Consider the following 57,671-nt stretch of genomic DNA (forward strand, 5'->3'; position numbering starts at 1 on the left):
GGGGGGGGGGGGTTGGGTTCGGGGGGGGGGGGGGGGGGGGGGGGGGGGGGGGGGGGCCCCCGGGCCCCCCGGGGGGGGGGGGCCCGGGGGGGGGGGGGGGGGGGGGGGGGCGGGGGGGGGGGGGGGGGGGGTTTTGGGCCCCGGGGGGGGGGGGGCGCGGCGCCCCCCCCCCCCCCCCCACGGTGCTTGGGCATTGCGGCAGTTGGAACAGGTTGAGCCGGTAGTACTCCTCCACCCGCGGCAGCCGCTGCCGGCGAGACCGGCGAGCATCTCCCGGTAGGCAGCGGGAAGAGGATCGTGCACACGCGGAGGCAGAGCGGAGAGCGTGCGGGAGGCGACCAGCTCGGCCCCCGGGCACCACTCTGCGAGGACATCCGGATCGGCGCCGGCCCACCTCATGCGGGCCTCTCCTTGTCGCGACAGGCTTGGGTCTGTCAGGGAAGCGCACGAAGACGACGGGGAGTCGTCAAGATCCCGTCAGGGGCCGGCAAGGTGCGCGGGGACGCGGGCATAGCTTCGAAGCCGCGCCGGATCGCACTCCCGTGTCCGGTAGCCATCCGTCCGTTCGAGGTTCCTCAAGGAGCGCTCATGTGCCTCTTCCAGTACGACGACGATTCCGAGCCCGAGGAACCCGGCCCGGCCGGGCCCCTGTACGTCCCGGTCCGGCCGGGGACACAAACGGCGGCGGTTCGCGTCTTCCGCACCCCGCTGGGCAGCCGCACCGCTGTCGGGTTCACCACCGTGGAGAGGCTGACCGCCACACTCGGCGCGGAGCAGCCTTGGATCCGGCTCTCGGAGTCGGTCCTGCGCTCGCTGGCCGAGCCGCTCGGCATTGAGATCCTGACCGTTGACCCGACACTCACCGCCCCGGTAGTCGCCAGTCTCTCGGTCCCCGCCCTGGCGTCGCGGAAGCGGAGGGGGCCGGCTGCCCACGAAGTCGGTCCGGCGGCCCGGCCCGCCTGACCGAGCTGTACACCGCGCCTCGCTGGTTCCGCGAGGACGGAATCAGCGAGGCGTGGGGGGGGGGGGGGCCCCGGGGGGCGGCCCCCCCCCCGGGGGGGGGGGGGGGGGGGGGGGGGGGGGGGCGGGGGGGGGGGGGGGGCCCCCCCCCGGCCCCCCCACGACCGTAGTGGCTGCCGAGAGGGGGCTCGCGGGCGGACTTCGGCGCGTCATGGGGACGCGGGGGCGGCCGTTCCGGTCGGGGGCGACGGGGGCGACCTCGCCCTGCCCGAGGAGGAAGAAGCGGAAGAAGTTGGCGAAGGGGTTGCCATCGGTCCATTCAAAGTAGATGTGGGGGCGGACGCCGGTGAGGTCGCGGGCGTGGAGGAGGAGGGCCGCGAGGGCGTTGGGGACGGAGGACGACTCGGCCGTCAGGACGCGGTAGCGCTCGTGCAGGACCTCGCCGCGCACGGTCAGGCCCGCCTCGAACTCGGACGGGTCGGTGACCGTCACCTCGATGAAGACGAAGTCCTCCGTGGTCGGCAGGTCGTTGTCGGCACGGATCTGCTGGCCGTCGTTTCGGCTGGGCTGCTGGTCTTCTCCTGGCGGCGACACCAACACCCTCGTCCCGCTCTTCGCGATCGGCGTCTTCGTCGGCCTCACGATTGCCCAGACCGGCATGGTTCTGCACTGGCGCCGCGAACGCGGACCCAAGTGGCGGGCGAAGTCCGCGCTCAACGGTCTCGGTGCAGTCCTCACCGGTGTCTCCGCGATCGTCGTGACCGCCACCAAGTTCCACAACGGCGCATGGCTGATCGTGATCGCACTTCCGGCCCTCGTCCTCGCCTTCGAGGCCGTCCACCGCGCGTACGGGAAGATCGGCGAGCGCCTCGGCGTCGGCCGGATCCCCGAGCCTGCGCACCGCGAGCGTTCCCTCGTTCTGGTTCCCGTCTCCTCCCTGACTCGGGTCACCAGCGAGGCCCTGACCGCCGCTGTCTCCCTCGGCGACGAGGTCCGCGCCCTCACCGTCTGCCACCCGGACCCCGAGGACCTGGCGGCCACCGAGGCCCTGGAACGCGACGGGCCCTGTGGAATCCCGGCGTCCCCCTCGTACGGCTCCGCTCCGAGCGCCATTCCCTCGGCCGGCCCATCACCGCCTACGTGCGCGATCTCGGGACGACGGAACCCGGCACCCGGGTCACCGTCCTCATCCCGGAGGCCGAACCCGAGCGCCTGTGGCAGCGTGCCCTGCAGAACCAGCGGGGCGCGGTCGTCGCCCACGCCGTCCGCCGCGACACGGACGCCGTCGTCTGCCGGCACCGCTTCCGCTGCTGACCCCACCACGACGTCGGGACCTGTCGTCAGGGATCCGTCAAAGACTCCTCCGCCCGGTGCCTTCCCCGCCGCACCGGGCGGAGGCTTGTTGTGTGGGGGCAGAGGGGGGCTGGATCTTGCGAGGTGGGTCATGAGGATTCCGCTTCGGGACACGACCGCAGTCGCCGCCGGAGTCCTGGCACCGCTTGTCACGGCTCTCGTGCTGGTGCCGCTGCGGACCTCCGTCACGCACACCAATCTGGCGCTGCTGCTCGTCGTTGTGGTCGTCGCCGTCGCGGCGTTCGGCAACCGCTTCGCCGGCGCGCTCGCCGCCCTGTCGGCGGCGGCGTGGTTCGACTTCTTCCTCACCACGCCGTACCAGAGCTTCCACATCCAGGGGCGCGCCGACATCGAGACCGCCGTCCTGCTCCTGCTCGTCGGCCTGATCGTGTCGCAACTGGCCGCGTACGGGCGCACGATGAAGCGGGTGGCGGTCACGGACGCCACGCATCTGGAGCGGCTGCACGGCACCACCCGGCTGGCCCGCTCCAGTACGTCGTCCGACGACGTCGTCCAGCGGGTGCGGAAGGAGCTCGTCGAGGTGCTGGAGCTGCGGGCGTGTCGTTTCGAGTACGGCACGCTCATCGGCCGTCCGCCGCGGCTCGAACCGGACGGGACGGTGAAGGTGGACGGCTGGGTCTGGGACCTGGAGCGGCAGGGCTGGCCGGAGGACGAGGTCGAACTGCGCGCCCTCGTCCACGGCCGTTACCAGGGCCGCTTCATGATGACCCCGGAGCCCGGCTCGGTACCGCCGTCGCTGGAGGCGCGCCTGGTCCCCGCCGACCTCGCGGCCCAGGCGGCCGCCGCCCTCGACGAGGAAGCGGTCAGCGCAGGCCGGAGACCTTGAAGACCGAGTGAGCGGTGTCCCGTTCGACACGGCGCTCGAGCCGGTGGAGGTCGCGCTCGCCGTCCCGCAGGGCGCCGTTCTCCCGGGAGGTCCTCGCATCTGCTTCCAGGAGCAGCCAGAGGGGCGGGTTGGCGAGGAGGACGCGCAGTTCGACCCGGGCTCGGCCGCCCTCCGTATCGGTCAGCACAAGGCGCTGTTCGATGCTGTCCGGCCAGCGGAGGGCGGCGAGCCGGTCGGCGCGCACCGTCGTACGGGTCCACAGGGCCCGTACGGTCAGACGACCCGGCGAGGCGACGACCTTCGCGGGAAACAGGACCACGAAGAGGACGACGACCAGGGCGATCCACAGCAGCGTCGCCGGCAGGTTCAGACCGCCGTCGCAGGCGTCCACGGCCAGCGACACGGCCAGGAGCAGCCCGGCGCAGCCGGTGGCTGCCCGGGCGTCGCCGACCCACTCACGGTTATGGACCGCGCGGTCACCGGACTCCGACTGCAGGGCGAATCGTGGCTCCATGGAACGGACGCCAGAGCTGTTGAGGGCCCCTGCCGGTCCGTCCTGACGGGCTTCCTACGCGGCCTCGGACAACCTTGACATTTGGCTGACGGGGCCGGCGATGTGGTGGACGTACTCGCGGGTGAGCCGGAAGCCGGCGGTCCAGGCGAGGAGGCGGCTCGGGCGGTTGTCGCGGGAGCAGCTCCAGCTGGCGCGGTGGCCGCGGGCGGCGATGTCGGCGGTCAGGCCGGTGACGCAGGCCAGGGCGAGATGCTGACGGCGTTCGTCGGGCGCGGTGGCGCAGGCGACGTCCTCGTACCGGCTGCCGAGGAAGCGGGAGCAGGCCACCGCCAGGATTTTGCCTCTGCGCATGGCGATCCAGCCGAGCCCCGAGGCGGCGAGGGCGGCGGGTCCTTCCCAGCTCTCGTGGATCCAGGCCATGGCCGGGTCGAGCGCCGCCAGCGCCGGGGTGTCTTCGGGGAGGAGTCTGCGCACGGTCACCCCGCGGGGCACGCGGGGAGCGACGGCCGGGGCACGGTGCACGTAGAGCATCCGCTCCCACGGCACGAGCTGCTCGAACGCGGCTCCGAGCACGGGAACGAAACGGCCCGGTGTCTCCACGTAGTGCCGGGCGAGCGGCGCCAGTTCGTCCGGCGTGACCGCACTGGGGTCGCCGGCGAGGAGCGCGTGTCCTCCGCAGGTCACCGCCACGACGCGAGGCTCCTTGGCGCGGTCGGTCCACCACTGTCCGTGTCCGGTGACGAGGACATGCTCGGCGAGAGCCGCGGTGCCGGGTGCGCCCGCGAGGAAGACTCGGGCGGGTGCCGGTGGTTGGTGGGACGCGTGCGGGATCACAAGACCTCCTGAATACGGAAGGACGGAGGGGGCGGCCCGTGTGTGGGCCGCCCCGGTGTTCAGCGGGCGCCGGCCCTGCGGCCGTGGTTCGCCTTCTTCTTGCGGCGGCCTTTCTTCTTGCGGGCACGCTTGGACATGTCCCGGACCCCTTTCAGGCGTTCTGGCCGACAAGCAGGTCGGCGAGCTTGGTGAGGCGCTTGACGGTGCGCGCCTCGGAGGCGGCAGGTGCGGGGGCGACGCGCTGGTCGCGGTCGTAGTAGGCGCCGTTGACGATCTCGACGGCCGGGTCGCAGAGCCGTACGACGTGGGCGGCGCCCTCGGCCGGGGCGATGCCCTCGTGGGCGTAGAGGGGGAGGAGGCTGGTGGTGCAGATGCCGGGGTGGACGGAGACGGCGGTGACGCGCGGGTCGGCGGCGAAGACGGTCAGGGCCAGCTGCGACTGGGCGTAGGCGGCGAGGCGGGAGTAGCGGCGGACCCGGTTGGGGTCGTTCCACTGGATGGAGCCGGTGCGGTGCAAGGAGGACGAGACGTTGACGACACGTCCGCCCGTGCCGCCGGTGAGCGCGGGCTCCAGGAGGTGGGTGAGCAGGTAGTGGGCGAGGAAGTTGACCTGGAACGCGATCTCGTTGCCGTCGGCCGTGACGGTGTGCCGCTCGGGCGCCGCCATGCCCGCGTTGTTGACGAGGACGTCGAGGTACGGGTGCTCGGCGAGGACCCGGGTCGCGAGGTGCTCGACCTCCTCCAGGCGGGTGAAGTCCGCGCCGAGCGGGCAGAGCCGGGATCCGTCGACCCCGGCGAGGCTGACGAGCCGGTCGGTTGCGGCGAGCGCCTCCTCGGCCGTGCGGCCGTGGACGAGCACCGTGGCGCCGCGCTCGGCGAGCAGCCGCGCGGTCTGATGGCCGATGCCGGAGGTGGCGCCGGTCACCAGGACGGTGCGGGAGGAAAGGTCGGATACGGACATGACTGGTCAGTCCCTCAGGGATGAAAGGTGTGTACGGGTACGAAGAAGGGGCGTCGGACAGGAGAGGTCACGACGCCCCGGTCGATGCGGAGGTACGTCAGCGCGGGGCGGACGTCTCCGGACAGCGGGGCTCACGACGGGGCGCCCGATGGGGCGGCCGGTCGAGCAGGAGCCAGGCGCTGTTCATGCTCCCCATCGAACCCTCGGCGGATGCCCGGGGCAAGGCGAGCGGCGTTTCCCTGATGGCCTCCTGACGAGGACTCACCCCAGCCCGGGAACGGTGGAGACCAGGAGGTCGATGACCTTGATCCCGAGGAAGGGCAGCACGAGTCCCCCGAGGCCGTACATCAGGAGGTTGCGGCGCAGCAGGTCGTGCGCGGAGGCGGGCCGGTAGCGGACCCCGCGTAGCGCCAGGGGGATCAGGGCCACGATGATGAGGGCGTTGAAGATGATGGCCGAGGTGATGGCCGAGGTGGGGCTGTGCAGCCCCATGACGTTCAGGGCTTTCAGCCCGGGGTAGGCGCCGGTGAACATGGCCGGGATGATCGCGAAGTACTTCGCGACGTCGTTCGTGATCGAGAACGCCGTCAATGCGCCTCGGGTGATGAGGAGTTGCTTGCCGATCTCGACGATCTCGATGAGCTTGGTCGGGTTGGAGTCGAGGTCGACCATGTTGCCGGCCTCCTTCGCGGCTGACGTGCCCGTGTTCATCGCCACGCCGACATCCGCCTGCGCGAGCGCGGGGGCGTCGTTCGTGCCGTCGCCGGTCATGGCGACGAGCTTCCCGCCTTCCTGCTCCTTCATGATGAGGGCGAGCTTGTCCTCGGGGGTGGCTTCCGCGAGGTAGTCGTCGACGCCGGCCTCGTGAGCGATGGCGCGCGCGGTCAGCGGGTTGTCGCCGGTGATCATGACCGTACGGATGCCCATGCGGCGCAGCTCCGCGAACCGTTCCTTGATGCCGTCCTTCACCACGTCCTTGAGATGGACGATGCCGAGGACCCGGGGGCCGTCCCAGTCGTTGACGGCCACCAGGAGGGGAGTGCCGCCGGCGCCCGAGATCTGGTCGCTCCAGGCGCGTGCCTCGTCCGGCACCGTCCCGCCGTACATCTCGACCCAGGCGATCACCTGCGCCGTCGCCCCCTTGCGGATGTGGCAGGCGGCGCCGTTGTCCCAGCGCAGGTCGATGCCGCTCATCCGGGTCTGGGCGCTGAACTCGACGAAGCGGGCATTCGCCAGCTCGCCCTCGGCCGGGGCCCGGAGCCCGTACCGCTCCTTCGCGAGCACCACCACCGACCGGCCCTCGGGTGTCTCGTCCGCGAGCGAGGCCAATTGCGCGGCGTTGGCGAGCTGGGCCTCCTCGATCCCCGGCAGGGGGATGAAGTCGGCCGCCTCCCGGTTGCCGAGGGTGATGGTGCCGGTCTTGTCGAGGAGGAGGGTGTTGATGTCTCCCGCGGCTTCGACGGCGCGTCCCGACATGGCGAGGACGTTGCGCTGCACGAGCCGGTCCATACCGGCGATGCCGATCGCGGAGAGCAGGGCGCCGATGGTCGTCGGGATCAGGGTCACGAGCAGGGCGACGAGGACGGTCGTGGAGGGGGCGGCGCCGGCGTACGAGGCCATGGGCTGGATGGCGACGACGACCAGGACGAAGACGACGGTGAGCGCCGCGAGCAGGATGTTCAGCGCGATCTCGTTCGGTGTCTTCTGCCGGGAGGCGCCCTCGACCAGGGTGATCATCCGATCCATGAAGGAGTGACCGGGGCGGGAGGTGACCCGTACGACGATCCTGTCGGACAGCACCGTCGTACCGCCCGTCACTCCCGTCCGGTCACCGCCCGACTCGCGGATGACAGGCGCGGACTCGCCGGTGACGGCCGACTCGTCGACCGCCGCGACCCCGTCGACGACGTCACCGTCGGCCGGGATCAGTTCGCCCGCCTCGACGAGCACGAAGTCGAACAGCCGCAGGTCGGTGGCCGCGACGGCCTCCGTCTCGGCCCGGTCGAGGTCCGTGCCGTACCGCCAGTGTTTCAGCCGCAGTGCCACCGTGTCCGTACGCGCCTTGCGCAGCGACTCGGCCTGCGCCTTGCCGCGGCCCTCCGCCACGGCCTCGGCGAGGTTGGCGAAGATCACCGTCAGCCACAGCCAGACGCTGATCACCCAGGTGAACACGGACGGGTTGAAGACCGCCGACAGCGTCGTGAGCACCGAACCGACCCCGACGACGAACAGCACCGGATTGCGCACCAGGGCCCGTGGATGCAGCTTGCGCACGGCTTCGGGGAAGCATTTCACGAGCTGTACGGGGTCGAGCAGCCCGCCCTGCGTCGAGCGTCGCCGCTTCGGAGCGGGGGCCGGGAAGCGGGGCGGCGTCGGGGGAGCGGAGGGCGCCTGCTGGGGCGCGCGGGAATGCATCGCGGAAGACCTTCTGGATGAGCCCGGCCCCGCCCGATCGGCGCCGGCCGGGAGAGCACGGCAGGGCCGTCCTTGTCCGCGCTCCGTGGGCGCGCAGGGACTCCCCGGCGCCCACAGGACGGCTGCGGACGGACAGCGACGCTCGTGGTGCGGGGGCGCGGCGGCCGGATGGGAGGGGCAGCCGCGCCCCCGCGGTCCGGGGACGATCAGGCCACTGACGTCCACGGCCCGGTGAGCGACCGAGAAGAAAACTAGGCCCACGGCGAGCCGGAGACGACGCGGGGACGTCCGAATTGACGCCTCCCTGACGGAGGTTGACCCCAGCCGTCAAGGGCCCGTCAAATCGGACCGCGGGACCGTCAGGGCCACGTCAATGCGGTCGGGCGGTGGCCGCCTCGGACCGCAGACTCCTGGGCACGGGGGATCGGACAGCCGTCCGAGGTGTGAGGGTGGGAGGGATGCGTGGCCACCACAACCGGTAGTGCGCAAGGTCCGGACACGACGGCCCGGACCGCCACTCCCGCACCTGAGGCGGTTGTACGACCGGTGGGCCGTTCCGGTCCGCGACCACGAGGGGGTCGCGGACCGGACGGCCCGTCCGCCGGGGCCGCCGTCCGGCGCGTGACCCGACGCCTTCACGCACTCCGGCGCCGCACGTGGGACACGCTCCCCGCTCGCCTGCGCCTCCTGCGTACAGCGATCTTCCTGCTCACAGCCACCGGCGCAGGGCTGATGGTCACAGCCGGATTCGCCGCCTCCGACACGTGGAGCGCGCCGTCACCGGTCACCACGCCCCACGCACCGTGAGCGCCGCCGACCTCAACCTCGCCCTCAACGACATGGACGCTCAGGCCGTCAACTCCCTCCTGGCGAACGGCGACGCGGGCAAGGGCCGGATGGCCGTCCCGTACGACAAGGCAATCCAGCTGTACGACGAGACTCGTGAGGGCGTCAGTCGTGACCTGCGCACCCTCGGCGTGGCGGCGGACGGCGACACCGAGGCCGAGCACACCGTCGAACGCCTCACCGCCGACTTCGCCCGCTACCAGGAGTTCATCGGACGCGCCCTGGAGAGCGACACCCGCACCGGGGGCAAGCCGGACGCCATCGAGAACTACCGGACGGCCGACGACCTGCTCACCCAGCGGCTCCTCCCCGAGGCCCGCACCCTCGTCGACGGCACCAACCGTCAGTTCGAGGACGCGTACGCCGCCGAACGATCCGGCCTGGGCGCACAAGCGGCCCTGCTCGTAGCCCTGGGAGTCGTGCTGCTCGCCGTACTCGCCCTGCTCCAGTGGTACGTGGCGCGCCGCTTTCACCGCATCCTCAATTTCGGCCTGCTCGCGGCCACCGTCTGTGCCCTCCTCTCCGTCGTTCTCGGCTCCCAAGTGCTCAAGGCTGACTCCGAGCAGCTGCGGGTGGCTCGCCGCGACGCCTTCGACTCGGTCGTCGCGCTCTCCCGCGCCCGCGCCATCGCCTACGACGCCAACGCCGATGAGAGCCGCTACCTCCTCGACCGCGACCACCGCGCCGCCCACGAGGCGGCGTTCCTGGCCAAGTCCCAGAGCCTGTACGGGATGAAGGGCGCCGACCTTGCCTCGTACGAGTCACGGCTCGGCGAGACCTGGAAGGCGTACCGGGAGGACCACGAGGACAAGCGGTTCACCGGCGAGTTCCGGCGCGAGCTGGACAACATCACCTTTCCTGGGGAACGAGCCGCCGCCGAGCGCACCGTCGAGGCGTACGCGGTGTACCAGCGGGACGACCACACCGTCCGCTCCCTGGTCGCCGCCGGCCGGGAACAGGAGGCCGTCGTCTTCGGCATCAGCTGGGAACCGGGGAAGTCCAACGCCCACTTCGGCGCCTGGATGAAAGCCCTCGACGATGTCACGGCCATCAACAGCCGCGCCTTCGACACGGCCGCCGACGACGGCAGGAACAAGCTGACCGGGCGCCTGCCCCGGGCGGTCGCCGGCCTGATCGCCGCCGCCGTGCTGGCCGCCCTGGGACTGCGCCCGCGCCTCGCCGAGTTCCGCTGACCGAGCGTCTTCGCGCTGGAAGATCCGCTGACCGAGCGGCTCCGCGCCAGAGATCCGCCAAGACGCCGTCAGCATGCGACGGCACTCCGCAAGGGACCCGTCAAAGTGCTCGTACGCGCGCCACGCACCGGGTTTCCTCACCAGAGAACACCCGTAGGGACTCAGCAGGGAGTGACGCGCTCATGAGCGTGGAGAACGTGGTCGGCCTGATCGTCGCCCTCAGCATCGTCGGCTATCTCGTGGCCGCCCTGATCCGCCCGGAGAAGTTCTGAACCTGCCCGCACCGTCGAGGCCCGTCGACCCGGAGGTCCGTCCGGGCAGGCTCAAGGTCCTCGTCGGTGCAGCCACCGGCGTCGGCAAGACCTATCGCATGCTGGACGAGGGATGGCGCAGAGCGGCACGCGGTGCCGATGTCGTCGTCGGGATCGCCGCATGCCGGGGCCGTCCCCACACCGAGGCGATGCTCGTCGGCCTTGAGACCCTGGAGCCCGCCCACGCCGTCCACGAGGGTCGTGTCCGCCCCGAGCTCGACCTCGACCGGGCCCTGCGCCGCGCGCCCGCCCTGATCCTCGTCGACGACCTCGCCCACACCAACGCACCGGGCCACCGCAACGCCCACCGCTGGCAGGACGTCGAGGAGCTGCTCGCCGCCGGCATCGACGTCGTCACCACCGTCAACGTCCAGCACCTGGAGTCGCTCAGCGACGTCGTGGAGAAGATCACCGGGGTGCCGCAGGACGAGACCGTGCCCGACGCCTTCGTCCGGCGCGCCGACCAGATCGAGCTCGTCGACATGGATCCGCAGGAGCTGCGGCGCCGGATGGCCCACGGCAACATCCACCCGCCCGAGGACGTCGACGCCGCCCTCGCCAGCTACTTCCGTACGGGCAACCTCATCGCGCTGCGCGAACTGGCCCTCCTGTGGGTGGCCGACCGGGTCGACGAGGCCCTGCGGAAGTACCGCTCCGAGCGGGGCATCGGCGGCGTCTGGGAGATACGGGAGCGGATCGTCGTCGCCCTCACCGGCGGACCCGAGGGCGACACCCTGATCCGCCGCGCGAGCCGCATCGCCGCACGGACGGCCCAGGGCCGCCTGCTCGCCGTGCACGTCGTCCGCAGCGACGGCCTCGCGGCCGGGACCTCCTCCGCTGCCCTCGCCCGTCAGCGGCGGCTCGTCGAGAGCCTCGGCGGCAGCTATCACACGGTCGTCGGGGACGACGTCCCCACGGCCCTGGTGGAGTTCGCCCGCGCCGAGAACGCCACCCAGCTGATCCTGGGCACCAGCCGGCGCGGCAGGCTCGAACGCTTCCTGACGGGCCGTGGCGTCGGCGAGACGACCGTCGCGCTCTCCGGCGACATCGACGTCCACACCGTCACCCACGAACGGGCCGGACACGGCCGGCTGCTCCCCTCCCGCCGCCACAGGCTGCCCGTCTCACGGCGCGTCGCCGGACCGGTCGCGGGTCTGGTCCTGCCGGTCCTGCTCACTCTGCTCCTCGACCACACGCGGGGGGTGTTCAACCTCACCAGCGAGGCCCTGCTCTTCCTCGCCACCGTGGTCGGCGTGGCCTGCCTCGGTGGGGTCGTCTCGGCGCTCGTCGCAGCCGTCACCGCGTCACTGCTGCTCAACTACTGGTTCATACCGCCCGTCGGTGCCTTCACCTTCGCCGACGCGGACAACATGCTCGCCCTCGCGGTCTTCGTCCTCGTCGCCGCCGTGATGGCCGGAGCCGTCGACCGCTCCCTGCGTCTGTCCAGACGCGCAGCCCGGGCCACCGCCGAGGCCGAGACCCTCTCCTCCCTCGCCGGGTCGGTGGTACGCGGTGACCACACGGTGTCCGATCTGCTCGCCCGCACCCGGGAGATCTTCGGAGCCGAGTCCGCCGAACTCGTCCCAGCCGCAGACCTCCGTGCGGCCCATGCGGGCGAACCCGCCGTCAGCCAGGTCGGCGTCGGCGACGACCACTTCCTCGTCCTGCGTGGCCGGACCCTGCCCGCCTCGGACCGACGCGTCCTGGCCGCGTTCGCCGCCCACGTCATTGCGGCCGCCGAACACGCCAGGCTCGCCGAGGCTGCCGCGGAGGTGGAGCCGGTACGGGCCGCCGACCGGATGCGGACGGCCCTGCTGGCCGCCGTCAGCCACGACCTGCGCACGCCCCTCGCCGCCGGATGGGCGGCCGTCGCCTCCTTGCGCAGCACCGACGTCGAGTTCACCCCGGACGAGCGCGACGAACTGCTCGCCACCGCAGACGAGTCCATGGCCCGACTGGCCCGGCTCATCGACAACCTTCTCGACATGAGCCGTCTCCAGGCAGGCGCCCTCAACCTCTCACTCCGCCCCACGGCCCTGGAAGAGGTCCTGCCCGCGGCGCTCGACGCGCTCCCCTCCGACGCACCCCGACCGGTCCTGCACGGCTTCGAGCAGGCGCCGGCGGTCTTCGCCGACCCGCCACTGCTCGAACGCGTGATCGCCAACCTGGTGGGCAACGCGAGCCGCTTCGCCCCACCCAGCCACCCCGTCCTGCTCACCGTGAGCGCGCTTGCCGGCCGGGTGGAACTGAGGGTCGTCGACCGTGGCCCCGGTCTGCCTCCCGGCGACCGGGAGCGGGTCTTCGAGCCGTTCCAGCGCCTCGGCGACACGGACAACACCACGGGCGTCGGCCTCGGCCTGGCCCTCGCCCGGGGCCTCACCGAGGCCATGTCCGGCACGCTGACCCCGGAGGACACCCCCGGCGGCGGCCTGACCATGGTCGTCTCGCTGCCCTGCGCGGTCTGAGGGGCGGTGGAACGGGGCCGCACCGATCCTCAGCGGAACGCCTTCGGCGATCTCCGGTGGAACGGGTCCCCGGCGGCATCGCCGTCCACCCACCTCGCCGGCGCCGCCCGGGCGGGCCGGCAGCTGTCGACCGTGTGCCGGTGGGCGATCAACGCGCCCAGTGCCCCGGCCGGCATCAGTCGCCTCGCCGACGACCCCGCCCGCGGTACCCAGGGCGAGTTCGACGAGGACGGTGCCGCCGTTTTCGCCTGCTTGCTCTTCCTCACCAGCCACCCCGAGAGCGCCCAGTTCTGGTGGCAGCTGTCCGCTGGTTCCGGGAACCGGATCGCCGCCTACTGCCTCCACCTGCACCACCTCGCCCTCGGCGAGCACCGAGAAGCCGCCCACTGGCGGCACGAGGTCGCCGCCGCCACCACCGAAGGCGGCGGAATCGACGAAGTACTCCTGGACTGCCTGAGTGCGGTGGCCTCCTATGTCAGGAAGAACGGCTCCGTCAGCAGCACACCCCCACCGGACAGCTGGAGATGGAGGTCGACCGGCTCGCATAACCACCCCCCCCGAACCGGCGCCTGGCCGACCGGCTGCGCGAGGTCGCCAACCGCTGACCCACCGAAGCGCCCGCACGTTACCCACAGCGAAGGGAGCCTCCGGGCACCGCAGTGCCCGGAGGGCTCCCTTTCGCATCCCCGAGGAAGGGACCGATCGTGACCACCACCCCCACTTCGCCGGCGCGGCCCGGTACTCCGCGGACCCGCCACAGTCTGTTCCGCTAAAACCGCCGACAGCGCCGTGCCGCCGCCGGCCACTTCGTGCGCGGCCTCAGCTACGGTGCCGGCATCACCGCCGCGAGTGCCGCCGGCTACTGGCTCCAGCAGCTCTGGTGACTGTCCCCATGGGCGCCCGTTAGCCTCGCCGGGTTCGGTCGGTGGCTGAGTTTCCTAGGGGGCTGGGAAGCGACATAGCCCAAGGAGTCGGAGCGCGAGATCGTCGAGGCGGCTCGCGTATCGCTCCCCGAGGGGTAGATCGGCCTATTCCGCCACGTTGCGGCATCTTCTTCCGAGTTCGAAAACAAGATCATCCAGCGTGGCCGGGGCTGTTACTGTTCGCGAGAAGTGCCCTTCTCTTTGAAAGGTGCATGGCGAAACGTTCCATCGGGTGGGGGCCGCGATGGCGGTTGCGACCGTCGTCGTGTCGATGGACACGGTTCCTCCAGGGCCCCCTCGGTCATCTGCTCACGCGTGCTCGGGCGCGCGTGTGCCGGTTCACTGGGAAAGAAGGAAGCGTGTCAAGAAGCACGTCCACAACCCACCGAAGAGGCCGCTGGAGACGGGAACTGGGCCGCGCGACGGTCCTCGTCGCCGTGGTCGCGCTGGGTTCCTCCGGTGCGATCGCACCGACGGCTTCCGCAGCCGCGCCGACGGTCGCCGTCAGCGGCGACGACGGCAGCGTCAGTCCCGAGGACAAGGCGTTGCAGGACGCCAAGTCGACTGGAAAGCCGGTGGAGTTAACCAAGGACCGCACCGAGCTCTCCGACACCTGGGTGAACCCCAGCGGGACGTTTTCCGTCAAGCGGTACGGCACCCCGGTGCGCATCATGCGCGACGGCGCATGGGTGCCGACCGACCCGACACTGGAATTCGCCGCCGACGGATCGGTGCGCCCCAAGGCCACCTCGGTGGTGGTCTCGTTCTCCGGCGGAGGCACCGGCCCCATCCTCACGGGCGTGAAGAACGGCCGTACGCTGTCGCTCTCCTGGCCCACCGCGCTGCCCAAGCCCACGCTGAACGGCAACGTGGCCACCTACGCCGAAGTGCTGCCGGGCGTCGACCTCCAGCTGAAGTCCGAGGTCGAGGGCTTCTCGCAGCTCATCGTCGTCAAGACGCCCGAGGCTGCCGCCAACCCGCAGCTGGCGACGCTGAAGTACACGATGTCCACGGTCGGCGTGACGGTCAGCACCGACTCCACGACCGGAGCGGTCACCGCGACGGACCCGGCCGGGCAGACCGTCTTCACCAGTCCGTCGCCGGTCATGTGGGACTCCACGACGGCCACTGCGCCCCCGACCACGGCTCCTGCCACGAAGGCCAGCACCGCCTCCTTCGCCTCGTTCGCGACGACGACGGAACCCGCGCCCGCGCCCGGCAGCGCTTTCGAGCAGCCGGCCGGGGCCAAGCAAGCCGTGATGCCCACCACGGTGAGCGGCAACAGCCTGCAGATCGTCCCGGACCAGACTCTCCTGAAGGCCGCCGACACCACCTACCCGGTGTACATCGACCCCTCCTGGGCCTGGGGCGGCCGCAACAACTGGACGCGGGTGTACAAGAAGTACCCGGACCAGAACTTTCTCAACGCCAACGAGGTGGCCCGGGTCGGCTACGAAAACGAGACCAGTGGCCTTTCGCGCTCGTTCTTCGAGATGGACACCTCCAACGTGCGCTGGGCGAAGGTCGCGCGCTCCACGTTCCGGATCAAGAACACCTGGTCCTGGTCCTGCCAGGCCCGCACCGTCCAGCTGTGGCACACCAAGGGCATCAGCAACAAGACCACCTGGAACAACCAGCCCAGCAAGATCGACTGGCTGGCGGACGTGAACGAGTCCAAGGGTTGGTCCTCCTCTTGCGCCGCGGGCAACCTCGAGTTCGACCTGACCTGGAAGATGCAGCGCGTTGCCGCGGCCGGCGACACCAGCATCACCCTCGGCCTGTACGCCGCCAACGAGAGCGACACCTTCGGCTGGAAGAAGTTCGACCCGAAGACCGCGGTCCTGGAGACGGAGTACAACAACCCACCCCAGACCCCGACCGGCCTCGGCACCAATCCACGGACGGACTGCTCCGCGGGCGGCCTGATCGGCAACACCACGATCAGCCTCTACGCCTTCGTCACCGACCCCAACGCGGGGAACCTGTCGGCCCAGTTCCAGGTCTTCAAGGATGGGAACATGGTCGTCGACTCGTGGATCCCGGGCCTGCGGGACCGCGTCTCCACCCTCGTCGTGCCGGACGACAGACTGCCCACCGGCAGTTACACCTGGCGCGTCCGGGCGTACGACCAGAGCGAGTACTCCGACTGGAGCCAGACCTGTACGTTCTCCGTCGACCGCACCCGGCCGGCGAAGGCGCCGAAGGTCGACTCGACCGACTTCCCCAACGGTGACGCGGGCTGGCCCGCCGGCACGGGCAAGGCCCGCACGCCCGGCTCGTTCACCCTCTCCGCCAACGGTGTGGACGACGTGGTCCGTTACACGTACTACACCGACTGGAACCCCGAGGTGAAGACCGCCACGGTGCCCGCGGGCGGGCAGACCACGGTCGCGCTCACCCCGCCCGGCGTCGGACCGCACTTCGTCTACGCCTTCAGCCAGGACGCGGCGGGCAACCGCTCCGACACCGCCACCTACCTGTTCTACGCGGGCCGTTCGCTGACCCGCGACGCGGCCTACGACGTCAACGGCGACGGCAACCGCGACATCTGGAGCAAGGACTCCTTCGGCACCCTGGTCACCTACGCCGGCCAGGGCGACGCCACCTTCTCCTCGGTCACCAACGGCGGCGTCAGCCTGGGCGGCTCGCAGGCCGTCGTCTCCGGCGACTGGGGCCAGGACGGCTACAACGACCTGGTCACCCTGGAGCACGACCCCGTCGACAAGGCCGACAAGCTGTGGATGTACCCCAACAACGGCCTCGGCTACGTCCAGGGGCACAAGCGGGCGCAGATCACCGTCGCCTGCCCGCGCCAGGACCCGGACATGGGCTGTACGGAGGAGGGCGACGACCACTGGCAGGGAGCCGACCAGGTCCTCAGCGCCGGTGACCTCAACGGCGACGGCCAGTCCGACCTGCTCGTCAAGCAGGGCAAGAAGCTGTGGGCCTACTTCGGCGACCGGGCCGGGCTGACCCTCGACACGCACGGCGCGCCCGTGCTCGTCGGCGGCGACGACTGGGACAAGTACACCGTCATCACGCCCGGCGACCTGAACGCGGACGGCATTCCCGACCTCTGGCTTCGGGACGACGCGACCGGGGACATCCTGCGCAGCTACGGCCGCAGGAGCGGCGAGGGCAAGGCGGTCGATCTGGCCACCTGGGGCGCCGAGCCCCGTACGAAGGTCGGCGTTGGCGTCACCAAGGACCGCTACCCGCAGGTCGGTTCTTCCGGGGACCTCTCGGGCGACGGGGTGACGGACCTGTGGGCCCGCGAGGCCGACAACACCATGTTCGGCTGGTACGGCCAGGCCTGGGACGGGACCGTGAACTCCTTCTCCGGCGGCTTCCAGATCGACGGCGTGGCCGGCGCCCGGATTCCCTCGGGCACCACACTGGCCTCCGGCCAGTCGTACACCAGCGGGGCCTCCAAGCTGGTCATGCAGACCGACGGCGATCTCGTGCTGCTCACCCGTGACAAGCGGGTCTGGGCAACCCACACCCAGGGCCACACCGGCGCCTTCGCGCGCATGCAGACCGACGGCAACCTCGTCGTCTACACCGCGGACGGCTCCACCACGCTGTGGGAGAGCGGGACCTCCGGCAAGAACAACGGCTACGCCGTGCTGCACGGCCGCGGTGTCCTGGTCATCTACAACGCGGTCGGCCAGGGTCAGTGGACGAGCGGCTCGCAGAGCCGGCCCGACTACAACGGCGATGGCTACACCGACGTGCTGGCCCGCGACGGCAACGGCGACGTGTGGGTCTACCCCGGCACCGGGGGCACGGGCACCAGCACGCTCGGCAGCCGCTACTTCGTCGGCAACGGGTGGTGGCGGGACTACTGGACCAACGTCTACACCGCCGACCTCAACAACGACGGCTACACCGACATCGTCGGCCGTGACAGGGACGGCAACCTCGTCCTGTACCCCGGCACCGGCAGGACGGACACCAACTCCTTCGGCAGCCCCGTCCAGGTCGGCTACGGCTGGAACATGTACGACACCCTCGCCTTCGGTGACATCAACGGCGACGGCCGCACGGATGTCGTCGGCCGCGACGGCAATGGCGACCTGTGGGTATACGCGCACTCCGGCGGCACCGGCATGTCGACCCTCGCAGGCCGTGTCTTCATCGGCAACGGCTGGTGGCCCGCCTCCTGGACGACGATCCGGCTCGCCGACATGAACGGCGACCACAAGATCGACATCATGGGCCGCACCGACGGGGGCGACCTCTACGTGTACCCGAACACCACGGCAAACCCCGGCTCCATCAGCTTCGGCGCCCGCTACTTCAACGGCAACGGCTGGTGGAACGGCTACTGGAACCCGTTCGCCACCGACCTCGACAGCGACGGCGCGGCCGAGTCCGTGGGCGTGACCGACCAGGGAGAGCTCTACGACTACCTCCCGAGCGGTCGCGCGTTCATCGGCAGCGGCTGGGGTCCGTTCGACGTCGTTCTCTGACGTCCGGACCCGGGCGGTTTCGTGATCCTTCCCGGCAGGTGCGGTGCTCCGCACCTGCCGGGTCTTCGCGCGCACTCCGTGCGCGCGGTCAACTTTTTACCGAGGGGTAGAAGTGAAACGTTTCGGCATGCGTGGCTTACCCATTTTCGTCACCACCGCGGTCCTCGCGAGCGTGCTGCAGAGCACCGCGCTGGCGGCAGGTTCCGAAGGCGGGGCACGGCGGCCCGACGTGAGACAGCCGAAGGCCGTCCCCGTCGAGCGGGTCGCCCTGGGCGGGAAGAAGAGACCGGACGCGGCAGCCGCCAACTCCTGGTCGAAGAAGTCTCCGAAGGTCAGCTGGCCGGCTCCGGGCAGCGCAGAGGTGTCGCTCGCGACCGGTGGCAAGGCGGGGGCGCTCCCTGTCACGGTGAGCGCCGACAACGCCAAACCGGGCAGGACGGCCCTGGCCGCGCCCAAGGAGCCCGAGGCGCAAGCGGGCCGGGCGCCTGCGAAGGTGAAGGTCACCCTCGCCCCCCGCAAGGCCGCCCGCGCGGCCGGCGTCGACGGCGTGCTCCTGGCCGTCGGCCGCACCGACGGCGCGCGGAAGGCCACGCCGGCCCGCGTCGGAGTCGACTACTCGTCCTTCCGCGGGGCGTACGGCGGCGACTGGGCCGCACGACTGCGGCTGGTCGAGCTGCCCGCGTGCGCGCTCAGCACGCCGCACGATCCCAAGTGCCGCATCGGCAAGCCCCTGCCGACGTCCAACGACGTCCGGACCGGGACGCTGTCCGCCCGTACTGCGATGGCCTCCGGCGCCACCGTACTCGCGGCGACCGCCGAGTCCGCCGGACCGACCGGCGACTACAAGGCGACCGGGCTCCAGCCCTCGGGCTCGTGGAGCGCGGGCGGGTCCACCGGTGCCTTCACCTGGTCCCAGCAGATCGGCGTACCTGGCGTCCCCGGCAGCCTCGCGCCGAAGATCCAGCTCGGCTACAACTCGCAGTCGGTGGACGGCCGTACAGCCGCCTCCAACAACCAGCCCTCGTGGCTCGGTGACGGCTGGGACTGGGAACCGGGCTTCATCGAGCGCCGCTACAAGCCGTGCGAACTCGACAAGACCGGTGGCACCAACACCACCAAGGTCGGCGACCTCTGCTGGTACAACGACAACGCCACCCTGTCGCTCGGCGGTAAGAACACCGAGCTGGTCTACCAGGACGGCAAGGGCTGGGCGCCCGCGAGCGACTCGGGCGAGAAGGTCGAGAAGCTGACCGGCGCCGCCAACGGCGACGACAACGGTGAGCACTGGAAGGTCACCACGACCGACGGCACCCAGTACTTCTTCGGACTGAACCGGCTGCCCGGCTGGAGCGACCACGGCGCGGACGCCGACGACCCGGTCACCAACTCCACCTGGACGGTCCCTGTCTTCGGCAACCAGCCCGGCGAGCCCTGCTACAGCGCGAAGTTCGCCGACGCCTGGTGCCGGCAGGCCTGGCGCTGGCAGCTCGACTACGTGGTCGACCCGCAGGGCGACGCCATGGCCTTCCACTGGAACACCGAGTCCAACAACTACGGCCGGAACGTCGACGCCACCACGGGCAAGGCCACCGTCACGTCCTACGTTCGCGGCGGCTGGCTCGACCACATCGACTACGGCCTGCGCGCCGACGCCGTGTACACCGGCAAGGCGATGGGCCGGGTCGACTTCGGCGTCTCGGAGCGCTGCCTGACCGACTGCGGCACCTTCGACGAGACCCACGCCAAGAACTGGCCCGACGTCCCGTTCGACCAGTACTGCGCGGACGGCGCGACCGAGTGCAAGGACAAGTACTCGCCCACCTTCTGGTCGCGCAAGCGCCTCACCACCATCACCACCAAGATCCTCACCGGCGGCGCCTACCAGGACGTCGACACGTGGGCCCTCGACCAGGACTTCCCCGCCTCCGGTGACGGCATCTCCACCCCGCTGTGGCTGAAGTCCATCCAGCGCACCGGCAAGGCGGGCGGCTCGATCACCCTGCCGCCGGTGACCTTCGCCGGCGAGCAGCGGGCCAACCGCGTCGACCGGACCGGCGACGGGCTGGCCCCGTTCATCCGGCTGCGGCTCTACCAGATCACCACCGAGACCGGCGGCACCATCGGAATCAGCTACTCGCAGCCCGAGTGCACCGCCACCACCCTGCCGGCCCCCGACGCCACCAACACCACCCTGTGCTACCCGGTGAAGTGGGCGTACGAAGGCGACACCGCCAAGCTCGACTGGTTCAACAAATACGTCGTCACCCAGGTCGTCGAGGGCGACAACCTGGCCGAATCCCCGGACAAGGTGACCTCCTACTCCTACCTGGGCGGAGCCGCCTGGGCGAAGGGCACCGACGAGCTCGCCAAGCCCGAGGACCTCACCTACTCGGTCGCCCGCGGCTACGCCCGCGTCCAGATCCGGACGGGCGCCGCCTTCGACCCCACGACCCTGGAGGAGAAGCGCTTCTTCCGCGGCATCGACGGCGCCGCCGTGAACGACTCGGCGGGCGCCGCGGTCACCGACCGCGAACAGTTCGCCGGCATGGTCCGAGAGAACGCCACCTACGACGGCGACGACACGAACAAGCTCGTCTCCGCCACCTCGTACACGCCCTGGCGCTCGGCCGCCGGCAACACCCGTACCCGCCCCGGCCTGCCCGACCTCGAGTCACACAAGACCGGCACGGAGAAGGAGTCCAGCCGCACCACCGTCAACGGCGGCGTCCGCATCACCGAGAAGACCCGGCACTTCGACGCCTACGGCATGGTCGACTGGACCTCGGAGAGCGGCGACACGGCCAAGACCGGCGACGAGCGGTGCACCACGACCTCCTACGCCCGCGGTAGCGGCCCGATCGTCGACAAGGTCAGCCGGGTGGAGACCGTGGCCGTGCCCTGCGAGGCCCCGGTGTCCCGGCCCCGTGACGTCATTGACGACGTCCGCACCTTCTACGACGGCGGCGGCTTCGGCGACGCGCCCGGCCGCGGCCTGGTCACCCGCAAGGAGCGGATCAACGGCACCGGCACCGGGTACGCCCCGGTCCAGTCGACGCCCGTCGCCGACTTCGACATCTACGGCCGCCCGCTCAGCATCGCCGACGCCTACGGCAAGGTGACCCGCACTGCGTACACCCCCGCCACCGGCGAAGTGCCGACGCAGAACGTGGTCACCAACCCCAAGGGCCACACGGTCACCACGGACACGGAGCCGCTGCGCGGCCAGTCCACCCGAATCATCGACGCCAACGGAAAGGTCACCACGACCGCGTACGACGCCCTCGGGCGGCTCGTCAAGGTATGGAAGCCGACCCGCTCGGCCGTCACCTACCCGGACTCGCCGAGCCTCGCGTTCGAGTACCTCGTGCGCAACGACGGCCCGCTCGTCGTGACCACGAAGACCCTCACCCACGACGCGAAGTACTCCGTCTCGTACTCCATCCACGACGGCATGCTGCGCGAACGGCAGACCCAGAAGCCCTCCCCGGACCTCGCCGGACGGCTGGTCACGGAGACCTTCTACGACACCCGGGGCCTCGCCCGGCGCAACTCCGGCGCCTTCTTCGCGACCGGAGCGCCCGAGCCCGTCCTCGTCACCGGGCAGGAACTGAACTACCCGGCGTCCACGGACACCGAGTACGACGGCGCCGGCCGCGTCACCGCGGTGATCTCCAAGCGCTTCGGTGACGAGACCAAGCGCACCACCACCCGTTACACCGGTGACACGACCACCACGATCCCGCCCGCCGGCGGCATCGCCGGCACCGCCGTGGTCGACGCGCTCGGCCGCACCACCGAGGTGCGCCAGTACACCGACGCGGCCCGGACCACGTCCCAGAGCACCCGGCGGACCTACGACGACCACGGCCGGCTGGCCGAGGTCACCGACCCCTCCGGCGCCACCTGGCGCTACACCTACGACGTCCGCGGCCGCCAGATCCAGACCGACGACCCCGACAAGGGCGTCGTGAAGACCACCTACGACGACGGCGACCGCGTCACGGACGTCCAGGACGCCCGGGGCGTCACCCTGCACACCGACTTCGACGAGCTGGGCCGCCGCACCGCCCTCAAGAAGGGCGCGGTCACCCTTGCCGCGTGGGAGTACGACACCGTCGCCAAGGGACAGGTCTCCTCGTCCACGCGCTACGTGAACGGCAACGCCTACGTGTCGGCGATCACCACGTACAACAGCCTCTACCAGCCCGTCGTCACCCAGACGACGATCCCGGCCTCGGAGGGCTCGCTGGCGGGCACGTACAAGTGGACGACCTCGTACAACCCCAACAGCGGCCAGGCGATGTGGACCCAGCAGCCCGCCATCGGCGGACTGCCGGCGGAGAAGACCACCAACACCTACAGCCCGGTCACAGGGCTGCTCACCACGATGGGCGCCGGCAGCGACCCGCTAGTCAACGACACCACCTACGACCACTACGGCCGCAGGATCATCCGGAAGTTCGGCGCCTTCGGCCAGACGCTGACAACCTCGTACACCTACGACGAGCACACCGGCTCGCTCACCGACAGCTACCTCGACCGCGACGTCGCACCGCAGCGCATCGAGGACGCGCACTACACCTACGACCCGGCAGGCAACGTCACGTCCGTATCCACCTCCTACGGCCAGGACACGGCTCGCACCACCGACACCCAGTGCTTCGGCCTCGACGCCCTGCGACGCGTCACCGAGGCCTGGACCGACAAGAACACGGCCTGCTCCGCCGCGCCCTCGGACACTGCCGTCGGCGGCCAGGACCCCTACTGGACCTCGTACACCTACGACGCGGTCGGCAACCGCAGGACCGAGACCGCACACAAGGCCGCGACGGGCTCGGCCCAGGACACCGTGCGCGGTTATGACGCGCCGACGGCCGGCAAGCACGACCTGCCCAAGGTCACGCAGAGCGGCACCGACCCGCACCAGGAACTCTTCGGCTACGACGAATCCGGCAACCTGAAGACCCGCACCCGCGGCACGGCCCCCGCCGAGTCCTTCACCTGGGACGACGAGGGACACCTCGCGTCCGTGACCGAGAAGACGACCGAGAAGGCCTCCTACCTCTACGACACCGACGGCCAGCGGTTCGTCGGGCACGACGCGTCGGGCACGACGCTCTACCTCTCGTACGGCAACGAGCTGCACCTGGGCACGGGCGGCACCGTCACCGGCACCCGGTACTACGTGGCCGACGGCAGCACCGTGGCCATCCGGACCGGAGGGAAGCTCACCTTCACCTTCGCCGACCACCACGGCACCGGCACCACCCAGGTGACCGCCGACGCCGCCCAGACCGTCACCCGCCGCAAGACCTCTCCCTTCGGGGCCACGCGCGGCACCAAGCCCTCCGGCTGGACCGGCGACAAGGGCTTCGTCGGCGGCACCGACGACGAGGCCACGGCACTCGTCCACCTCGGCGCGCGCGAATACGACCCGACCACCGGCCGGTTCATCAGCGTCGACCCCGAAATCGACCTCAACGACCCGCAGCAGTCACAGGGTTACACCTACGCCAACAACAACCCCGCAACCAACGGGGACCCCACCGGCCGGATGCTGGAGGAATGCTGGAACGGCACGATCGCCTGCAAGGGCGGCATGCCCGTCACGGACGAGAAGCCCAAGGACCCGGAGCCGACCATCGACGACATGATGGACGACGTCCTGGACACGGGATGGGGCAAGCAGCCCGACGGGTCGGCCCGCAAGTCCTTCAACGTCGGCAAGGGCCCGGACCGGGGCGTCATCCGCGTCACCCTCTACATCCACACGAAGATCGCCGCGCTCGGCATGCTGCTGGGCGACGACCGTGACGCGTCCCTGGACCCGCACAAGCCCTACCGCATGTCCCTGGTGTGGAACACCGCCTCGGGCGAATGCACCTTCACAGTGGCTCCGTCCACCACCCCGCCGGAGAAGCACGTCGACCAGCCCGGCGTGCTCAGTCGCATCGGCGGCCCCAGCAAGATGGTCGACGGCGCTCCGAGCAAGGTACTGCCTGCCAACCCGCTGAAGGTCGAGGGATGGCCAGGCGACACCTGGGGCGGCGACAACGTGGTCAACACCACCAGCCTCGGGCACCACACGGACTCCGGGCAACTGGACGTCGGCGTGGCCGCCGTCAACAGCTTCCTGAACTTCTTCGCCGTCGACGCGACGATCAAGGTCAAGGCGACCGAGACCTCCGTCACCGTGAACCGCCAGGGCGATGCATATCCGGACATGGAGGTGGTCCAGTACCGGACCAACCAGGCGCCGCGGATGATCGCCACGGACCGAATGGCAAGCGAGACCGGCCTGGACTCGGCCCCCTTCTGGGGACCCACGATCAACAAGACCTGGACGGACGGACAGTGCGTCTCGGGATGCTGACGCACAAGCCACGATCCTGAAGGACGCACGACCGATGCCCCGGCGGGCCCGCCGGGGCATCGGTCGTGCCGAGTCCCCGCAGGCAGTTCACTGCTTCCCTGGACGTCTGCGTCATGGGGCGCACGGACGGGGGCGACCTGTACGGGTACCCGAACACCACGGGCAGGGGGAGCAGAGTGGTCGATAGCCCGCTCTTGGGCGCCGGCATCACGTACCAGCACCCAAGAACGGGTGGGGATTCGGCGACCTTGGCCCGTAGGGCCCAGGGGTCAAAGGGCTTGCTGATGTAGTCGACGGCGCCGGCCGCTCGGCGATGCGCTGCTTCCGGTCCAACAGCGCATCGCCGAGGACGTCACCGGGACGCTGGAGCGCCGGGAGACGGGGTCGGCGTCTGCGAGCTGCTGCTCCAGAAGTTCCACCGCGTGCTTGGAAGAGGACGGCGTCCACGGCCGACCCGTCCAGGCCCCTGACGAGCTCGATGGCCTCGGTGGTGACCGCGTTCCCCGGTGTGCATGCCGCCCTCTTTGCCGCCCGCCACCATCTGCCCGGCACGGGTACCCTCGACGACTCCGTGCTCGTCTCCGGCTGACCGGTTCAGCCGCAAGTAGGCGCTACCGGCTTTACGCTCCAGCCTGAGGGCGGCCGGTACGGCGTGGGCCGACAGCGGAGGGCGCCCCGGCGACAGCTGCTCGGTGAAGTTCACCCGTTTGGACGGGGAGGGGTGCCGATGCGCTTGGTGCGGCAGAGGCTGGGCCCATGGCCGCCAAGCTGATCATCTACCCGCCCGACCAGCAGGGCTGGCGCCGTGTCCGCTACGACGGCGTCGCCATCGGAGTGGCCCACCGCCCGGCCGATGTCCGAGCTTTCCTCGCCGCTGCCGGGATGGAGAACGCCGAGGACGTCGACCTCACCGACCCCGACTTCGTGGAGTGGCGCGGGGCCGGCCCCGAGGCGTGGGAACCGTTTCCCTGACCTGCCTCCCCGTTCAGGTGGAGACTTCTCGTGGGCCGCCGCATCCGGTGGGGGCGGAGCAGGTGATCCCACGCCGACCGTGGACGGCCGTGCGGCGACCGGAGGAACAGAGCGGTGACTGAGACGGTACCGATGGTCGTGTTCGCGAACTTCCTCTCGGACTTGGCGGTGGACCTCGACGAGGGGCAGATCCTGACGACGTGGGCTCAGCAGGCGCCGCGGAAGGCGTGGCTGCTCCGGCCGGGGGACGTGTTCGTCACTCCGGTGCCGTTGAGCCGGGAGTTCTTGCGGTACGTGTACGACCTGGCGGGTGTGCCCCCGGAATCGGTGGCCGTCGTCGAGGTGCCCCCTGCCGGAGCCGTACCGCTGGCGCGGGCGGTGCGCGAGGCCGGCCTCGTCGAACAGGTCCGGGCTCTTGCCGGTGACCGGGGTGCGGCGCTGCTGCCGACGGCGTTGGACGCGTCGGCGATCGCGTTCGCCCGGGACATCGGCATCGCGGTGCACCCTTACCCGACGGTCGAGGCCGCCGAGGTGGCGCTGCGGATGACCATGCTGCTCAACACGAAGACCGGCTTCCGCGCGATGGCCGGGCAACTGGGCATGCGGCTGCCCGCGGGGCGGACGTGCCGGCGCTCAGAGGTCGAAGGTGTGGCGCACGATCTCCTGGGGGACCACGAGCGTGTCGTGGTGAAGCCCGACCGTTCGGCCGGAGGACACGGGATGCGCTTCGTGTCCCGCGAGGATCTGAGGGGCGAGGCGAGCCTGCTACTCGATACGGTCGGCGGGCCCGAAGGCCTGTGGGTGGTGGAGGAGTGCCTTGACGTGGCCGAGTCGGTGAGCATCCAGATGGAGGTGGCTGCCTCCGGGGCACACGCGCTCTTCAGCGGTGCGATGCGCACGGTTCAGGGCTCCTTCACGGGATACGCCTCTCCGCTGCCGTCGTCCTGCGAGCACGTGGCCGGCGAGCTGGAGGAGTGGGGGACGGCCCTGGGCCGCCACCTGGCCGACCACGGCTACGCCGGGCCCTTCGGGCTCGACGCGCTGGTGGACACGGCCGGCGTCGCGTACGCGAGTGAGAGCAACATCCGCCGTACGGCCACCACCACACCGCACGCCATGGTCACCCGGCTGACCGAGGGATCTGCCACCGCACACCCGGCGTGGTCGGTGGCGAAGCGCCGGGCCCGCAACCCCCTTGACTTCGAAGGAGCCCTTGCCCGGCTGCGTGCTTCCCACCTCGCGTTCGACCCGGACCGCGGCGAGGGCGTGGTGCTGTACGCGGACGTCCCGGCCGACGGCCGTTCCTGGCGGTACGCGGTGATTGCCAGGAGCGCCGGGGACGTCGAGGAGCAGGAAGCCGCCTTGGTCGAGGTCCTCGAATTCGAGGACGGCTGACCACACCACGAAGCCGGTCTCGGCACCCAGAGGGGTGCCGGGACCGGCTCGTCCTACGGGCTCGGGATCAGGTCTTCCGCCCTGGCTGTTCCGGCTCACCGACCTGCGGTGCGCAAGCTCAATGCCTGAGCGCCCGTTCCAGTTGCTGCTTGTTCATGTGGGAGCGGCCTTCGATGCCCTGCGCCTTCGCTTCCTGGCGCAGTTCCTGCAGTGTGTGTCGGGAGGAGCCGCCCGCGCTGCGGCTGCTGCCGTTGGGGTGGAGGACGACCTTGGTCCAGCCGTCGTCGCGGTTGTCGAAGTGCTCGTACGCGGAGGAGGCCTCGTCCAGGCCGAGTTCGTGGGAGACGAGGAAGCTCGGCTCGGCCCTGCCGCCGGCGATGAGGTCGCGCAGGGCCCGGTTGTAGCGCTTGACGGGTGCCTGGCCGGTGCCGATCCGCTGGCCCTTGAACCAGAGCATGCCGAAGTCCAGCGGTACCTTCCCCTGGGCTTCGAGCTCGCCCTGCGCTTCGGCGCCGCCAGGGTCCTCGGGCAGGAACACACCGACCACGCCGATGCCACCGGTGAACCGGACCGAGTCGATGAGCCCGTTCATGGTCAGGGTCGCGTCCTCCTCGCCCTGTGAGTCGTGGGCCTGGTAGCCGACGCATTCGCAGCCGTTGTCCGCGCCCAGGCCCAGGGTCGCGTCCTTGACGACTTCGGCCGGGTCCTGCTCGGCGGTGTTGACGGCGATGGCGCCGATCTCCTCGGCGAGAGCGAGTCGATCGGGCTGGTGGTCGGCGACCCATACGCGGCCGGCGCCCTTGAGGATGGCGGAGTAGGCGGCCATGAGGCCGACCGGGCCCGCTCCGTAGACAATCGTCTGGTCGCCGGGCTTGACGCCCGCCATTTCGGTGGCGTGGTAGCCAGTCGGAAAGATGTCGGCCAGCATCACGTAGTCGAGCTGCCGCTCGGCGGCGTCCTCACCCAGGCGCAGGGCGTTGAAGTCGCCGTACGGCACGCGCAGCAGCTCCGCCTGGCCGCCCTGGTACGGGCCCATCTCGGCGAAGCCGTACGCGGCGCCGGCCATGTCCGGCTTGGGCTGCATGGTGAGGCAGTAGTTCGTCAGGCCCTGCTCGCACTGCTTGCAGAAGCCGCAGGCGATGTTGAAGGGCAGGACCACCCAGTCGCCGACCTGGACCTTGCTCACGGCCTTGCCGACCTCGACGACCTGTCCGAGGTTCTCGTGGCCGAGGGTCCGGCCCGTTTCGAAGGAGGTCCGGCCTTCGTACATGTGCAGGTCGGAGCCGCAGATGTTGGTGGTGGTGATCTTCACCAGGATGTCGCAGGGGTGCTCGATCTTCGCGTCGGGGACGTCCTTGACCGTCACCGTCCGCGGTCCTTCGTACACTGCCGCTTTCATGGTTCGTCCTTGCCGACGCCACCCTTCACCGGGCCGTCCACGGTGCGTGGGGCATCTTCGGGGGTCTTGGCGCGGCCGGCCCTACAGACGAGTCGACCGTGGGGTGACGCCCGGCTGCTGACGGCCAGCGTCTCTCGTGTCGCGTGTACCCCGCTCATCGCTCGTACACCACGTGGGGCCACGTGTGGATCGAGGAACCATAGAGGAACCTCACGTACTGGCAACGCGGGGCGCGGGGGAGGGCCTCACCGGCGCCGCCGCCGACGGTCCGGCGGGGGGTACATACGGCCGTTTTCGATCTCGGTATCGATGGCGTGGCGGATGCGCCGGCATTCGGCGGGCAACCCGTGCCAGTCGCGTCGCCATCGGCGCAGGTGCTCCCGGTCGGGACCGCTTTGCGCTGAGGGCCTCCAAAGGGGCGTCGTGCAAGGCTGCGGCATGGTCGGGGGGAGCCAGGGCAGGTGCGGGCTGTCTGACGGTGCGATCCACAGGCGGCCGCATGCGAAGCGTAGGCGTGGAAGAAGAGCTGCTGCTCGTGGACGCGGACAGTGGCGCCCCGCTCGCCGTGTCGGGGGTGCTGGCGGCCGCTGAGCGTTCGGCCTGGCAGCACCTGGGTTCAAGCGGTCGGCGGGAGCACGAGTTGGAGAAGGAGCTGCAGAAGGAGCAGTCGGAGTTCGCCACGAAACCGGTGACCGAGACGGGTGAGCTCCAGGAGGAGCTCGTGCGCATCCGTCGTGAGGCGGCCCGCCACGCGGCGAGCGCCGGAGCCGTGGTGGCGGCGGTCGCGACATCTCCGCTGCCCGTCAAGCCGTCGTTGAACGTCGGACGACGCTATCGGTGGCTGGGCGAGCAGTACGGGCTGACCGCGCAGGAGCAGCTGACCTGTGGGTGCCACGACGAAGAGGGCGTTGCCGTCCTGGACCGCATCAGGCCCTGGCTGGCCGTCCTGACGGCGATGAGCGCGAACTCGCCCTTCTGGCAGGGAGAGGACAGCGGGTACGGAAGCTACCGCAGCCGTGTGTGGAACCGCTGGCCGTCCGCCGGCCCGGTGGACGTCTTCGGCTCCGCCGACCGCTACCACGAGCAGGTCCGCGCGATGATCGACACCGGAGCGCTGCGCGACGAGGGCATGATCTACTTCGACGCCCGCCTCTCGGCCACCTACCCCACCGTCGAGGTCCGCGTCGCCGACGTATGCCTGAACGCCACCACGCCGGTCCTGCTCGCCGCCCTCATCCGCGGCCTGGCCGAGACGGCGGCCCGCGCCTGGCATGACGCACGTCACCGTCCGTCCTGGATCGGCGGGTCGCCCAATTCAGGAACGTGCGGCCCGCCGCCGGGAGTGAGGGTCGAGTATTTGCCGCGGCCCGTCACGAAACCTCCTCCGCACCAGGTCTCGGAGGGCTCCCGCCGGCCGCGGTCAGCCTTCGATTCCGGTGGTGGTGTGGGCGGCGCCGACGGGTTTCGATTCGGGTGAGCCACGCTGGCGGAGATAGATCGAAAGTACGACCATGGCGGCGACCGCGAGGAGTTCGGACTGCCAGTTCTGGAGGGTCCGGTTCCAGAAGTCGGGAGTGACAAGGTAGTCGGCCCAGCTGACGGGGTCCTCGAGCTGCCGGAGCTGCTGGCCGTTGTACGCGGCAGTGCCGGCGATGGACTGGGCCGTCCAGGACAGCACGAACAGGCCACCCATGACAATGCCCAGAGAACGGGCGTAGAGGGTCTGCCGCCAGTCGCCGGTGCCGGCCCAGCGCGGCGAGTCGGGGCGGGCGTGCTCGCCCATGCGCTGTTCCTGATCGCTTTCGGTGCCGACCTTGTGGACCTTCTTCGACTCCGGGGAGCCGCGCTGGACGAGGTAGACGGTGCCGAAGATGTAGAGGAAGAACTGCAGGAACTCCGACTGCCAGTTCTCGCTCACGTCGACGGCGAAGGCTGATGACGCCAGGTAGTCGGTGAGAGTGATCGACTGGAGGCCGTCAACAACCATCTGTTGGTTGAATTCGGCGTGCCCGGTGACTGCTTGGCAGGCGAGTACCACCAGGAAGGCGAGGCCGAAGGTGAGGGTCAGGCTGTTCTCGCGCCAGAACCCCCGGCGTGCTTCGCGGTTGTCGGTCATCGCTGGAGCACCCCGATGGTGATGAAGTAGCCGAGTCCGCCCAGGATGACGACGAGGGTGGTGACGAAGAGGCCCCGCAACGAGTCATGCCCCCTTGATCGTGCAGTCGTACGGCTGGTCGGAGCGCGGGGTGCAGCCTGCGGCCACGACCTTCCAGCCAGCGGTGAACAGCGAAAGGAACAGGGTGTCGCCTCCCATCCGTACGATCGCCTGCCGCCCGTAGGCCTCGGCCTTCTGGACACCGCGCGTTGTGGGCAGCTCCTGCGAGGCAAGTGCGTTGGGGCAGGCCTTGTGCTCGTCCTGCTCCAGCTGCTGGCGGGTCTGCGGCGCCAGCAGGTCGCAGGCACGGGCGTGGTCCCGGGACGCGACGGCGGCTTCGAAGGCGGCTCCCGCCGCAGCGGCAGCGTCTTGCCGTGCCGCCGGGGCACCGCACCCAGCCGCCCCGAGTACCACCACGGCCGCCGAGAGCAGCCCGCACCAGCGGCGCTGCTCTGGTCGGTGCCGTGTCCGGCTCACGTCGAGTCGGAGCTGGGAACGGCCAGCGGATCGCGTGGTGCCCGCTTCTTCCCTGCTTCCAGCTCACCGCCCAACTCTGTGAGCCTGTTGCGGCCCATCGCCTTGCGGACCTCTGGAAACCAGTCCTGTTCCTCTTCCTCCACATGGTGGCGGACCTGTTCCATCAGCACGCTCATCTTCGCCTTGAAGCGCTCGTCGCCCGGATCCATGTCCTTGATCTCCGACAGCATCCACACCACTGCATGGTGTTCCTCGATGCTCTCCAGGATGTGGTCCGTCGTGTCCGGGGCAAGCTCACGGGCGGCGGGGTAGAAGAACTTCTCCTCGACCCAGGCGTGGACGGTGAGCTCCTCGATCACCTCGTCGGCGATCCGACGGCGTTCGGCCCTGTCGCCGTCCGAGGTCTTCTCGAACCGTTTGAACAGCTTCTCGACGGTCTTGTGGTCCTCGCGCAGCAGCACGATGGCATCCATGCGGGCGCCCCTCGTCAGGTGTTGACGCGGCTGTTGGCGCCATCATGTCCGTCGGCCTGGTCGTCGTCGAACCAGTAGTCTCCGGCCGCCAGGTAGCGGAAGGAATGGCCGCCGTGCGCGGGCAGGACGACCGTGGCCGCGCGCATGCCGTCGCCTCGGGCCTGTAGCGGATGTGCCGCGGGGTTCCAGTGGTTGAAGTCGCCCACGACGCTGACCGGCCCGTCCGGGCTGTCGGCGGGAAGAACGAAGGTGACCTGCGTACGGCCCTTGAGTTGTTTGCGTTCCAGCACCGAACGGCTCCTGACAGGCGAGGTGGCAGAGGTCCACGCACCCTCGCACGCTGCTCTCCACGCCGGTCCCGTACACGCCGCCGCCAGGGGAGCCGTCACCCACCTGGATGCCAGGATCCGGGTGCCCACCCCGCCGCCTGCCCAGCGCGTCGGGGTCGACTGTGACACGTCCCGTCAATCAGCCGGCCGCCGCCGGAACCGTTGCGCACGCGGTAGTGCGCCGCGCTGGCTCCGGGAACGCTCTGGCGTTGGAGGTGAAGGCAAACCTGACTCACGAGGAACTACTCCAGGCCCTACCACTCGAGGTGCCGCGTCTGGTCGTTCACGAGCTGTCCTTCGCCTCACGGGATGGCGCAGGTCGACATGAACGATTGCTGATTCTCTGGCAGCCCACTGCTGCCGAGGGTGGCGGCCCGAAGGTCGGCTACCGGTGGCTTACTCCAGACCACCTCGGGCGCCGCCTGTCGCAGGACTGCCGAGAGTGAGGCGTGACCACCTAACCCAGGGCCCACGGCCGATTCGTGAACGACCAGCCGTAGCCGAAATCTGGGGCATGGAACCCAACTCGCCGCCGCATACGAGAGGCAGGCCAGGTGAGGCGGTGATCGACGACGCTGACGCAGGAACTCGACGCCTACGTACGGAGGGGCCGCCGAGGGAAGCCGCCACGGCGCAGCCGGTTCACCCGGCGTCCGGGCGGGCCAGAGCAGGCGGCCCGTTTCCTGGCGGTCGCGGCGTTGTGGCGGGCGGGTCAGTCCTTCCTGAGCCGCTTCGACGGGTCCTGCGCGTCGACGCCGGTGTATGCGGAGGAGTCCTTGCCGCCGCTGGGGCGCTGGGAGCGGCCTCGGTGCCCCAGGTCGTGGTGGCCCTCCTGGCCCTTGCCGGCAAGGTCCTCTCCGCTTCGCGAAGTGGACTCGACCGGCGTTCCCTCATCCGCCTTGCGCGACGGTCGGTTCTTGCGCGCGGTCCGCTGGGTCTTTTCCGGGGTGTCGAAGGAGCGTCGGGCGCTGGGGTTGTCCTGCGTGTGCGTGGAGTCGACGTCGGCCGACCATCCGTGCTGCTCGGTCCCTTCGTGGCGGCTGGGCCCTTCTCCATGCTTGGGGTGCGACCTCGGGGTCATGGCCCTTCTCCTGTCCAATCATCCCCCCGGGCTGCCCCTGCCCCCTCAGCTCAAGGCCAACCAGTTTCGCGAGGTCCGGGTGCCGGAAGGGGCGGCAGTACGAGCGCCGAAGCGGCAAAGGAACGCGCACGCTCCGGCGAGTCGAAGCGTGAGCCGGTCCTCCACCCAGGACACCTCGCCCTCCAAGCGTGGCGGACACCGCTCGCACAGCGGCTCCCAGGGGCCGACGAAGGACAGCTGTACAACGAGGCGAAGAAGCGCAACATCAAGGGCCGGTACGACTTGGACAAGGTCGAGCTCAAGCGGGCCCTGGGCCACTGAATGCCCTGCGAGCCCGTGGGCCCGCGGGCCGAGCACGGGCGGCCGGCGGGCGGCCGGTGATCCATCGCGGCTCTCGCGGATGTGGAGTCGGTCGCGCGCGGGCCTGGGACAACGGGTGTCGGACCCGTCCACGACTTCAGCGCGTACCCTCCTGGCCTCCATACCCCGGGGGCGTCCGCGGGCGTGGCGATCTCAGGCGGGGGCAGGGGCTGCACATGACGACAGAACCCGTTGACGTTCCCGCTGGGCGTATTGATCCGTGGGGGCGCCGCACCCCGTACAGGCGCGGGGGTTCCTGGCCCTCTCGCGTGGACCAGTACCTCGCCGGGGACTACGACGGCGCTGACGTCGACCGATGGGTCCAGACGGCCTCGAATCTCCATTCGAACGGCGATGCCATGGAGCTGGCGGTGAGGGACGGCCGGCTCGTCGGTGTCCGGGGGATGGCCCGCGACAGGGTCAACCGCGGCCGCCTCGACCCCAAGGACCTGTACGGCTGGCAAGCCATCGGCTCGCCCGACCGCCTGACCAGCCCGCTGATCCTTGAGAACGGCACCCAACGCGAAGCCGACTGGGACACCGCCATGGCCCTCATCGCAGAGCGCACGCGCACACTCCTCGACGGCCCGGGTCCCGGCTCGATCGGCTTCTACACCAGCGGGCAGCTGTTCCTGGAGGAGTACTACGCGCTGGCCGTCCTCGCCCGCGGCGGGTTGGGCACCAAGCACCTGGACGGGAACACCCGGCTGTGCACGGCCACGGCCGGCGAGGCGCTCAAGGAGTCCTTCGGCTGCGACGGCCAGCCCGGCTCGTACGCCGACATCGATCATGCCGACACCATCGCCCTGTTCGGACACAACATGGCGGAGACCCAGGGTGTGCTGTGGAGCCGGGTCCTGGACCGCCTCGCGGGACCTGAGCCGCCTGTCCTGCTGTGCGTGGATCCTCGTCCGGGGCCGGTGTCCGACGCGGCCACCGTTCATCTCCAGCCGAAGCCGGGGACGAACCTCGCGCTGATGAACGGCATCCTGCACGAGGTGATCGCGAACGGCTGGATCGACCAGTCCTACATCGAAGCGCACGTCGCGGGCTTCGACCGTCTCGAACAGCAGCTGGCTCTCTTCCCGGCCGAGGCCGCCGCCGCGGCGACCGACGTGCCCGCGGAGCAGATCCGTACTGCGGCCCGCCTGCTCGGCCAGGCCGGCCGGCTGCTGTCCACGGTGCTGCAGGGCTTCTACCAGTCACACCAGGCCACCGCGGCAGCCGTCCAGGTCAACAACCTGCATCTGATCCGGGGAATGCTCGGCCGGCCAGGCTGCGGCGTCCTGCAGATGAACGGCCAGCCCACCGCGCAGAACACCCGCGAATGCGGAGCCGACGGAGACCTTCCGGGTTTCCGCAACTGGGCCAACCCCCAGCATGTCGAGGGGCTCGCGAAGGTCTGGAACGTCCAGCCGGACCGGATCCCGCACGACGGGCCACCGACCCATGCCATGCAGATGATCCGCCTTGCCGAAGAAGGCTCTTTGCGCATGCTGTGGATCTCCGGAACCAACCCCGCCGTCTCCCTCCCGGAACTGGAACGCATCCGCGCCGTGCTCGGCCAGGACCGGCTGTTCCTCGTCGTCCAGGACCTCTTCCCGACCGAGACGACGGAGTTCGCCGACGTGGTGCTGCCTGCCGCGGGCTGGGGTGAGAAAACCGGCACCTTCACCAACGCCGACCGCACCGTGCACCTCTCCCTCAAGGCGGTCGACCCACCGGGAGATGCGCGCCCCGACCTCGACATCTTCCTCGACTTCGCCCGCCGCATGGACCTCCGCGACGCATCGGACGCACCGCTGCTCCCCTGGCGCAGCCCCGAGGAAGTCTTCGAGGCGTGGAAGGAGTGCAGTCGTGGACGCCCGTGCGACTACAGCGGTCTCACCTACGCCCTGCTGCGCGACCGCGGCGGCATCCAATGGCCCTGCACCACCGAACGCCCCGACGGCACCGAGCGCCTCTACACCCGTGGCGACTTCCACAGCAGCCCCGAGGACTGCGAGACCTACGGCCGCGACCTCCTCACAGGAAGCTCCCTCGACGAGGAGGCGTACCGGTCCCTGAACCCGGACGGCAAGGCGATCCTGCGCACCGCCCCGTACGTCCCGCCACCCGAGCAGCCGGACGCCGACTATCCGCTGTGGCTGATCACCGGCCGCACCCTCTATCAGTTCCACACCCGTACGCGCACCGGCCGCGTGCCCGAACTGCATTCCGCCGCCCCGGACATGTGGATCGAGCTGTCCGAAGCCGACGCGGCGGCCGCCGGCATCGGGGAAGGCGACCTGGCTGAGGTGGCCACCCGACGCGGCACCGTCCGGGCCCGGGTGCGTGTCACCGGTATCCGTCAGGGCGTCGTCTTCCTGCCATTCCACTACGGATACTGGGACGCCCCCGACGGGATCGGCCATCACCGGGCTGCCAACGAACTCACACCCACGTCCTGGGATCCGGCCTCCAAGCAGCCCGTGTTCAAAACGGGCGCGGCCCGCATCACACCGGTGTCCCGCACCTCGGGTCCGGCACCGGCCCCCACCACCACAGCCTCGCGGCCCGAGCCCGGCCCGGACGCGAAGGACAGAGGAATCACCCTCACGGGACCATCATGAACGCGCCCATGCCACCCACCACCACGGTGCTTCGGCCGCTCGGCACCCCTCTGCCCGTCGGGTTCCTGGGCCTTGCTGCGGGAGCGTTCATCGTCTCCGCACTCCAGCTCGACCGGATCCCGCCCCATGAGCGCCACGCGGTGGCGGTGGTCCTCATGGCCGTCGCCTTCCCGCTGCAGCTGCCGTCATCGGCTGCGCCGCCCTGCGCCTGGCTCTCGCCGGGATCCAGTAGCTGACGAGGTCCCCCCACCCGGGAGAAGGCGGCCGGGGCTGCTGGGCTGGCCCTCACCGCCCTGGCCCTGTACGCCCCCACTGCCTTCGCCCTGGCGGACACCCGGGGCCGTCCCGTCCTGCCCGTCGGCCGACGCGGATCCGTCGCCCGGGCCGTGGAGGCGGGGGGCAGAGCCCGGAATCCGGCCGCTGCTCTGATCTCACCACCGCAGCCTCGGCGTGCGCCGACACATGCGGGGTAGACGCTCGGCATGAAACGGACAGGAGAGTGGAAACCCGGAGAAATCGTCCCAAGTAGTGGCATCTATGCATGCGACTGCGGCAAGAAGCACCTGTGGAGCAAGAGCACCGACGTCCGCGGGCATCGCTTTCCTCCCCTGCCCTACGACTGCGCAGGCCAGGCATGGACCCTGCGCACGCAGGCCCACCCCGAGACGGGCTGACTGCGGCCGTGCGGCTGAGGATCAGCGACCCCCACATGCCGGGATGGCGCCGCGTGCGCCACGGACGCGGGTTCCGCTACCTGGACGGGGCCGGCCAGGCCCTGTCGGCAGCGGACCGCGAACGGGTCCGTGCGCTGGTGATACCCCCGGCCTGGCAGGACGTCTGGGTGTGCCCGTGGCCGAACGGTCACATCCAGGCGGTGGGGACGGACGCCGCCGGGCGCCGCCAATACCTCTACCACCCGTACTTCCGCGAGCAACAGGACGCAGCCAAACACGAGCACGTCCAGCGCGTCGCCCGCTCGCTGCCCCGCCTGCGAGAACACGTGGCCCAAGACCTCGCCGGGCGCGGGCTGAGTCGCCTCCGCGTTCTGGCCTGCCTGACCCGCCTCCTCGACCTCGGCTTCCTCCGCATCGGCGGTGAACGCTACGCCCGCGACAACGGCAGTTTCGGGCTCACCACCCTGCTGCGGGAACACGCCAGCTGCCGCAGTGGCGAGATCCGGCTGCATTTCCCCGCCAAGTCCGGCAAGGAAGTCGATCGCTCGCTCGTCGACGAGCAGGCTCACGCCGTGATCCGGGCGCTGCTGCGGCGCAGGGACGAGGGAGAAAGGCTCTTCGCCTACTGGGAACATCGAGCGTGGCACGAGGTCCACGCCCAGGACCTCAACTCCTACCTGCGAGAACGGTCGGGCCGGGACGTGACAGCCAAGGACTTCAGGACCTGGCACGCCACCGTGCTGGCAGCGGTCGCCCTAGCCGTAGCCGAGAGCACCGCCGACGCCTCCCGTGCGGGCCGCGGCAAGGTGGTGGCCCGCGCCGTGCGCGAGGTCAGCGACTACCTGGGGAACACACCCGCCGTGTGCCGGGCTTCCTACATCCATCCCCGCATCATCGAGCTCTACGAGGAAGGCGAGACCATCGCCCCCTCCCTCGGCAAGCTGGGCGAGAACAGCACCTTCGGCGAACCGGCAACCCACGGCCGCGTCGAGCGCGCCGTCCTGCAGCTTCTGCGCTCCGGTACCACGTGACCGGCAAGACGGCCGCCCGGCCGAGACCGTTGCAGCCCCTCGCCCTTTCCCGGCCAGGGTCGTAGGCGGTGTTGTCGGTCTGCGGGAACGTCCTCGAAGGTGACGCTGGCGTGGCTGGAGGAGTCGGTCGCTCAGATCCGGTGGGGGAGCGGTGGCAAGTACCGATCCGGGACGGACTGATCGTCGCGGTGTTCCGGCACTACGAGTCCCGAGCCGCCGAGTCGAAGCCGATGCTCCCACGATCACGGGGCCCCATTGTCTTTGGTCAAGGTGGTCGGGTGGCAGTGTGACTGTCACGAGTGAGGACATGTCTGTTCGAGAGTCTGTGGTCGAAGGAATGCGGCCGTGCGACTTCTGCGGTCATCCGGTCGTCTCATTCCCCAGCCGTCCGGCCAGGCCGGTCACCGGCGGCGCCGAGGTCGTTCGGGTGGCCGGCCGCCCGCCTGCGACGCCGCGATATACAAGCAGCGCAACGCGGTCGAGCGACGCATCAGCCGCCCTCCTCATCTGGGCCCGGACGTAGGGGCTTCGGGCCGCATAATTTGGAGAGGCACCTCCTCAGGCCAGCGTGGCAGCATGCGGCAATGGTCTTTCGACACCCCGATGGCGACTACGCGATCACCGCGATGTACTCCGTGCCCGATGACGCCTGGTATCTGGAACTGGATCTCGTGGCCGGGCAACGGATGCTCGTGACCGCAATCGTTCCCGACGAGGATCCGACACGGGAACCGACGATGTGCTTCAACCCGCACGCAGAGCACATGGACGTCCCGTACGAGGTCATGCGCTGGTTCATGCACCAGGTCGATGAAGAGATCCGTACCTCCCGTGCCTGGATGCGGCTGAGACCGGAGCTCGTCGAGATCATCTACCAACTCCGTCAGGAACACATGGGTGTCATCGGTGATGACGCCTTTCCCCAGGTCCTGGCGAACGTGCGCACCTTGGTCCCCGAGGAAGACCTCCCCGCCGTTGTGGAGGCCGCCTTCGGGCGGAACCTTGACGGCACCACCACGGACCACCCGCAAACCCCCAGCCTGTGAACGGTCAAGGAGACAGGTCCTGGTCGAGGAGTTCGCGGGCGCGGGCCGCGAGGCGCAGTTGGTAGCGGGGGTGGCGGCGGTGGCCGCCTTCGGAGCGCAGTGGTGTGATCAGGCGGTGTTCGCCCAGGGCGCGCGGGAAGGCGGGGGGCGTGCCGATCATGTCGGCGGCCTGGCCCATGGTGTTGGCGGGGGAGTCGTGGGGTCAGCCGACGGTCGAGGCGGCGAAGGTCGTCCAGGATGCGCATGATCACCTGCCTCCGGTATCGCCGGCCCTTCCATCAGCTTGTTGCTTGCCTGTGTCCTTGCGTTCCTCTTCGGTCCACGTGCGTGTGTCGCGGGGTTCGACGTAGGGCTCTTCGTCCGCGGGGTGGCCGCCGATGATGGCGCGTTCGCGGGCCATTTCGGCGTCGAATTCCAGGCCGAGCAGGATCGCCAGGTTCGTGATCCACAGCCAGACCAGGAAGATGATCACGCCGGCGAGTGTTCCGTAGGTCTTGTTGTAGGAGGCGAAGTTCGCCACGTAGATCGCGAAGCCTGCGGAGGCGATCATCCAGATCACCAGGGCCAGGAAGCTGCCCGGCGTGATCCACTTGAAGCCGCGGCCCCGCGCGTTGGGCGCCGCCCAGTACAGAATCGCGATCATGATGGTGACCAGCACGACCAGGACGGGCCATTTGACGATCGACCATACAGTCAAGGCCGTGTCACCGATGCCCAGGGCCGTGCCGATCTGCTGAGCAACAGGGCCGGTGAGGACCACGAGCAGCGCGCTGATGCAGGCCAGGACCATCAGCACCAGCGTGAGGACCAGTCGCAGCGGGGTGATCTTCCAGACCGGACGGCCCTCGGGAATGTCGTAGACGGCGTTCGAGGTGCGGATGAACGCGGCCACGTACCCCGACGCCGACCACAGGGCCACCAACAGGCCGACGACGGCCGTCACCGTGCTGGTGCTGCCGGAGGACTGCAGCTGAGTCACCGCGTGGGTGATGATGTCGCGAACCGTGCCCGGGGTGAGCTTCGTGAGGTTGTCCAAGACCTGCTGCGTCGCCGACTTCCCCGCGATGCCCAGTAGGGAGACCAGCACCAGTAGGGCGGGGAACAGCGCCAGGATGCCGTAGTAGGTCAGTGCCGCCGCCCGGTCGGCCAGCTCGTCGGCCTTGAACTCCTTCAGCGTCCGCTTCAGCACCGCCCGCCAGGACTTCTTGGGCATCTGCGTGGGCTTGTCCGGCGCACTATGCTCCACTTGCGGATCAGGCCCCGCGCCGCCGTCCCTACGGCCGGTGCCCCGGGGCGGTTCCTCGTGCTGCTGTTCGTCGCGCTTACGCTGCCATATGGGTGCCATGCCGGGCGAGTAACCGCAAATGCCGCGGCGTGAACATTCGAGCCGCCCCAGTCCTCGCGATCGCAGCAGCCGATCCGGGGAGGGACACCCCTCCAGACAGCCAAGATCAATCCCACGACCAACGACGCTGGGGGCACGCCTCGGTGCAGCTCTGCCCATTCACCAGCCCCCCGACAACACCACGAACGCTCCGTGGGCGGGGCGACCAGGCCGCGCTCGGTCATCATCCTCGTGATCGCCGCACCCAGACCGGGTGGCTCGCGGCCGTCGCGCCGCAGAGTCGTGGCCGGTGCGCCGCTTCGGTTTCGTGGTGCGGGCGCCCTTCGCCGTCTCCCGGGCGGCGAGCAGGGCCTGGTGGGCGTGGTCGACGCCGGGCATCTCCACGACGGCGTTCACGCGATCACCTCCAGGGCCGCGCCGTTCGGCGGGCGGGCGGCGAGCTCGGACAGGCGCTGCGACCACGACGTGGGCCGGACCGGCTCGGGGCGGCCCGGCCTTCATGGCTCGATTGCGGCAAGATCACCCGCTGATATTCCGACACCGTCCCGTTGCTCAGGCGTTGAGGATGTGTCCGGTCGTCGCGTCCACGTGGGCGGGGATCTCATCGTGGCGGTCGCCCACGGTCGGCGTCCCGGTCGGCTCGAACATGAGGATCGAGGCACCGGACGACGCGGACGGCTTGTGCTCCGTACCTGCGGGAACGGTGAAGACCGCCCCCTGCGGCAGCAGGACCGTGCGCTCACCCTCGGGCTCGCGCAAGGAGATGTGCAGCTCCCCGTCGAGTACCAAGAAGAACTCGTCGGTGTCGTCGTGGGCGTGCCAGATGTGTTCGCCCTCGACTTTGGCGATCCGGACGTCGTAGTCGTTGACACGCGTGACGATGCGTGGGCTCCACAGCGCCTCGAAGGAGGCCAGAGCTTGGGGAAGGAAGATGGGCTGGTTGCTCATGGCCTCATCCTCGGCCGCCTCGCCCGTGCAGTGTGAGTGCTAGGAATTGCACATGGCGAAAGAATCCTCGCACCAAGCTCAAGCAGCGGGCACACACCGGGTGGTCGTGATCGTGGACGAGAACTCGAACCCGTTCGAGCTCGGCTGCGCGACCGAGATCTTCGGACTGCACAGGCCGGAGATCGGCCGCGAACTCTACGACTTCCGGCTCTGCTCTCCCGAGCCCTCCATCGCGATGCGAGACGGATTCTTCACCCTCACCGGGGTCGCCGGCTTGGAGGAGGCCGATGCGGCAGACACCTTGATCGTCCCCAATCGCCCCGATGTCGAGGTGCCCCGCCGGCCCGCGGTGCTCGACACCATCCGACGGGCGCATGCGCGCGGCGCTCGCCTGATCGGCTTCTGCAGCGGCGCCTTCACCCTGGCTGAGGCCGGCGTGCTCGACGGGCGCCGGGCCACGGCCCACTGGCAGTGGGCGGATTCCTTCCGCTCCCGCTTCCCCGCCGTCCAGCTCGAATCAGACGTGTTGTTTGTGGACGATGGCGACATCCTCACCGCCGCGGGAAGCGCGGCCGCACTCGACCTCGGGCTGCACGTGGTCCGCCGCGACTACGGTGCCGAGATCGCCAACTCTGTCAGCCGGCGCCTGGTCTTCGCGGCGCACCGCGACGGCGGGCAGCGGCAGTTCGTCGAGCGTCCCATGCCCGACCTCCCCGACGAGTCCCTGGCACCGATCCTGGCCTGGGCACAAGAACGTCTCGACTCACCACTGACGATCGCGGACCTCGCGGCGCGGGCGGCGGTCAGCCCGGCGACGCTGCACCGCCGCTTCCGGACGCAGCTGGGAACGACCCCGCTGATGTGGCTCACGGGAGAAAGGCTCGCCCTGGCCTGCCGACTGATCGAGCGAGGCGAGTCACGCTTCGAGGTAGTCGCACGGCTGAGCGGGCTTGGCACCGCCACCAATCTGCGCGCGCTGATGCGTCGCGAGACGGGCATCACTCCGTCGGCGTACAAGCGCCGGTTCGGGCCCGAGGCGCCCTGACGGCATCGATGCCAGCCAGCCGAAAGATCACGCGATCGAGTCCGCCGAGTCGCACCCATGATCAACATGATCGGTACGACAGCGGCTTCTCGACTCGCGTCCGCGTCGCCAGCGCGAGTCGGACGACTTGTCCACCGTAGTCGTCGGCCAGATGCCAGGTTCCCGTACCGGAGAGACGCCAGCCGTCCTCGAAGTCGAAGCCCTGCCCGTCGAGCTTTTCGAGAAGAGCTGTCCCGTTTACGAAGCACCACGCGGGTCCCCTCGACGTTCTCCCAGCCCCCCAGCGACTTCGGCCGCCGTGGCGTCGTGGATCCCTGTTCCCTCGTAGTACTGATCGGGGCCGGCGCAAGCCGTCAGAGCAGGCCAAAACCAGCACCCCACGCACCCAGCCTGCTTCCGCCCGCCACCAGGACCTCCCACCCTCAGCCCGCATCGGCCAACCGAGTAGGAGCGGCCGTGGAGGGAAACCTTGCCAGACCTGTTGAACGCGTTCAACTCTGCGGTTGTGGGGGTGGACGCCACCCCTACAACTCGTGCCTCCAGCACTGCCCGCAACCGTCGACAAGCAGCATGAACAGCGTTTCGATACACGGCCTAGTTGAGCATGTGGGCGGCCTGGACCTGATGGAGGTGGATGAGGACGTCGTGGGTCTGGGTGAGGCGGATCTGGGGGGGCGTCGGCGATGCCGGGGTAGGCGGCGCCGATGTTCTTGATGGTGTGGGGTTCGGCGAGCCAGGCGCGGGCCGCGGTGGGGGCGGTGCGCAGGTCGACGACGTAGTCGCGGTGGCGGACCTTGTCGAGGGTGTGTTCGGCGGTGCCCGGTGCGGCGGGTGCGGCGGTGAAGCGCTGCGGGGCGCCGTCGTGGTTGAAGGCGTTGAACGTGCCCTGGTTGAAGGAGAGGCCCACGCTCAGGTAGCCGGTGCCCAGTTGCTCGCGCAGGAACTCGCCCTGGACGCGGGGGTGGCTGGCGGGGGCGTAGGTCTTGAGGGCGGTGTGGCTGTTGTGGGCGGAGATCATGATCTTGCTGCCGGTGCGCCGCTGCCACCAGGCGATGTTGTCCGCCATGACGCGGTCGCGGTAGAGCATGGCGGCGGGGATGTTCCGGGGGTCGTCCCAGTCGAAGGCGTAGAGGGTGGTCATCTGGTGAATCGCGCTGGCGTGCTGCACGGCCCAGACGTGGGCGTCGGGGTCGGCACCGGGGTGCTGCTTGAGCAGGTCCACCGCACGGCCGGTCCGCTCGGCGATCGCCTTGCGCTCGGCGAGCGGCTTCGCGAAGTAGTCGTTGACGTAGGTCTCGGCGCTGATGGTGGGCCGCAGTCCTTGGTACAGCTCGGCGATCTGCGCGGCGAGTTCGGGACTGGACGCGGCCGCGAACGTGTTCACCTTGTCGTACAGCTGCGGGCCGGCGAAGCCGTTGTCGTCGCCGACGAAGCGGACGGGGTCACCCGGGTGCTGGATGTTGTAGGAGCGCGCCCACTGGAGCAGGTCGCGGTACTCGGCGTTGTTCCACCAGCGGTAGGTGCCCTGGAACTCCTCGTCCATGATCTGCTTCAGGTCGCCCTCGCCCCGGGTGAGGTAGGCGTCGATCCGCAGTCCGCTGCTCCAGGCGGCTTCGAGGGCGAAGGTGCGGAAGCCCTTCTCCTCGACCAGGTACCGCAGCATCCGGTGCTTGAGGGTGACGAACTCGTGCGAGCTGTGGGTGGCCTCGCCCACGCCCACCACGGTGGCGTCGCCGACCATCGTGCCGAACGGGCGCAGGTCGGCGACATTGCCGCGGGGTTCGGTGGTGCGCAGCGGGTGCGCCACCCGGTCGAGGGCGGCCTCGGGAGAGCGGAACGCGACGGCGTCGGGGGAGGCCGACGCCGCGGACGCGGCGGGCGGAGCGGCGGCGGAGGCGGCCGGAGCGACAGCCAGAGTGGCACCGAGCGGGACAAGCAGAGCGGCGAGCAGGAACTTGCGTGTGATCATGGCCCCAACCCTCGCCGCCCGGGAGGCCCTCGCACCATCCGCTGCACCCCCCGATCGGCCCGGGGGTTTGCCTCACCCGCCGACGGGCGGGGTGGCAGGACCCCGCTCCTGGTCGTGAACGGGCGTCAAGCAGGTCGCCCGGCTGGAGTCGAGCGGCTATTGGCGACTGGTGGTCGGCCCCTGTCGGCCGCCGTATCCGGCTGGCTTCTCTCTGAAGTCACCCGGAGCTCCGCAATCGCCTGTCTCTGAGAGGTACCGCGGTGTGGGGAACGGCGGCAGAGTCGGCCCTGGCGCACAGCCCGGAGGCCGGGTGTTACCGCGCTCGCGCTGCGGCGCTGGCCTCACGGCGGCCTCGTCAGCTTTTCGCTGCGGTGGCCGCCTCATGGACCGGCTCCTCGGCCGCCATGGTCGGACGGTGGGCGTGGCCGGTGTTCGGGCCGGGCGCGTTCAAGAGGACCGGGTTCTCAGCTGTCGCCGTCGGCGCACTGGGCCCGGGCGCCCGACGACGCCCTGGACCGCGGCGTCGGGGCGCGTGACGACCGCCTCCATGGCAGCGTGTTCCCAGGCGCCGAGACCACAGGACCGACGGGCCCGGAACGGCCCCGTACGCCGCAGCCCCGTTCACCGCGTACCCGTACGGCTCGGCCCCGCACCTCGGGGCCCCGTCCGCGGAGCCCGCGATCGAACTGCGGGGTGTGCGCCGGATCGACGGAAGCGGCGCGGCGACGGTGCACGCGCTGCGCGGGATCGACCTGGCGCTCGCCCGCGGCAGCTTCACCGCCGTCATGGGCGCCTCCGGCTCGGGCAAGTCCACCTTCCTGCAGTGCGCGGCGGGTGCGAGGACGGGTACGCGAAGCCGGACCGCCACGGCTGGGCAGGCAGACGCCCAGACGTGCTTCGGTGGCGGCGATCTCCCTCTCCAGGCATCGGCAGTGCTGGTGATGGCCGGGTGGCCAGGGGCTGCGTTGGCAAAGTATGCGGCGGCGGCCTGGGCGAGCGCGGCGGGCGGGGAGCGTGGGGCATGGGCGCTGGTGTGGCCGACCGTTGCGTGATCTGGCACCGGCACCAGGCCGGACTCACCACCGAGCCTGCGTCTGGCCGGTAAGTCGCAGTTCGCCAGGGCGGCGGCATCTGGCCGGGTTGCTTCGGTCCCGGCCTGGCCGTGCTGCGCCGGGGAGCGAGCCGGCCGCGGTGTACCCGTCCCCCGCGCCGCTGGTGGTGGCAAGCCGCAAGGTGTCCGTGGCGTGGCGCGGCGCGTGGGGGCTGGATCGTGGTTTCGGGTGCGAGGATTCACCTTGCTGTCAGTAGTCGGTTCCATCACGGAAGGTGAGGCTCTCATGGTCGATGTCACGCTGCACACCAACCACGGCGACGTCGTGCTGGAGCTCGAGGGGGAGAAGTCCCCGAAGACTGTCGAGAACTTCCTCGAGTACGTGCGGGCCGGCCACTACGACGGCACGCTCTTCCACCGGGTCATCGACAACTTCATGATTCAGGGCGGCGGGTTCACCACGGGCATGAAGCGCAAGGAGACCCGCGCGCCGGTCGCGAACGAGGCCGACAACAGACTGAGGAACACGATCGGAGCGGTGGCGATGGCCCGCACGATGGACCCGCACTCAGCCACCGACGAGTTCTTCATCAACGTGGCCGACAACCACTTCCTGAACCACAGCGCGAAGACCGCTCAGGGCTGGGGCTACGCGGTCTTCGCCCGCGTCGTGGGGGGCATGGATGTCGTCAACCGCATCAAGGGCGTCGACACGGCCGGCAAGGCGGGCCACCAGGACGTCCCCGTCGAGGACGTCGTCATCACGAAGGCCGTGATCTCGAAGCAGTGACCAGGCCTCAGGACCGGACACACCACGGTTTGTTCCGCCCTGTCCGGTCTCCCGCCTCGTCGAAGGGCGGCGGCCGGCCGTCCCAGCCGGGCCGCGTGGCGGGCATGTGGACACAGGCCGGCGAACACCGGGAACCAGCTCGCCGCCCTCCTCGAAGCCCGATAGATGCCGGACACCTCTTCTCCCAGGTCTGTCCACCCACCGCGGCCTACAGCTCGGCGCGGGCAGTGGTGGGCCTTTCGTAGCGCCCACCGGCCTTGCCGAGAGGACCTTCGGTTGGCGAGGTCCCAGAGCTTGGTGACGCAGTGGGGGAGGACGTTTCTCGTACTGCGGGTAGTGGGTGTGTTCCCAGGCGTCGAAGACCGGCAGCGGCGTGGTGTCCTGGCCGGTGTTGCCGTGGGGGTCGTAGACCCGCTCTGCGCTCAGGCGGTGACCGAGCGGCTCCCAAGCCAGGACGTGCCGGCCGGAGCCTGCTGCATACCGCGCCCGAGGTGGGCTCATGCGCTCGGGCGGCGGCCGAGTCGCTTTCAGGCCGGGACGCGCGGGCCGGAGCCTGCTGCGTACCGTGCCTGAGATGCCCGTCGGTGTGTAAAGGGATTCTCGTGTCACGTATGGGTGCGGTGGAGTGGTTCGGCAGCTTTTGGGCGTTGTCGAGGGCCATGCTTCCGAGTCCGGTACCCGGTTCCCGGCGCCGCACCGTCGGCCGCCGCGGCGCGCGGGGACGGGCCCGTAGGACATGAGGGTCGCTGGGCGGCGGTGGGTGGTGAGCGGGCCGTGTTCACCTTGAGTGCTTTGGTACCGCACTGCGGATCGCTGCTGGGGGCCGGTTTCGGCGGCGGCCTGTCGATCTCGCCGTCTGACGGCCGTCCAGTGCACGTGGTTCAGCAGGCGGCGCTGCCCGCACCAGAGTCAATCGGTGCTTGCGTCGTGGGATGTGCAGTGAGTGAGCAGTACGGAGATCGGGCCGTTGACGAGTCGGTAGCGCACGATCCTCCCGTTCTTCTCGCCTTCGACGACGCCTGCGGCCCTCAGCAGCCGTAGTGCCTGGGAGACGGCTGTGTCCCGCATTCCGGTGGCGACGGCGAGGTCCGAGACGGCGATGGGGCCGGCTTCGTGGAGGGCGAGGAGCAGGGAGAGGCGTCCGGGGTCGGAGAGCAGGGAGAAACGATCGGCCCAGGCGCGTACGCGCTCGGGCTCGCCGACGGCTGCGATGGCATCGCAGACGCGGTGGTCGTCGATGGTGCGCTGCCCGGCGCGTTCCGCGGGGACGAGATGCATGGCCCCATCATCGCAGCCCGCGCCCTGCCCTTGCATACCTGCTCAGATGTGCAGCCTTGCAGCTGTCTCCCGTGACCCCATAGGGTGAGCGGGCCGTGGTGTACGGGAAGACCGGTGACAGCTCCTCAGGGGCTCAGGCCGGAGCGGCCCTCGCCACTGTGATCGGGAAGTTCCCGCCTCGTGCATTGCCACTGGTCTTACGGCCGGGAAGGCAGGGGTGGGCGCGTCGACCCGTCAGCCAGGAGACCGGCCACGGCATCACGAAGCTGATCCACGAGGTGCTGGAGCGTGACCGCATGACCGTGTCCCCAGGCGTGCCCGAAACCGCCGGTCCCACGTCCTTTCGCTGGCGGCGCGAGGACACCATCCGCACCGCAGGCCTGCTGGCCGTGATCGTCGCTCTGCACGTGGTCGCCTTCGGGATTCTCTTCCTGCTCGTGATCCCGCATCACTACGAGGTCGGTACCAAGGCGTTCGGCGTGGGTCTGGGCATCACCGCCTACACCCTCGGGATGCGGCACGCCTTCGACGCCGACCACATAGCGGCGATCGACAACACCACCCGCAAGCTGATGGCCGACGGTCAAAGGCCGGTGTCGGTAGGCTTCTGGTTCGCCCTGGGGCACTCCAGTGTCGTGGTCGTGATGGCCGCCCTGGTCGCCGGTGGAGCGAAGCTCGCCGGCACCCTGATGAACGAAGGCTCCCGGACCCACCAGATCCTCGGCACCGTCGGCACCACGGTCTCCGGAAGCTTCCTGTACCTCATCGCCGCGCTCAACCTCGTCGCCCTGTTCGGTATCGCGCGCGTCTTCAAGGCCATGCGCGCCGGGCAGTTCGACGAGGCCGAGCTGGAAGCTCACCTGGACTCGCGTGGCTTCATGAACCGCATCCTGGGCCGGCTCACCAAGTCCATCCGCCGCCCCGGCCAGATGTTCCCGCTGGGCTTCCTCTTCGGCATCGGCTTCGACACCACGACCGAGGTCCTGCTCCTTGCACTGGCCGGCAACGGCGCCGCCGCCGGTCTGCCGTGGTACGCGGTCCTGTGCCTGCCTCTGCTCTTCGCCGCCGGCATGAGTCTGTTCGACACCCTCGATGGCACGTTCATGAACTTCGCCTACCAGTGGGCCTTCTCGAATCCTGTCCGCAAGGTCTTCTACAACCTCACGATCACCGGACTGTCCATCGCCGTCGCCTTCTTCGTCGGCACCATCGAGCTGGTCGGCGTCCTGCACGACAAGCTCGGCCTGAACGATGACGTCACCGACTGGATCGCCGGCCTGGACCTGGACAACGTCGGCTACGTCATCGTCGGCCTGTTCGTCGTCGTGTGGGCCGTGGCCATCGCCTACTGGCGCCTGGCCAAGGTCGAGCAGCGCTGGAGCAGCCGCACCGCCGACACCGGCTGACGGCACATCGGCCGGCGCCTCGGCCCCGGCGCTGCACGAGGTGTTGCCTTCCACCGCGAAACCGACAAGGCCACGGCTTTCCGTATCGTCGCAGCGGCCCGGGGGCTTTCGGGCCCGGCCCTCGTTTTTGCACCGGTGAAAGCCGTCCGGCCCCAGGGCGACGTCAACACGGCACGGAATGCCCACGGGGCTGGGCGACTTGCGCAACTCGGTGTCGACGAGCCCGCATCGTGCCAGCCCGGTCCCGGCAACCAAGCGACGTCCGCGCGCACATGACGGGGACCTTGTCACGGACGCGCATTCGTGTCGGAAGCTGCTCGCGGACCCGACGCCCCGGCTCCGGGTTGCCCGGTCGCGAGCGCCTGGTCGATGAAGACACGGACCAGCTCAGGAGCCTTGTCGGCAGCGCCGGCGGCTCCAGGACGCCGCCAAGCGCCGCCTCGTTGCGCGGCCCTCGCGCCGGCCCCGCTCCCGGCAGAACCGGATCGGCAGCGCTGCCGCGCGCCGGGATGCCTGGGCCCTGTCCCGGCTGCGGTACTCCAACGCCTGGCTGTGGCGACGATGCCGGGGGGCGAGGCGTCACCGCCTTCCGCGTCACCGTCCTCGCGTCGCCGCTCACGCGGTGCTCCGCCGTCTGGCGATCTGACTGGTCCTTACACTGTCCTTGATCATTTGCATGGCGAGAAACGGGTGACAGGGTGGGGTCGGTCCGCGCGGGCATGGACGTGATCGAGGAGCTGGCAGGCTGCGGGCCCGAGGCGCAGGACCGGTTCCTGGCAAAGCGGTCGTCGGTGGTGGCCGACGTGATGGCCAACGGTTTCACCCGCCGGCACCCGGATCTGGCGGCGAAGCCCGGCTTCGCACGCTGGCAGCTCGTGGCCCTGGCGGTCGCTGTCACCGCCGTCGCGGTGGTGGTGGTGTTCGTACCACTGGTCGCTCTCGCTCTGCTGACCGTGGTGGTGACGGCCTACAGCCTGCTGCACGCCGTCATCGCGGTGGCCGGCCTGCTGCACCGCAGGCCCGGGGCGGCTGCGGCGGATCCGCCTGTCCCCGACACGCAGCTGCCGTCCTACACCGTGCTGGTGCCCGCCTACCAGGAGTCCGAGGTGATCGGTGGCCTGGTGCGGCACCTGGCGGAATTGGACTACCCGCCGGACCGGCTGGAGGTGCTGATCCTGGTGGAACGGCACGATCCCGACACCCGGCGGGCCGTCCTCGCGGCGGATCCGCCGCCGTTCGTCCGCATCGTCCAGCTGCCGTCCGGCCCACCGCAGACCAAACCCCGCTCGGTGAACCTCGGCCTCATGCTGGCCCGCGGCGAGCTGTTGGTGATATTCGACGCCGAGGACCGGCCCGACCCCGCCCAACTGCGGCGCGTCGCCGCACGGTTCGCCGCCCGTGACGGGCGGACGGCCTGCGTCCAGGCGCAGCTACTGTTCCGCAACGCCGCCGGGAACTGGCTGACCAGGCAGTTCGCCATGGAGTACGCCCTGCGGTTCGGGCTCGCCCTGCCTGGGCTGGAGCGGCTGAGGCTGCCGATCCCGCTCGGCGGCACCAGCAACCACTTCCGCACCGACACCCTGCGCGCGCTGGGCAGCTGGGATGCCTGGAACGTCACTGAGGACGCCGACCTCGGCATGCGCTGCGCCGCGATGGGCTACCGCACCGAGACCATCGAATCCGTCACCTGGGAGGAGGCCCTCGACACGGTCGCCCCCTACGTCCGCCAGCGCACCCGCTGGCTCAAGGGTTTCCTGGTCACGACCATGGTCCACACCCGCCACCCCTGCCGGACCCTGCGCCGGTTCGGCGCCTCCGGCACACTCGTGCTGCTCGGTGTCGTCGCCGCCGCTCCGGTGACCGCCCTGCTCCAGCCCGTACTGAGCGCCCTCACCGTGCTCGCCCTCACCGGCCCGGTATGGTCCTCGACCGGCGCCGGGCTGGTGGTGCCGGCCGTGGCTGCCCAGGGCGTCTCGATCACGGTGTGGATCGCCATCACCTTCGTCGCCGCCCGGCGGGCGGGACTGGCGGCGCCCTGGCACGCGCTGTTCAGCCCATTCGTCACGGTGCTGTGGTCGGTCGCCGCGTGGCGCGCCGCGCACCAGCTGGTGGTCTCCCCGTTCAGCTGGGAGAAGACCCCGCACCGGCCGAGCACGGACTGACGACGCTTGCCGGAAGGGCGATCACAACCCACCGCCGGCGGCCACCGGCCGGTCGCCGCGCTGCGACCCTGTCCTCCCGGCCACGTCGCCCGCGCGGGCACGGGGCGCGGCTTGCAATCACCCGTTCCGGGCACTCGCCCGGCGTCCCCGTGGCGGCGACTCGCTCTGCCGGGCGCCGAGCGGGGCTGTCGACGGACTTGCCTTCCACCAGTACCGGCCAATCGCTTCGGAGCGATCCGATACGAACCCTCCAGGGCGCCGTCCGGCGGTCGTGCCGTTTGAACGTCTGCCCCAGTCGTACCCATGCTCGCCCAACGGGGGATGATGGGACGGAACCACGCACACACAAAATCAGGAGCTTCCATGGCGAAGCGGATTCACCAACCCCGTGAGGACGCGGAGTTCGATTTCATCCTCGGGATGAGCACGATCCCGGTCCTCGCGTACTTCACCGGGACATGGCCGAAGGCAATCGAGCCCTGCCGCGCGGCGGACCTCGTCGTGGGTGGCATCGCCGAGGAGTACATGGGTCGCCTGACAGTCGTCCGCACCGACATCACGCGCTGTCCGGCGGCAACCAAACGATACGAGGTCACCGGAGCCCCGTCCTACGTCCTACTGAAGGATGGAGAGGCGGTGGCGCACGGCACGGGACCCATGACCAGCGTCGAGGTACGGGAGCTCGTCGACAGCCACCTCTGAGCGAACGCCGTGGCACCGCGGTCACGACACCCGTTGATCGACGCCTCGGCGTTCCCGTCGACGGCGCCGGCTCGCACCGCATCGTCCTCGGCAGCACCGCCGGCGCCTTCACCGACCTGGACGGGTTCGCCTGGGAGGCCGCCGCGTCGCGAGTCCCCACCTGTCGTTCACTGCCCCGCCTTGGACGAACGGCCTTTCGACGGCCATACCCGAAGCCTCGTTCAGATGGCGATGACTGGTGACGGGCTCGTGTCGTTGCAGGCGTGGGAAGCATCCTGATGAGGGTTTTCGCGAAGACCGAGGGCGAACTGCGCCCGGACTGTCCTGCGCCCCGCCCGTGCGCCCGTGCGGCGCGGGGCGGTCCAGGCGCACTGGGACGCGCTGTCAGGCTGTCGCCCGGGCCGTTCCGCGCCCGGGCCGTTCCCCGCTCGGGCTGCTCCGCGGCAGGGTCGTGGGGCCCTCCCTGCTCTGACGTGCGGGAGGGTGGCACGCTCTGCGGCTGGGTCGTGGGGCTGTCCTGCGCCAACGTGCAGGGAGGGCGGCCCCGGCCATGGGGGCGCCCTCCCTGTTTCGGATGCTGATTACGGCTTGCGTCCGCACCATGCCACGAGGCGGTCGATGGCCGGCGCGTCCGCGTCGACGTCCACCGCGACCTCGAACGGCGCGCCGTCACGCGGCCCGGTGGGCAGCGCGCGCTTCATGGCGGCGTACGAAATCGCCACGAGCTCGGGGTCCCAGTGCGGGGACTGTCCGGTGGCGGTGGCCAGGTCCCAGGTGTGTACGGTGAATTCCGAGGTCCACACGGCCGCGGCGGCCCCGCCCGGGAGGCTGCCGAACGGCAGTTTCAGGATCCGGCCCAGGATCTCGGGGTCCGCCCACGCCGCCTCGACGTCACGTGCCGCGGCGTCCCATGCCTCTTGCCATGCGGTGTCGGGGAGGTCGTCGGCGACGGTGGGCAGAGTCGTCACGTCGCCGCCGCGCCCGGCGTGGGCGATGCGCCGCAGCACGGCGACAAGGTGCCTGGCCAGTTGCCGGACGGTGAACTCGGTGCAGGGCGTGGGCGCGTCGAACTGCTCGGGCCGGACTGCGGCGACGGTGCGTCCGGCCAGTGCGATGGCCTTCAGCAGGCCCTGACGGGGGTCGTCGGTGGCGTCAGGGGTGGTGACAGTGGACCGCGGGGTGTTCTCCATGTTTTGCGTCATGGCCTCATCCTGGAAGCCGAACAGGTCATCTCCTGGCCTCTTTCGGCAAGAGAATGGCCGCTATGAGAGCCGATCGCCTGGTGGCCACCCTGCTGTTCCTCCAAACACGCACTCGTGTGACCGTGGCCGAGGTCGCCGCCGAGCTGGAAGTGTCGCCACGGACCGCACGCCGTGACCTGGAGGCCCTGTCCACCGCGGGCATCCCCGTCTACTCGCAGCGTGGCCGCGGCGGCGGCTGGTCGCTGGTCGGCGGCGCCCGTACGGACCTCACCGGGCTGACCGCCGAGGAGATCCGGGCACTGTTCCTGCTCGCGGGCCCCTCGGCCACCACACCCGAACTCCGCACAGCGTTGCGCAAGTTGGTACGGGCGCTGCCCGCACCGCTGCGTGCGGGCGCCGAGGCCGCGTCGCGGGCCGGCCTTGCCGACGGCACGAACTGGTCACGCGCCGACCACACGACCACCGGGCCGCACCTTGACGCGCTCCGGCGGGCCGTAGTGGACGGAATCCAGGTACGGCTTGGGTACGCCGGGCCCGGCAAGCCCGTCGGCGTGCGAACCGTCCATCCGCTCGGGCTGGTGACCAAGGCCGGTCACGACTACCTCGTCGCCGAGACGGAGCGGGGCTTGCGAACCTTCCGGCTCAGCCGGGTCGCCTCGGTCCAGGCAACCGGCGAGCCCGTCGTACGGCCGCCCGACTTCGACCTTCCCACCGTCTGGCGTTCGTTCGCCGCGCGCTTGGAGGAGCGGCTGTATGCGGCGACGGTTCGGGCCCGGGCCGAGCCCGGTGCCATGGCAATCCTGGAGCGCCTGTTCGACGGGCGCCTGCACGTCGGTCCGCTGCTCCCCGACGGCTGGAGGGAGATACGCGTCGACGGGCCGACGCCGGAGGTCGTCGCGACACAGCTGGCCGGGCTGGGGGCACGCATCGAGGTGCTGGACCCGCCCGAGGCAAGGGAGCGGCTCGCACGTCTGGCGGTTGAGCTGGCCGGTGTGTACGGGCCGCCGGGCTCTTCGTGATCCCGGTCTTGCCGCAGATGTCGAAGGTCGAGCTGTACGCGGCGATCCGTCGGGATCACCGGGCCGGCCTGATGATGCGGGAGCTGGAGCGCAATTCGTCCCGCAGACCCATCCGCCCGGGGTGGAGGCGGAGGTCGACTTCGGCGACGTGGCCTCGCGGCTCGCCGGCAAGCTGGTGACCTGCCAGCTGTTCTCCTTCCGCCTGTCGTATTCGGGCAAGTCCACCGGGTGTTCGCCTCTGTCGGCCAGGAAGCCGTCTTCGAAGACCACGTGCACGCGCTGCGGATGCTGGGCGGGGTCCCTCCTACAATCTCGCCTCCGCCCGGCCCGGGAAGAGGAACCAGCTTCGGCCGGCTGAGAGGTAGGCCCGAAAGGGGCTGTGGGATGGCGAGGGGGCAGCGCAGATCTGCGGAGCAAGCAGGCGCTGCGTCGAGCTCACTGCCCATTGGCGACCGCGACGACGGCCTCCGCTCACGGGGTACTGGGGCCCTCGGCGCACAGTGCGTGGTCGATCAGGGAGCTGGCCGCTTTCTCTTGGTCCAGTATGTGCTTCGGGGTGTCGCCGCGTGCCTCGGACATGGAGACCACAGCACTTCGCCTGGCGTCGTCGGTGACGCCGTTGAGGGTGATGTAGCCGCCGTCCCCGCCCTCGTGGCTCCAGTAGGTTCCTCCACAACTCAGGGGGCGTTCGACCAGGCCGAGCCCGTATCGGCCGCCGGGCCACAGCTGTTGGACCTCCGCGTTCACGGGAACCGTCTGCTTCATCTCGGCCAGCTGCCGCGCCGGTAGCAGGCGGCCCGCGAGCAGCGCGCGGAGGAAGACGTTCTCGTCCCGCGTGGTCGTGACCCACGAAAGGCTCTCGTGGTCCACCGGTATCTGGTCGGTGACGTCCACCCGGGAACCGGGGCCGAAGAGCTGGTATGCCTGGGCGTGCGGCTGGGGCAGGGTGGGCGAGGTGCCATTCCACCGGGTCTGGTCGAGACCGAGCGGGCGCAGGATGCGGTCTTCGATCTCCTGGTGGGCGGGTTGACCGGTGGCCTTCTGGATGATCAGGCCGAGCAGGACGTAGCCGGTGTTGGAGTACGCCCAGCCCTTGCCGGGCGGGAAGTCCGGCGCGTGGGCCACGGCGCGGGCAACCAGCTGCTCGGGGCCGTAGACGTCGTGGCGCTGCTGGTAGTACTCCTTGGGCGTCGTGTATCCGGGCAGGCCGTCGGGGATGCCGCTGGTGTGCTGGAGCAGCTGGCGGATGGTGACCCGGCTGCCGTCGTTGCCCTTACCCTGCACCACTCCCGGCAGCCAGTGGTCGACCGTGTCGTGAAGGGACAGCCTGCCCTCGGCCTCCAGTTGGAGGACGACGGTGGCGACCAGCGTCTTGGACGTGCTGGCCATGCGGAAATAGCCGTTGGAAGGGACCGGGCGGCCAGTGTCCAGGTCGGCGGTGCCGCTGGTGGCGACCGACTGCCGACCATCAGGTGCGATCACGCGGGCTTGCACACCGCTGATACCGAGGGCGCGGATCGCCTCGGCGTCCTGGCGCAACCGCTCCACGGGGGAGGGTCCGGCGGGCTTGGCGCCGGTGGTGGCCGCGCAGGCGGTGAGCAGCGTAGCGACACCAAGTGCCAGGGCGAGGTGCTTTCGCAGAATCGAACTCATGACTGAACGCTAGTTTCGGCCCCCCACGGATCGCGATCCGGCGAACCTCATGATCGGAGTGGGGATATCCCCCCAGCGCGTGCTTTGGGGTTCAGAGAACAGACTCTGCCGCGCAGTGAAAAAAGTTGCGGGCCGCTGTCGATCCGGCCGCGTCCCATTCGACGTCATGATGTGCGGCGCCTCGCCACACAGTAAGTGTGCGCGACAACCCCGGACGGGGCAGGAGGGAAGCAGGCCGCACGGGCCCAGGTGAGCGTCACAACTCGCCTAATCTGTATGGCCTTTGCCATGTCACGGACCGACCAGAACGTCCGCTCCTCACACGGGTCACATGCCTGCCATGATCCGTGTCATGCGCACACAGATCACATCGGCCGGGATGGCCGACATTCACCAGGTTCTTGCTGACCACCACCGATACTGGGGAGAACGCGACCTTCGGTCCCTGCACCTTTTGGCGCTGGTGCAAGAGTTCGGCGAAACCTGTCTGGTCGCCCGTGCCGAGGACGGAATCCACGGGTACATCATCGGCTTCGTCACCCCGACCGGCACCGGGTACGTACACCTGATCGCCACCCGGGACGACGCCCGCGGCACTGGTCTCGGGCGCCGTCTGTATGCGGCGTTCGCCGATGCTGCCCAGCGCCACGGCGCGCTGCGATTGAAGGCGATCACGTCACTTGGAAACACCGGCTCGATCGCATTCCATCGCCGCCTCGGATTCGACGCGAAGACCATCGATGACTACAACGGTCCTGGCCAAGCCATGGTCGTGTTCCATCGTGTTCTGCCGTTCGACGCCATGCAGCCCTGAGCGGCCGGCCGGCCGTCCCGCCACCGGCAGTCGCTCCCCAGGCCGTCGGCGGGGCGCAAAGTCGGATCGGCACCGGATTATGGCTTACCCGTTCCGGCCGTACGGACGGGCGGCCTCGTGGGATACGCATGCGTGTCCGCCAAAGGGCGGCAGCTCGACCGGTAGATCCGCGCACTCAGGCCTTCCTGTGAAGCCCTTGCGGTGCGCCTGGGGCACCTCACGCGGGACACCGGGATCAACGGGCGTGAGCTCTCCCGCCGCTGCGGCATCCTCGGCGCCAAGGCCGCGTCCTGCGACGCCGACATCCGGGCCTGGTGCACCGCCTGCAGCGCCGGGCAGCAGGCGGCGGACCTGGTGGCCACCGCCCGCGCGGTGGACTCGATGTACATGGAGGCAGTGTCGGTGATCGTTCACGCCAAGGATCGGCTCACGTTCGCAGAAGGTGTGCCACCACCCAAACAACGCCAGGCGCCCGTGGTTGCCGGGGAGGCGGTGTTCGGGCCGCCGAACTGGGCGCAGTCCGACGCCCGTTGTGCGGGGCGGCCTGCGGTGGCGCTCGGCCAGTAGAGCTGGGTGACCGGTTGGCCAGGTGGTCGGGTGGCCGGGTGGGCGGCGATCCCAGCGCTGGTGAAGAAGGCGTGGGCCCGTTGCCGGAAGGCGGTGGCGGTCTCCTTCTTCTCGTCCGCGTGGATCTCGCTGTAGGCGAGGCGGGAGTGGTCGTCGACGGGCGGTGTGCAGGTAGCTGTAGCGGGCGTTCCTGCGGGTCTTGCGGCCCGCTTGCCGGCCCAGGACCTTGTGTCCGCCGTCGTCGGGGATGTTGTGTTGCCGATTTCCTTGATGTCGACGTGCACGAGCTCGCCGGGTTTCTCGCGTAGCGGGCGTCTCAGCTCTCGGCGGGGGCGGCGGGCTGGTCTGCTTGCCGGGAATCGGATCGCCATCAACGGGGTTGGTGGGGGGACGAGCCGTTGTTGGAGGGGTCATGCGAGCGATTCAGGTGTACGAAGTGGGCGGTCCCGAGGTGCTGCGGGAGGCCGAGGTGGACCAGCCGCGGCCGGGTCCGGGCGAGGCGGTCGTTGAGGTCGCCGCATCCGGGGTCAACTTCCTCGACGTCTACCACCGCGAGGGCCGCTACAGCCTCCCGCTGCCCTTCACCCCGGGTGCTGAGGGTGCCGGCACGGTCGTCGAAGTCGGACCGGGCGTCACTGACGTCGCAGTGGGGGACCGGGTCGGTTGGGTGGAGATTCCCGGCACGTATGCCGAGCGGGCCGTCGTGGACTCCTCCCGGCTGGTGCCGCTGCCCGACGATATCGGCTTCGAGACAGCCGCCGCCGTGCTCCTCCAAGGCATGACCGCGCACTATCTCGTCAAGGACGCCTACCCGGTTCAAGAGGGCGACACGGTGCTCGTGCATGCGGCTGCTGGTGGCATGGGGCTGCTTTTGACCCAGCTCATCACCCGTCTCGGCGGCAGGGTGATCGGCACGACGTCGACCACGGCGAAGGCCGAGCTGGCGAAGGGTGCCGGGGCCGCCGAGGTGATCCTTTCCTCCGCGGTCGACGATCTCGCAGCCGAGGTGAGGCGGCTCAACGGCGGTCAGGGACTGCCGGTTGTCTACGACGGCGTCGGCGCGCACACCTTCGATGCGAGCCTTGCCAGCCTGCGACCCCGCGGCCATCTCGTGCTCTTCGGCGCGGCAAGTGGTGCCGTGCCTCCGTTCGATCCGATCCGGCTCGCCGACGGCGGTTCGCTGACCCTGATCCGGCCCAGCCTCGGGGACTTCATCGCCGATCGGTCCGAACTGCTCCGACGGGCCGCC

39 protein-coding genes, 11 pseudogenes and 1 riboswitch (1 of these 51 running past the window's edge) are annotated in these 57,671 nt (G+C 70.1%); of the genes and pseudogenes, 28 read left to right on the forward strand and 22 right to left on the reverse strand.

The genetic code is table 11. The features are described from left to right. The first annotated feature begins 588 nt into the window (after window positions 1-588). The gene (locus ACFYU9_RS34985; protein WP_389347584.1) at window positions 589-963 is read left to right on the forward strand and encodes an SAV_915 family protein; all 375 of its coding nucleotides are present in this window, start codon (window positions 589-591) and stop codon (window positions 961-963) included. Window positions 964-1,176: 213 nt separating this feature from the next. Here the strand turns inward: ACFYU9_RS34985 and ACFYU9_RS34990 are convergent. Then, window positions 1,177-1,512 (reverse strand): annotated as a pseudogene (locus tag ACFYU9_RS34990) (amino acid transporter); the annotation flags it as partial. Here ACFYU9_RS34990 and ACFYU9_RS34995 point away from each other — a divergent pair. Together ACFYU9_RS34995 and ACFYU9_RS35000 are read left to right on the forward strand one after the other, a co-directional pair. Next, a pseudogene (locus ACFYU9_RS34995) lies at window positions 1,495-2,268 on the forward strand (amino acid permease); the annotation flags it as partial. The pseudogenes ACFYU9_RS34990 and ACFYU9_RS34995 overlap by 18 nt on opposite strands. Before the next feature lie 136 nt (window positions 2,269-2,404). Then, complete coding sequence (locus ACFYU9_RS35000; protein WP_389347586.1) at window positions 2,405-3,160, forward strand: DUF4118 domain-containing protein; 756 nt, start codon at window positions 2,405-2,407, stop codon at window positions 3,158-3,160. On the opposite strand, the gene ACFYU9_RS35005 is transcribed toward ACFYU9_RS35000, so the two are convergent. From ACFYU9_RS35005 to kdpB, 5 genes are all read right to left on the reverse strand, one after another. Then, entirely contained in the window at window positions 3,138-3,674 is a 537-nt protein-coding gene (locus tag ACFYU9_RS35005; protein WP_389347588.1) for a hypothetical protein, read from the reverse strand. The genes ACFYU9_RS35000 and ACFYU9_RS35005 overlap by 23 nt on opposite strands. Window positions 3,675-3,728: 54 nt before the next feature. Beyond that, complete coding sequence (locus tag ACFYU9_RS35010) at window positions 3,729-4,508, reverse strand: GNAT family N-acetyltransferase (RefSeq protein ID WP_389347590.1); 780 nt, start codon at window positions 4,506-4,508, stop codon at window positions 3,729-3,731. A 59-nt stretch (window positions 4,509-4,567) separates the two neighbouring features. Next, complete coding sequence (locus ACFYU9_RS35015; protein WP_389347784.1) at window positions 4,568-4,645, reverse strand: 50S ribosomal protein bL37; 78 nt, start codon at window positions 4,643-4,645, stop codon at window positions 4,568-4,570. Between the two features lie 14 nt (window positions 4,646-4,659). After that, window positions 4,660-5,469 (reverse strand): SDR family NAD(P)-dependent oxidoreductase, encoded by an 810-nt coding sequence (locus ACFYU9_RS35020; RefSeq protein ID WP_389347592.1) that lies wholly within the window; start codon window positions 5,467-5,469, stop codon window positions 4,660-4,662. 261 nt (window positions 5,470-5,730) lie between these two features. After that, window positions 5,731-7,884: a potassium-transporting ATPase subunit KdpB gene (gene kdpB / locus ACFYU9_RS35025; RefSeq protein ID WP_389347594.1), complete on the reverse strand. Its 2,154-nt coding sequence runs from the start codon at window positions 7,882-7,884 to the stop codon at window positions 5,731-5,733. A gap of 803 nt (window positions 7,885-8,687) precedes the next feature. On the opposite strand from kdpB, the gene ACFYU9_RS35030 reads away from it, so the two are divergent. From ACFYU9_RS35030 to ACFYU9_RS35050, 5 genes are all read left to right on the forward strand, one after another. After that, a complete protein-coding gene (locus ACFYU9_RS35030) occupies window positions 8,688-9,923 on the forward strand; it encodes a hypothetical protein (RefSeq protein ID WP_389347596.1) in 1,236 nt (411 codons plus the stop codon). 182 nt (window positions 9,924-10,105) lie between these two features. Beyond that, window positions 10,106-10,195: a K(+)-transporting ATPase subunit F gene (gene kdpF, locus ACFYU9_RS35035; RefSeq protein WP_369147878.1), complete on the forward strand. Its 90-nt coding sequence runs from the start codon at window positions 10,106-10,108 to the stop codon at window positions 10,193-10,195. A 98-nt stretch (window positions 10,196-10,293) separates the two neighbouring features. Further along, window positions 10,294-12,699: an ATP-binding protein gene (locus ACFYU9_RS35040; protein ID WP_389347599.1), complete on the forward strand. Its 2,406-nt coding sequence runs from the start codon at window positions 10,294-10,296 to the stop codon at window positions 12,697-12,699. 1,282 nt (window positions 12,700-13,981) lie between these two features. Beyond that, window positions 13,982-18,094: an FG-GAP-like repeat-containing protein gene (locus tag ACFYU9_RS35045; protein ID WP_389347601.1), complete on the forward strand. Its 4,113-nt coding sequence runs from the start codon at window positions 13,982-13,984 to the stop codon at window positions 18,092-18,094. A gap of 127 nt (window positions 18,095-18,221) precedes the next feature. Beyond that, a complete protein-coding gene (locus tag ACFYU9_RS35050; protein WP_389347603.1) occupies window positions 18,222-24,467 on the forward strand; it encodes an RHS repeat-associated core domain-containing protein in 6,246 nt (2,081 codons plus the stop codon). Here the strand turns inward: ACFYU9_RS35050 and ACFYU9_RS35055 are convergent. Further along, window positions 24,424-24,780: pseudogene (locus ACFYU9_RS35055) on the reverse strand (hypothetical protein); the annotation flags it as partial. The gene ACFYU9_RS35050 and the pseudogene ACFYU9_RS35055 overlap by 44 nt on opposite strands. Continuing rightward, window positions 24,774-25,019, reverse strand: a pseudogene (locus ACFYU9_RS35060) (hypothetical protein); the annotation flags it as partial. The pseudogenes ACFYU9_RS35060 and ACFYU9_RS35055, both read right to left, overlap by 7 nt. 204 nt (window positions 25,020-25,223) lie before the next feature. On the opposite strand from ACFYU9_RS35060, the gene ACFYU9_RS35065 reads away from it, so the two are divergent. Both ACFYU9_RS35065 and ACFYU9_RS35070 read left to right on the forward strand, forming a co-directional pair. After that, complete coding sequence (locus tag ACFYU9_RS35065) at window positions 25,224-25,439, forward strand: hypothetical protein (RefSeq protein WP_125539589.1); 216 nt, start codon at window positions 25,224-25,226, stop codon at window positions 25,437-25,439. 114 nt (window positions 25,440-25,553) lie between these two features. Next, on the forward strand, window positions 25,554-26,834 hold the full coding sequence (locus ACFYU9_RS35070; protein ID WP_389347606.1) for a peptide ligase PGM1-related protein: 1,281 nt from the start codon (window positions 25,554-25,556) through the stop codon (window positions 26,832-26,834). 118 nt (window positions 26,835-26,952) lie between these two features. On the opposite strand, the gene ACFYU9_RS35075 is transcribed toward ACFYU9_RS35070, so the two are convergent. Beyond that, window positions 26,953-28,233 carry an alcohol dehydrogenase catalytic domain-containing protein gene (locus ACFYU9_RS35075; protein ID WP_389347608.1) on the reverse strand — a complete coding sequence of 427 codons (1,281 nt, stop codon included), beginning with the start codon at window positions 28,231-28,233 and terminating at the stop codon, window positions 26,953-26,955. Between the two features lie 499 nt (window positions 28,234-28,732). Between ACFYU9_RS35075 and ACFYU9_RS35080 the strand changes: the two genes are divergently transcribed. Further along, window positions 28,733-29,710 (forward strand): glutamate--cysteine ligase, encoded by a 978-nt coding sequence (locus tag ACFYU9_RS35080; RefSeq protein ID WP_389347610.1) that lies wholly within the window; start codon window positions 28,733-28,735, stop codon window positions 29,708-29,710. On the opposite strand, the gene ACFYU9_RS35085 is transcribed toward ACFYU9_RS35080, so the two are convergent. The 5 genes from ACFYU9_RS35085 to ACFYU9_RS35105 form a co-directional block, all read right to left on the reverse strand. After that, window positions 29,654-30,349 (reverse strand): DUF6766 family protein, encoded by a 696-nt coding sequence (locus tag ACFYU9_RS35085; RefSeq protein WP_389347612.1) that lies wholly within the window; start codon window positions 30,347-30,349, stop codon window positions 29,654-29,656. The two genes, ACFYU9_RS35080 and ACFYU9_RS35085, sit on opposite strands and share 57 nt — an antisense overlap. Window positions 30,350-30,433: 84 nt before the next feature. Beyond that, a complete protein-coding gene (locus ACFYU9_RS35090; RefSeq protein ID WP_389347614.1) occupies window positions 30,434-30,805 on the reverse strand; it encodes a hypothetical protein in 372 nt (123 codons plus the stop codon). A 56-nt stretch (window positions 30,806-30,861) separates the two neighbouring features. Then, window positions 30,862-31,338, reverse strand: a complete 477-nt coding sequence (locus ACFYU9_RS35095) for a hemerythrin domain-containing protein (protein ID WP_389347616.1) — start codon at window positions 31,336-31,338, stop codon at window positions 30,862-30,864. Window positions 31,339-31,352: 14 nt separating this feature from the next. Further along, on the reverse strand, window positions 31,353-31,628 hold the full coding sequence (locus ACFYU9_RS35100; protein WP_389212183.1) for an isoamylase early set domain-containing protein: 276 nt from the start codon (window positions 31,626-31,628) through the stop codon (window positions 31,353-31,355). 751 nt (window positions 31,629-32,379) lie between these two features. After that, window positions 32,380-32,748: a hypothetical protein gene (locus ACFYU9_RS35105; protein ID WP_389347618.1), complete on the reverse strand. Its 369-nt coding sequence runs from the start codon at window positions 32,746-32,748 to the stop codon at window positions 32,380-32,382. Here ACFYU9_RS35105 and ACFYU9_RS35110 point away from each other — a divergent pair. The 7 genes and pseudogenes from ACFYU9_RS35110 (at window position 32,722) to ACFYU9_RS35140 (ending at window position 38,471) form a co-directional block, all read left to right on the forward strand. Beyond that, window positions 32,722-33,069: pseudogene (locus tag ACFYU9_RS35110) on the forward strand (plasmid stabilization protein). The gene ACFYU9_RS35105 and the pseudogene ACFYU9_RS35110 overlap by 27 nt on opposite strands. A gap of 215 nt (window positions 33,070-33,284) precedes the next feature. Continuing rightward, on the forward strand, window positions 33,285-35,720 hold the full coding sequence (locus ACFYU9_RS35115; protein WP_389347619.1) for a molybdopterin oxidoreductase family protein: 2,436 nt from the start codon (window positions 33,285-33,287) through the stop codon (window positions 35,718-35,720). A gap of 8 nt (window positions 35,721-35,728) precedes the next feature. After that, window positions 35,729-35,956: a hypothetical protein gene (locus ACFYU9_RS35120; protein ID WP_389347621.1), complete on the forward strand. Its 228-nt coding sequence runs from the start codon at window positions 35,729-35,731 to the stop codon at window positions 35,954-35,956. A gap of 446 nt (window positions 35,957-36,402) precedes the next feature. After that, window positions 36,403-37,425, forward strand: a complete 1,023-nt coding sequence (locus tag ACFYU9_RS35125) for a DNA topoisomerase IB (protein ID WP_389347623.1) — start codon at window positions 36,403-36,405, stop codon at window positions 37,423-37,425. A 99-nt stretch (window positions 37,426-37,524) separates the two neighbouring features. Next, a pseudogene (locus ACFYU9_RS35130) lies at window positions 37,525-37,661 on the forward strand (relaxase domain-containing protein); the annotation flags it as partial. A gap of 112 nt (window positions 37,662-37,773) precedes the next feature. Continuing rightward, a pseudogene (locus ACFYU9_RS35135) lies at window positions 37,774-37,923 on the forward strand (IS5/IS1182 family transposase); the annotation flags it as partial. Between the two features lie 86 nt (window positions 37,924-38,009). Then, window positions 38,010-38,471 (forward strand): hypothetical protein, encoded by a 462-nt coding sequence (locus ACFYU9_RS35140; RefSeq protein WP_389347625.1) that lies wholly within the window; start codon window positions 38,010-38,012, stop codon window positions 38,469-38,471. A 19-nt stretch (window positions 38,472-38,490) separates the two neighbouring features. Here ACFYU9_RS35140 and ACFYU9_RS35145 read toward each other — a convergent pair. The 3 genes and pseudogenes from ACFYU9_RS35145 to ACFYU9_RS35155 all read right to left on the reverse strand — a co-directional run. Then, a pseudogene (locus tag ACFYU9_RS35145) lies at window positions 38,491-38,649 on the reverse strand (MerR family DNA-binding transcriptional regulator); the annotation flags it as partial. A gap of 69 nt (window positions 38,650-38,718) precedes the next feature. Next, window positions 38,719-39,816 (reverse strand): YihY/virulence factor BrkB family protein, encoded by a 1,098-nt coding sequence (locus ACFYU9_RS35150; protein ID WP_389347627.1) that lies wholly within the window; start codon window positions 39,814-39,816, stop codon window positions 38,719-38,721. Between the two features lie 552 nt (window positions 39,817-40,368). Continuing rightward, complete coding sequence (locus ACFYU9_RS35155) at window positions 40,369-40,764, reverse strand: cupin domain-containing protein (RefSeq protein ID WP_389347629.1); 396 nt, start codon at window positions 40,762-40,764, stop codon at window positions 40,369-40,371. A gap of 52 nt (window positions 40,765-40,816) precedes the next feature. Between ACFYU9_RS35155 and ACFYU9_RS35160 the strand changes: the two genes are divergently transcribed. Next, window positions 40,817-41,809 carry a GlxA family transcriptional regulator gene (locus tag ACFYU9_RS35160; RefSeq protein WP_389347632.1) on the forward strand — a complete coding sequence of 331 codons (993 nt, stop codon included), beginning with the start codon at window positions 40,817-40,819 and terminating at the stop codon, window positions 41,807-41,809. Window positions 41,810-41,870: 61 nt separating this feature from the next. On the opposite strand, the gene ACFYU9_RS35165 is transcribed toward ACFYU9_RS35160, so the two are convergent. Next, window positions 41,871-43,778, reverse strand: coding sequence for an erythromycin esterase family protein (locus tag ACFYU9_RS35165; protein ID WP_389347634.1), 1,908 nt, complete (start codon window positions 43,776-43,778; stop codon window positions 41,871-41,873). Window positions 43,779-44,452: 674 nt separating this feature from the next. On the opposite strand from ACFYU9_RS35165, the pseudogene ACFYU9_RS35170 reads away from it, so the two are divergent. Together ACFYU9_RS35170 and ACFYU9_RS35175 are read left to right on the forward strand one after the other, a co-directional pair. Further along, window positions 44,453-44,653 (forward strand): annotated as a pseudogene (locus ACFYU9_RS35170) (ATP-binding cassette domain-containing protein); the annotation flags it as partial. 462 nt (window positions 44,654-45,115) lie between these two features. Next, complete coding sequence (locus tag ACFYU9_RS35175) at window positions 45,116-45,619, forward strand: peptidylprolyl isomerase (RefSeq protein WP_389212202.1); 504 nt, start codon at window positions 45,116-45,118, stop codon at window positions 45,617-45,619. A 909-nt stretch (window positions 45,620-46,528) separates the two neighbouring features. Here the strand turns inward: ACFYU9_RS35175 and ACFYU9_RS35180 are convergent. Beyond that, window positions 46,529-46,897, reverse strand: coding sequence for an ArsR/SmtB family transcription factor (locus ACFYU9_RS35180; protein WP_389212205.1), 369 nt, complete (start codon window positions 46,895-46,897; stop codon window positions 46,529-46,531). A 79-nt stretch (window positions 46,898-46,976) separates the two neighbouring features. Further along, window positions 46,977-47,167: riboswitch (cobalamin riboswitch) on the forward strand. A gap of 26 nt (window positions 47,168-47,193) precedes the next feature. On the opposite strand from ACFYU9_RS35180, the gene ACFYU9_RS35185 reads away from it, so the two are divergent. From ACFYU9_RS35185 to ACFYU9_RS35195, 3 genes are all read left to right on the forward strand, one after another. Beyond that, on the forward strand, window positions 47,194-48,303 hold the full coding sequence (locus ACFYU9_RS35185; RefSeq protein ID WP_389212207.1) for a HoxN/HupN/NixA family nickel/cobalt transporter: 1,110 nt from the start codon (window positions 47,194-47,196) through the stop codon (window positions 48,301-48,303). A gap of 698 nt (window positions 48,304-49,001) precedes the next feature. Beyond that, window positions 49,002-50,465, forward strand: coding sequence for a glycosyltransferase family 2 protein (locus ACFYU9_RS35190; protein ID WP_389347636.1), 1,464 nt, complete (start codon window positions 49,002-49,004; stop codon window positions 50,463-50,465). A gap of 363 nt (window positions 50,466-50,828) precedes the next feature. Further along, window positions 50,829-51,167, forward strand: coding sequence for a thioredoxin family protein (locus tag ACFYU9_RS35195; protein WP_389347638.1), 339 nt, complete (start codon window positions 50,829-50,831; stop codon window positions 51,165-51,167). 581 nt (window positions 51,168-51,748) lie between these two features. On the opposite strand, the gene ACFYU9_RS35200 is transcribed toward ACFYU9_RS35195, so the two are convergent. After that, complete coding sequence (locus tag ACFYU9_RS35200) at window positions 51,749-52,369, reverse strand: TIGR03086 family metal-binding protein (RefSeq protein WP_389347640.1); 621 nt, start codon at window positions 52,367-52,369, stop codon at window positions 51,749-51,751. An 80-nt stretch (window positions 52,370-52,449) separates the two neighbouring features. Between ACFYU9_RS35200 and ACFYU9_RS35205 the strand changes: the two genes are divergently transcribed. Further along, window positions 52,450-53,388 (forward strand): helix-turn-helix transcriptional regulator, encoded by a 939-nt coding sequence (locus ACFYU9_RS35205; protein ID WP_389347642.1) that lies wholly within the window; start codon window positions 52,450-52,452, stop codon window positions 53,386-53,388. A gap of 471 nt (window positions 53,389-53,859) precedes the next feature. Here ACFYU9_RS35205 and ACFYU9_RS35210 read toward each other — a convergent pair whose 3' ends face one another. Beyond that, window positions 53,860-55,041, reverse strand: a complete 1,182-nt coding sequence (locus ACFYU9_RS35210) for a serine hydrolase domain-containing protein (RefSeq protein ID WP_389347644.1) — start codon at window positions 55,039-55,041, stop codon at window positions 53,860-53,862. Window positions 55,042-55,393: 352 nt separating this feature from the next. On the opposite strand from ACFYU9_RS35210, the gene ACFYU9_RS35215 reads away from it, so the two are divergent. Both ACFYU9_RS35215 and ACFYU9_RS35220 read left to right on the forward strand, forming a co-directional pair. Then, entirely contained in the window at window positions 55,394-55,855 is a 462-nt protein-coding gene (locus tag ACFYU9_RS35215; RefSeq protein WP_389212219.1) for a GNAT family N-acetyltransferase, read from the forward strand. 201 nt (window positions 55,856-56,056) lie between these two features. Further along, window positions 56,057-56,248, forward strand: a pseudogene (locus ACFYU9_RS35220) (transcriptional regulator); the annotation flags it as partial. Between the two features lie 221 nt (window positions 56,249-56,469). Here ACFYU9_RS35220 and ACFYU9_RS35225 read toward each other — a convergent pair. Next, a pseudogene (locus ACFYU9_RS35225) lies at window positions 56,470-56,766 on the reverse strand (IS481 family transposase); the annotation flags it as partial. Between the two features lie 68 nt (window positions 56,767-56,834). Between ACFYU9_RS35225 and ACFYU9_RS35230 the strand changes: the two are divergent. Beyond that, a protein-coding gene (locus ACFYU9_RS35230) for a quinone oxidoreductase family protein (RefSeq protein WP_389212221.1) crosses the window boundary here: on the forward strand, window positions 56,835-57,671 show its 5' portion. 174 nt of this gene lie beyond the right edge of the window; only the first 837 of its 1,011 coding nucleotides appear in the window; the start codon lies at window positions 56,835-56,837; its stop codon lies off the right edge, out of view.

The sequence above is a fragment of the Streptomyces sp. NPDC004327 genome (assembly GCF_042873935.1).
In the GTDB taxonomy this organism is placed as follows: Bacteria; Actinomycetota; Actinomycetes; order Streptomycetales; family Streptomycetaceae; genus Streptomyces.

Coding starts and splice junctions, on each gene's coding strand:
- ACFYU9_RS35200 (WP_389347640.1), bottom strand. CDS start 52,369: ATGACGCAAAACATGGAGAACACCCCGCGGTCCACTGTCACCACCCCT.
- ACFYU9_RS35075 (WP_389347608.1), bottom strand. CDS start 28,233: ATGAAAGCGGCAGTGTACGAAGGACCGCGGACGGTGACGGTCAAGGAC.
- ACFYU9_RS35175 (WP_389212202.1), top strand. CDS start 45,116: ATGGTCGATGTCACGCTGCACACCAACCACGGCGACGTCGTGCTGGAG.
- ACFYU9_RS35120 (WP_389347621.1), top strand. CDS start 35,729: ATGCCACCCACCACCACGGTGCTTCGGCCGCTCGGCACCCCTCTGCCC.
- ACFYU9_RS35160 (WP_389347632.1), top strand. CDS start 40,817: ATGGCGAAAGAATCCTCGCACCAAGCTCAAGCAGCGGGCACACACCGG.
- ACFYU9_RS35215 (WP_389212219.1), top strand. CDS start 55,394: ATGCGCACACAGATCACATCGGCCGGGATGGCCGACATTCACCAGGTT.
- ACFYU9_RS35005 (WP_389347588.1), bottom strand. CDS start 3,674: ATGGAGCCACGATTCGCCCTGCAGTCGGAGTCCGGTGACCGCGCGGTC.
- kdpF (WP_369147878.1), top strand. CDS start 10,106: ATGAGCGTGGAGAACGTGGTCGGCCTGATCGTCGCCCTCAGCATCGTC.
- ACFYU9_RS35180 (WP_389212205.1), bottom strand. CDS start 46,897: ATGCATCTCGTCCCCGCGGAACGCGCCGGGCAGCGCACCATCGACGAC.
- ACFYU9_RS35105 (WP_389347618.1), bottom strand. CDS start 32,748: ATGACCCCGAGGTCGCACCCCAAGCATGGAGAAGGGCCCAGCCGCCAC.
- ACFYU9_RS34985 (WP_389347584.1), top strand. CDS start 589: ATGTGCCTCTTCCAGTACGACGACGATTCCGAGCCCGAGGAACCCGGC.
- ACFYU9_RS35085 (WP_389347612.1), bottom strand. CDS start 30,349: ATGACCGACAACCGCGAAGCACGCCGGGGGTTCTGGCGCGAGAACAGC.
- ACFYU9_RS35050 (WP_389347603.1), top strand. CDS start 18,222: ATGCGTGGCTTACCCATTTTCGTCACCACCGCGGTCCTCGCGAGCGTG.
- ACFYU9_RS35140 (WP_389347625.1), top strand. CDS start 38,010: ATGGTCTTTCGACACCCCGATGGCGACTACGCGATCACCGCGATGTAC.
- ACFYU9_RS35000 (WP_389347586.1), top strand. CDS start 2,405: ATGAGGATTCCGCTTCGGGACACGACCGCAGTCGCCGCCGGAGTCCTG.
- ACFYU9_RS35095 (WP_389347616.1), bottom strand. CDS start 31,338: ATGGATGCCATCGTGCTGCTGCGCGAGGACCACAAGACCGTCGAGAAG.
- ACFYU9_RS35150 (WP_389347627.1), bottom strand. CDS start 39,816: ATGGCACCCATATGGCAGCGTAAGCGCGACGAACAGCAGCACGAGGAA.
- ACFYU9_RS35020 (WP_389347592.1), bottom strand. CDS start 5,469: ATGTCCGTATCCGACCTTTCCTCCCGCACCGTCCTGGTGACCGGCGCC.
- ACFYU9_RS35155 (WP_389347629.1), bottom strand. CDS start 40,764: ATGAGCAACCAGCCCATCTTCCTTCCCCAAGCTCTGGCCTCCTTCGAG.
- ACFYU9_RS35195 (WP_389347638.1), top strand. CDS start 50,829: ATGGCGAAGCGGATTCACCAACCCCGTGAGGACGCGGAGTTCGATTTC.
- ACFYU9_RS35185 (WP_389212207.1), top strand. CDS start 47,194: ATGACCGTGTCCCCAGGCGTGCCCGAAACCGCCGGTCCCACGTCCTTT.
- ACFYU9_RS35165 (WP_389347634.1), bottom strand. CDS start 43,778: ATGATCACACGCAAGTTCCTGCTCGCCGCTCTGCTTGTCCCGCTCGGT.
- kdpB (WP_389347594.1), bottom strand. CDS start 7,884: ATGCATTCCCGCGCGCCCCAGCAGGCGCCCTCCGCTCCCCCGACGCCG.
- ACFYU9_RS35065 (WP_125539589.1), top strand. CDS start 25,224: ATGGCCGCCAAGCTGATCATCTACCCGCCCGACCAGCAGGGCTGGCGC.
- ACFYU9_RS35115 (WP_389347619.1), top strand. CDS start 33,285: ATGACGACAGAACCCGTTGACGTTCCCGCTGGGCGTATTGATCCGTGG.
- ACFYU9_RS35080 (WP_389347610.1), top strand. CDS start 28,733: ATGCGAAGCGTAGGCGTGGAAGAAGAGCTGCTGCTCGTGGACGCGGAC.
- ACFYU9_RS35210 (WP_389347644.1), bottom strand. CDS start 55,041: ATGAGTTCGATTCTGCGAAAGCACCTCGCCCTGGCACTTGGTGTCGCT.
- ACFYU9_RS35040 (WP_389347599.1), top strand. CDS start 10,294: ATGCTGGACGAGGGATGGCGCAGAGCGGCACGCGGTGCCGATGTCGTC.
- ACFYU9_RS35015 (WP_389347784.1), bottom strand. CDS start 4,645: ATGTCCAAGCGTGCCCGCAAGAAGAAAGGCCGCCGCAAGAAGAAGGCG.